Origin of the sequence: Roseburia sp. AF12-17LB (assembly GCF_003479605.1) — a bacterium.
Taxonomy (GTDB): domain Bacteria; phylum Bacillota; class Clostridia; order Lachnospirales; family Lachnospiraceae; genus Roseburia_C; species Roseburia_C amylophila.
The window spans coordinates 346,028-395,586 of record NZ_QUHR01000002.1 but is presented as its reverse complement, the minus strand read 5'-3'; the positions used below and the strand labels follow the sequence as shown (position 1 = coordinate 395,586).

The following is a 49,559-nucleotide window of genomic DNA, read 5'->3' as shown; positions in this document are numbered from 1 at the left end:
ATACCGACCTCCAATCGTTAGATTTTTTGGTCTAACTTTTAGGGGTCGGTACATTTTCCTACGTCCCTTTTTTACTTTATAGGAAATTTCTCAAATCGTCAGAAATAGTGTATAATAAACTGGAAATAAAAAATGACATGACAAAAGAGAGAATGTTGGATTCGCCATGACGTTGTTTATGACGTTTTTTGTGGTAAACTTCTAAAACCAGAAGTTTCTTTTCCTGTTTGTGATGTTTTGCATATACCCCATAGTAGCGAAGCATTTTGAAATGTTTTTCAGGGATGTGGACAATCAGTTTCTGGATGAAGTCCAAAGCAGGAATAGTTTCAGTAACAGTTTTGTTGTCTTCGTGTCTGGTGTACATTTCATTTTTAACTTTACGAAAAGATGGACCAATGCGGGAAGTAAGCTGTTCAAGGAGAACTTTACGGAAGGCATTACGAAGGAAATTGTAATCAAAGTGTTTGACAGGACGCCAGGGAGTGATGTTACCAGCCCCACCCTCGGAGATGAGAGCGTGGATATGAGGATTCCATTTCACAATGGCGATGAACACAAGAAACAAGCTTACAGGATATATGAAAAGAACGAAGCTGGTTGCTAAGTGACCACCTTATTGGTTACTGGTGTCCACCTGGTGACCACTATTTCTGACATGAGGAATAAATTAAGGATTGGTAATGAAAATCCTCTTGACAAATCCGTCGTAAGAATATATTGTATTATTTATATAGTACAAAAATACGGAAAGGGGTGATTGCATGGCATGGGAATTGGATTCGGATCGTCCTATTTTTATTCAGATTGTGGAGCGGATTCAGATGGAAATAATATCCGGTAAATACAGTCCGGGAGATAAGTTACCTTCTGTCAGGGATCTGGCGGCGGTAGCTGCAGTAAATCCGAATACGATGCAGAAAGCACTGACAGAGTTAGAGCGGACAGGACTTGTGTATTCCCAGCGTACAAGCGGGAGATTTATAACGGAGGATGCAAAAATGATTGAGGAGTTGAAGAATAATCTGGCACAGGAACAGATTAAGGAATTTTTGGAAAATATGAGCAAGCTTGGCTATAAGAAATCAGAAACCTTATCTTTGATTCAGGAGATTTTGGAGGGAGAGCAGGCATGAGTACATTATTGGAAGTAAAAGATGTATGCAAGCGATATGGAAAGAAAACTGCGCTTGACCATCTGAACCTGACTTTAGAGAGCGGACATATTGTTGGCCTCTTAGGACCGAACGGAAGTGGAAAGACAACACTGATTAAGCTGATTAACGGAATCCTTACTCCGGATGAGGGCGAGATTTTGGTGGAAGGAATGAAGATTGGTGTAGAGACAAAGAAGGTGGTTTCTTATCTGCCAGATCATACGTATCTTAACATGGGGATGCGGGTACGTGATATTTTAGATTATTTTGAAGATTTTTATCAGGATTTTGATGTGGTAAGAGCTTATGATATGCTGGCAAAATTATCTATTAATCCCAATGATAAATTAAAATCCATGTCCAAGGGAACCAAAGAAAAGGTGCAGCTTATTTTAGTAATGAGCCGTCGTGCGGACTTATATGTTCTGGATGAGCCGATTGCGGGAGTAGACCCGGCGGCAAGAGATTATATATTGCGGACGATTCTTACCAACTATGATGAGAATGCAACGATTCTGATTTCAACCCATCTGATTGCAGATGTTGAGAATGTATTAGATGAGGTAGTCTTTATTCAGAATGGAACAATCAGCCTGACTTCATCAGTAGATGATATTAGAATTAATCAGGGCAAATCGGTGGATGCTTTGTTCCGGGAGGTGTTTAGATGTTAGGAAAAGTAATGAAACATGAAATGAAAGCAACCTGGAAAGTATTATTTCCACTGGCAATGGTTTTGGTCGGCGTTACGTTAATTGGCATGCTGATGATGAATATGCAGGTTTTCGAAACAGATATGGGAGCCTTAGTTGGGCTGGCAATGCTTCTTTTGTATATCATTGGGCTGATTGCATTGAGCGTTACGGCATTTATTTTTCTGCTGGTTCGATTTTACCACAGCATGTATGGTGCAGAAGGTTATTTGTCACATACTCTTCCGGTAACCACTTTTTCCTTGATTAACGGAAAGCTTTTGGTGGCGGTATTCTGGGATGCAATTACGACAATACTTGTTTATGTTTCGGCATTTTCATTAATAGTGACAGCAGGATTGAATCTGGGTAATGAAGGGGAAAGAATTAAACTGGGAGAATTGCTGCAGCAGCTGGGAGATATGATAGGAATTTCGATTCCGGCACTCTTTGGCTGGGCAATATTATATAGTGTGATTTCTGCGTTTTCCGCTATGCTTATGGTATATGCCAGCATGGCAATCGGTCAGTTGTTCCGCCACAAAGTTGCAATGTCGATTGTGATGTATGGTGTGCTTTATGCGATTCTTCAGATTATATATTTTGTGATATCCATTAATTCAGCAAATGGATTTGTTGAGAAACAGGCTGCAATGGGAGATGACAGCTTCTTTACCCTGGCCATTGCAAATATGTATGGAAATATATTTTCCAGAAGCATGATATTGTCTGTGGGTGTATCAATTGTATGCTATATCATAACAGCATTGATTACCCATAAGAAATTAAATCTGGAGTAAATGAGAAAACTATTTGTATATAAGAAAAGGCGGAACCAATCAAAAATAGACTGGTTTCGCCTTTTTACGTCGTCATGAATTCCATAGAAACTGTTAGTGGCAGTTCCGGCTGGCACAGATTAGCGGAGAAAAATAAGAAATTACTTCGAAAGAAGACAGTCAATCAGCTTATCATTCATCTCCGGCATCATAAAGCAGAAGCGGATGTATTTGTTATCTAAGAAAGGAAAAGTAGAGCAGTCGCGAATCATCATATTCTTCCGGATTGCTTTATCAAATAAATCCGCAGAAGTAATGTCCTCTCTTAAGATTTTAAGAAGCATGAAGTTGCCGGATGGCTTGTATGGTTTGAAATCCGGGTGATTTTTAAAGATTTCATAAATCCGGGCACGCTCTGAAGAAATAAGAGATTTTGTCTGCTGGATGTATTCCTCATCGGTAAACATCAATTCTCCGGCAATTACGGCAAGAGAGTTAATGGTCCATGGATTTTTTCTGGTATTGATGGATTTGATTAAATCCTGATTGCCGCTGATAGCGTAGCCAAGGCGGAGCCCAGGAGCAGCAAAGAATTTGGATGTTCCACGCAGGATAATAATATTGTTATAGTAGTGGGTCAGTGGAACTGCGGTAATTTCATCCATGTTATCGGCAAATTCCACATAAGTCTCATCCACCATGACAAAGATATCATATTGCTTGCAGATATCTAAAATCCGGCGCATATCCGTCCGGTTGATGCAGGATGAGGTAGGGTTATTGGGATTGCAGAGTACTAAAAGGTCGATGCTTTCATTTAAGTGAGCGGTAAAATCATCCACATCAAGGACGAAATCGTCCTTTTCACGGAGTGGATAGTAGAGTGTAGTACCACCGCCTAAGGAAATTTCGCGCTCATATTCCGAATAAGTCGGACCGAGAATCATGGCTTTTTTCGGATGCTCAATCTGAATAAAAAGAGAGATTAATTCCGTGGAGCCATTTCCTACAATGACCTGGCTGGCATCGGTGCCGGTATAGGCAGCAATACATTCTCTTAAAGAAGTATATTCCCGGTCCGGGTAGGATGTAATGGCATCAATATGGGAAGCCAAAGTACTTCGCAGCAGCGGAGATACGCCTAAGGGATTGACATTGGCGGAAAAGCTTGTAATATCCTCTTTTTTGATACCGTAAACGGCTTCTATTTTTTCTAAATCACTTCCGTGAAAATGTTCTTTTGGTGTTATCATGAAAAAGACCTCCTGTTAAAATACAACGGAAAGAAAGTTGCATGTGTGTTTTAAATAGTTTATAATCTATTATAACTGTAATGAGAGAAAAAGCAACAAAATCTCATATCGGAGAAGGAAAAGCAGGTGACATTTTGCGTAGACGGATTCAGAGACTTGCAGCAGGAAAATTTGAACAGGAACAGCCGGTTTTATCTCTTTCGGAAGAGAAGATTGAAATTGAGGTATTAGAGGGACAGGATTATACGGGAGAATTTGTGATTGAAGTATCCAACCATGTTCCGGTAAAGGGGCTGATTTATTCCTCTAATCCATATATGGAATGTCTGACACCGGAATTTGAAGGGGAAGAAGTCCGAATCGGATTTCAGTTCCATAGTGAGGGTTTCCGGGTTGGTGATATACAAAAGGGTGAATTCTGTATTATTTGTAATCAGTTGGAATATAGCCTTTCTTTTGTTGTGTCTATAATCCGGCCTTATGGGAATGCGTCTACCGGAAGAATCCGAAATCTCAGTGATTTTATCAAACTGGCACAGACGGATTATATGGAAGCTTACCGCCTGTTTGCTTCCCAGGGCTTTCAACATGTATTAAAAGAAGAAAAAGGAAAAGAACTATTATGGTATGCCGGCTTTGGCGGACCGGGAGCATTGATTTCCGGTATGGAGGAGTTCTTGGTTACGATCAATGCCAAGCCACGCATTGAGCTTGCGTTAAAAGAACAGGAAATTACCTATCAGGATATCAAAGAGGAGCAGAAGGAAACGCTTTTTGTGCAGAAGAATGGCTGGGGGTATATAAGCTTTGAAGCACAGACAGACAGCAGCTTCTTAAAACTGGAAAAGAATGTTTATACTTCAGATGATTTTACCGGAAGTATCTGCGACCTTATTTATTATATTGACCCGGCAGAACTTCATACCGGAAAAAATTATGGAAGAATTACTTTAGAAAATATTTATCAGCATCTTACTTATGAGATTACCATAATCAGGACGCCGGAGCGCAGAGAACAGGAGCATATCGATTATCTGGAAGAGCAGAGAACACTTGCACATATCACCGGAATCTATCTCAATTATCGTATGAAAAAGATTGGTGCAGGACTTTTTGCATCAGGAATGTTAGATGCACTGAATCATCTGATTGCAATGCGGCCGGAAAATGACTGGTATCTTCTGATGAAAATACAGGCATTACTGGTAAGCGGACAGAGGCAGGAGGCAGAGTGGTTATTTGATGAGTTCCGGCGGAAAGAGGAAGCAAAAGATACACCGCTTTATGCATATTTCCTCTATCTCCGTACGTTGTGGGAGCGGGAAGAATCCTATGTGAACCGGCTGACTGCAGAGATTGAAGAAATTTATCAGAAAACAGATGATATCCGGGTGTTCTGGATGCTGCTTTTCTTAAAGAAAGAATATTGCGAAAATGATACCAGGAAAATCCGGGCAATTGAGAGCCAGATGTTAGACGGCTGTAACAGTCCGTTTCTCTATATCGAAGGATTCTATTTATACTGGCAGAATCCGTATCTTTTAACGAGACTTACTGATTTTGAAATCCGCATTCTTTACTGGGCGGCAAAAAAAGGTGTGTTGACTAGTGACCTTGCCATGCAGATTACGACGCTGGTATCGGAAAAACGGGTATTTCATCCGCTGCTTTATAAGACTATGTGCGTGGCATATGATAAATTTCAGAATAATCAGATGTTGTCAGCAATCTGTGCTTACCTGATAAGAGGACAGCGTTTTGGATTGCATTATCATATCTGGTTTGAACGTGGCGTGGAAGAAGATTTGCGGCTGGCAGGATTAAATGAAGCATATTTAATGTCCATGGATTTACTTGCCATTAAGAAAATTCCACGGATGATACAGATGTATTTTCAGTATAACAGCAGCATTCCATACAAACAGAAGGCGGCTCTGCTTGCAAATGTAGTAGCGTTAAAGGAGAAAGAGCCGGAGGTATATTCCAGTTACCGGAAGCGGATGGAAGAATTCGCAATTGCCCAGATAGAAGAAGGTCATATCGATGATAATCTGGCGATTATCTATTCTGATTTATTAAATAAAGGCATGATACAAAAAGAGATGGCAGGACCACTGGCGAAGATTCTCTTTACCCATAAAATGAACTGCTTTGCACCGAATATTGTGCGGATGTATGTTTTGCATGACCAGCTGCGAAAAGTGCAGTGTGTGCCGATTGTAAATGGCAGTGCTTATTTTGAGTTATACAGCAAGGACTATGTCATTGTATTTGAGGATACGAAGGGATACCGGTATGGCAGTGAGATTTCATACCAGCTGGAAAAGCTGATGAGACCTGGTGCCTTTTACCGTACCTGCATGGAATATGCACCATATGAGATTTCGTATCTTTTGTATCATTTTACATCCAGGGATACCCACCGTGCGTTTATGCCGGAGGACAGTGAGTATTTACGCATCTTTTTAAAAGAGGAAGCATTGCGGGAAAGTTACCGGGCGGAGCTTTATGCAAAGGCAGTACATTTCTATGAGCAGGAAGATAATCAGGAACTGGTGGAAGAGTGTCTGCGTCATGCACCGCTTTCTTCTATGAAGCGGGATGACAGAGCCTATCTTTTGAATCTGATGTTGGAATACCGGCTATATGAGATTGCATATCCGGATATCCGGGAATTTGGCTGGGAAGGCATCCGGCTGGAGAAACTGACAGCACTTCTGACTTATGAAATAGAAGAAGTGGATTATGAAAGTGATGACTTCCTGCTGGCACTGTGTGCAGTGACTTTTCAGGCGAAGAAATACAGTAAAGAGATGCTGCAGTATTTAGCACAGTTCTACTGCGGTCCGACCCGTGTAATGGCGGCGGTCTGGTCAGCAGCGCAGACCTTTGATATAGATACCAGAGACTTGGAAGAACGGTTATTGATGCAGATGTTATATACAGCAGAATTTGTAGAACAGGTGCAGAGCATTTATGAAAGCTTTGTGTCACACGGAGCACCGCATCTTCTGCAGAAAGCATATGTAAATTATTTCGCACATTTCTATTTTGTGCATCAGGGCATTGTACCGGAAAATGTCATTAGAGGCTTAAAGAAAAATTATGAGGAACAGGAAGAATTAAGCCAGGTGATGAAGCTGGCACTGCTTTATGCAGTGGCGAAGAGGGATTTGTCCATAGAAGAAAAAGGTGTAATGGAGATGACAGAGCAGCTTCTACAGGAGCAGCTGGCACAGAATCTTTATTTTGCATTTTATCAGCAGATGCCGGAGGAGATTCGCTATCGATTTCATTTTTACGACCGGCAGTTTGTGGAATACCGGACAAATCCGAGCAAGCGTGTGGTGATTCACTACCAGAAGGGTGAATCCTATGTGGATGAAGATATGAATGAGATGTATGAGGGCATTTTCGTAAAAGAATTTATCGTATTCTTTGGAGAAGAAATTCCGTATTATATTTCAGAGGAAGCACCACGGGAGTCCGTTGTGACTGAGAGTGGACGGCTTTCCTGTAAGGATGTCTGCGGCAGGGAAAACGGAAGCACCTACGATATGTTGAATGAAATGGAATTAGAATATACCTTAAAGGATTATGAGAAGTTAGAGCGGCTTTTACGGAAATATGACAGCATGAAGAAAAGGAATGAAGAACGTTTTCAACTGATGTAATAACAGGGAAAACAATAACAGGGTGATGGTATGAAGGAAAAAAGCCTTTCAATAGGACTTGATTTTGGAAAAAAATACGCATTAGTATCATATTGTACATCCGATATGTCAGAGCCGGATACCATCAGTACCGTGGCAGGCAGTGAACTGTACCAGATTCCATTAAGCCTTTGTAAGCGGAGAGGAATCGGACAGTGGTATTACGGAAAAGAAGCAGAGACTGTCATGAAAAATGGCGAAGGAAGCGGCTGTGACCGGCTCTTCAGCCGGGCACTGGCAGGCGAACAGGTTACCGTGGAAGGGGAAACTTATGATACGGTAGAACTGTTAAGTCTCTTTGTCCGTAAAATTCTTACGGTACCGCAGAAATTCGGCACATCCATGAAGCTGGCAAGAATTACCATTACCATGGATACTTTAAACCGGGAGAAGATGGAACTGATTGAAAAAATAGCCGGACGGATGAAGTGGACAAAAGAGCAGTGTCATGTCATCGATTATGCAGAAAGCTTTTATTATTATGCTTTAAGCCAGAAGGAAGAACTGTGGCTGCATGATGCAGTTCTCTTTGATTATTCCAAGAACAGTATGTGTTTTTATTACATGGAGCGTAATCTGAATTCCACACCACAGCTGGTTCATATTTATCTGAAAGATTATGGTCCTTTGATTGGCAATAAAGACACTGCGTTTTTAGATGTAGTAACAGATGCCGTTTCCCGTAAAATCTATTCTTCGGTATATCTGACAGGGGATGGTTTTGATGGAGAATGGATGAGAGAATCCTTAAAATTTCTCTGCAACGGAAGGCATGTTTTCTTGGGCAAAAATCTTTATGCTAAGGGAGCCTGTTATGCATCCTGCATCCATACCGGAATGCAGCCATGGCAGTTTGTCTATATTGGCGAGAATGAGATGAAGGTAAATATCAGCCTTAAAGTAAAAGACCGGGAAGAACTTATTTTCCATACACTGGTAAGTGCAGGAGAAAACTGGTATGAAGCAAAGAATCGGTGCGAGATTTTACTGGCAGGTACGAATACCGTTGATTTCTGGCTGCAGCTTCCGGACAGCAGGGAAGCAAAGATAGAATCCTTAGAGCTTACGGATATTCCAAAACGTCCGGAGCGCATGACCAGACTTTCTGTTATGACAGAAGCACTGTCTGATTCAGCGGTAAAAGTTACGATACGGGACCTTGGATTTGGAGAGATTTATAAAAGCTCTGAAAAAGTGTGGGAATATAAAATGGAACTATAGGAGGAGACTTCATGGGAGAATTGATTTTATGCAATCGGAAAGAAACCGATGTGCCATATTATTTAGAACAGAATATGATAAATATCTATTCCCTGGAGGAATTGAACTGGTATATTTTAAACCACACGGAATATCTTGACGATTCTTTTGTGTCGGATGATTTAATCAGCTGGATTGCAGAGGAGTTAAAAGACCTGGAGTTAGCCGGGCAGTTAAAAGAGGCTGTCCGAAAGAAAATAACGCTGGCAAAGAAAGTCCGGCTTCTGATGGATGCCTGCGGCTTTTGCACAAAGAAAGAAAAAGATGAAATCGAATATGCACTGGCAGAAGTAGAAAATAAATCAGAAATTGAATGTATGAAAATCCGGGCAGACAGAAGCCTTATGAATCATCGGTATGTCATGGCTATCAGGAAATATATGCGTCTGCTGCAGAAGGAAGAGGCGGGGAAGCTTGATGCTTCTGTCATAGGAAATATATGGAATAATATTGGTGTTGCAAATACCGGGTTATTCCTGTACCGGGATGCGGCACGATGCTTTAAGAAAGCTTATGACTATAATAACAATCCGGCATGCATGCGGGAGATGGAAGAAGCATGGCGGATGGTAGCACCGGATGAAAAGGAACAGGTTTATGAAGTATCAGAAGAACTGCAAAAGACATTAGAGGATATTCATAAGCAATGGAATGATGAGGAAGAAGTACTGGAAGCATTTCGAGATGTGCTGGATAAGAAAAAATATATTTACGAAAGCAATGGACGGTGGGCATAACATTGATAAAATTTTTTAGAAGAAAAAGGAAACCAAAGAAAACAATCGAAGAGGTCTTAGAATGTATCACAGAGGATACGTTATCGGAAGAAGACCGGAAGGATGAACATAAAGTACAACATTATGTTCTGGGTCACTGTGAACAGATGATTGACACCACAAAGACCCTGGAAAATGAAAAGTCTGAATATCGTGTGGTGACTTCTTATTTAAAGGATATCCAGATTATTGAAGAACTGCCGGAAGATGAGGCAGCTGCTTTAAGAGATACTGCAAACAGTATTCTTACACTGGATCAGTCCCGTTCCGATTATCTGAAAGCAACCAAGAAGCTGACAGATACGCAGTATGCACAGATGGAACAGGAAGAGGAGACTCTGACGGAATCCATCCGGACCCTGCAGGCAAATGAGATGTATCAGGCGGCCGTAAAGCGTGATATGAATTACCTGGAAGGGGAGAAGAATGAATGGGCCTATTACCGGGAAGAGTTAATGGAAGAACAGAAGATTCTGCGGAAGGCATCCTATGTAGTATTTGGCATGGTACTGGCATTCCTTGCAGTTATATTGGTTCTTCATGTGGCATTGGAAATGGATGTACGGATTCTATTTACGATTCTGATGGTAGCTGCGGCAGCCAGTGGATTCTTTATGCTGTTCCGGAATCAGAATAATACAAGAGAAATCAAGCGGGCAGAAGTGAACATGAATCATGCCATTACTCTTTTGAACCGTACTAAAATAAAGTACGTAAATTCTACGAATGCGGTGGATTATGCCTGTGAGAAATACCATGTGCATAATTCCTATGAACTGACCTATCTCTGGGAGCAGTACTTAGAAGCCAAACGGGAAAGAGAGAAATTTGAGCGGAACAGTGATGACTTGGAATATTTTAATGGAAAGTTGGTACGCATGCTGCAAAAATATGAACTTTATGATGCAAAGGTCTGGATTAGTCAACCCAATGCACTGGTAGATAAGCGTGAAATGGTGGAAATCAAGCATGAATTATTGAGCCGGCGGCAGAAAATCCGGGCATCCATTGAATATAACATGGATGTAGTATTAGAACAGAAGGAAGAAATTGAAAAACTCATGAAAGAGTATCATGAGGAAATCCCGGAAGTCCGTGAGATTATTAATTCTGTGGACCGGCTCTGCGGAACCGGAGAATGAAAATAGCGTATCATCGATAGAAAATATCGGTGATACGCTATTTTTTACTTTACAGGAAATTGCTTTCCTGTAAAGTAAAAAACGCTCCGCGAGGATGCACACTGCGGCGTATAAGGTAGATGTCGCAAGCAACCGCCGCAGGCGCGAGAATGTGCCAAGACACATTCTTTTCTATCACAGTTTTATTTGCAGCCACAGCTCTTATCGAAAGCCGGGTTACATGCATAGAAGTTCTTGGAGTCAAGGTGTTCCTGTACCATCCGGAGTGCTTCGCCAAAACGCTGGAAGTGTACGACCTCCCTGGCACGCAGGAAACGAATCGGATCTACAACGTCCGGGTCTTTTACGACACGAAGAATGTTATCGTAAGTGGTGCGGGCTTTCTGCTCTGCAGCCATATCTTCCATAAGGTCAGTAATCGGATCGCCTTTGGACTGGAATTCACAGGCATTCTGTGGAACACCACCGGCAGCCTGTGGCCATACGGCAAGGGTGTGGTCAATATAGTAAGGACCGAAGTTAGAGGCTTTGATTTCCTCCGGAGTCAGGTCTCTGGTAAGCTGGTGTACGATGGTTGCAATCATCTCAAAATGGGCAATTTCTTCTGTCGCAATATCGGTAAGCAGTCCGGCTACTTCACGGTAAGGAATGGAATAGCGCTGGGAGAGATAACGTAAGGATGCGTTGATTTCTCCGTCAGGACCTCCGTACTGGCTTAAGATATACTGTGCGGTTTTCGGATCGGTCTGTTTGATGTTGACCGGATATTCCAGTCTTTTTTCATACTGCCACATTTAACAATTTCCCCCTTCCCATGGATTTCTCATGCTTCCCCAGCTCCAGTGACCGTCTGTGTCGGCACCGTCTAAAGTCAGGGGACCATATTTTTCTTCATACATTTTCACTGCTTTTAACCGCAGGGTACGGTAGTGGTTATAGAAGGAAAGTGCTTCTTCATCATAAGGATGGGTGTCAAGGTAAAGGGCAGTATCATAAGCTACAAAGCTGACCTGATTAATCCAGTCTAAAAGCTGGGACTGGTTCATTGGCATATTGTTCATCAGAATCTGCCTCCTTTCATGGAACCATGGAAAGGTTTATTTAAATCCTGAAAGACTGTGCCATTACGCAGAGCCTGGTCAGGTTCGTACAGATTGCCGAACTGCTGCCATGGAACATAAGCCATGGCAAGTTCCTGATTACAGGCAAACTGTTTCGTATAAGGTGTCGGAACAGCCGGACGGCTGCTTTGTGGCTGACAATTACAGTTGTTCATATGCTGACCTCAATAAAAATATTCATATTAATATATGTGCAGATGAAAAGGAATGTGAGATTTTATATTGTGAAAAAAAGAATCCTGCGGTAAAATACTTAATTGAGAAAAAATATCAATAACAAGAGAAGAGGAAAATAGATGACACTGGATGAACTTGAAATTGGAAGAGAAGCGGTAATAACCAAAGTAGGGGGAGAAGGAGCACTGCGGTGTAGATTTTTAGATATGGGGCTGATTCCAAAGACAAAGGTGCAGGTGCGTAAAGTAGCACCTATGGGAGACCCGATTGAACTCCGGATTCGTGGATATGAACTGACCATACGAAAAGAAGATGCCGGAAAAATTGAAGTAGAACCGGAGGAGAACTAGAATGATATTTGCATTAGTAGGAAACCAGAACTGTGGTAAGACCACATTATTTAATCAGCTCACCGGTTCCAACCAGCATGTTGGAAATTTTCCGGGTGTAACGGTTGACCAGAAAATGGGAGAAATCAGAGAGCATAAGGATGCATCGGTAGTTGACCTGCCGGGAATCTATTCACTGCGTCCGTATACCAGCGAGGAGATTGTAACAAGAGACTTTATTTTAAATGAAAAGCCGGATGGAATTATCAATATTGTAGATGCAACAAATATTGAGCGAAATCTCTATCTGACCCTGCAGTTATTAGAAATGCATATTCCGATGGTATTAGCTCTGAATATGATGGATGAGGTGCGTAACAACGGCGGAAGTATTGATGTAAAACAGATGTCTTTAGAACTGGGAATTCCGGTTATTCCAATTAGTGCGGTAAAGGGAGAGGGAGTGGAAGATCTGGTACACAGCGCCATGAAGGTGGCAGGACAGAAGATATATCCAAAGGTAACGGATTTTTGCGAGAAAGGTCCTGTGCACCGCTGCATTCATGCGGTATCCCATCAGGTAGAAGACCATGCACAGAATATCGGAATGTCACCACGTTTTGCAGCAACGAAGATTGTAGAACAGGATACAGACATTATTGACAGACTGAAGCTGAGCCAGAACGAACTGGATATGATGGAACACAGTATTGAAGAAATGGAAACAGACCATCATATGGACAGAAATGCCGCTCTGGCGGATATGAGATATACCTTTATTGAAAAGGTGTGCAGTAAATCAGTAACAAAGTGCCATGAGAGCAAAGAACATATTCGTAGTGTGAAGATAGACAATGTATTAACGAATAAATATCTTGCTATTCCGTTGTTTCTTCTGATTATGCTGCTTGTATTCTGGCTGACCTTCGGTGTGATCGGAGCATTTTTGAGCGATTATCTGGCTGTTTTTATTGCATACATAACGAATCTTGCAGACAAGGGGCTGACTGCTTATGGAATTAACCCGGTGGTTCACAGCCTGATTATTGATGGTGTATTTGCCGGAGTAGGAAGTGTGTTAAGCTTCCTGCCGATTATTGTGGTTTTATTTTTCTTCCTGTCTATTCTGGAAGATTCCGGTTATATGGCAAGAGTTGCCTTTGTTATGGATAAACTGCTGCGTAAGATTGGACTTTCCGGACGAAGCTTTGTTCCAATGCTGATTGGATTTGGTTGCACGGTTCCGGCAGTAATGTCAAGCAGAACTTTAGCATCCGAAAGAGACCGGAAAATGACCATTATGCTGACCCCATTTATCAGCTGTTCGGCGAAAATACCGATTTATGCGGTGTTTACAGCAGCATTTTTTAAAAAGTATCAGGCACTTGTTATGATTGCACTTTATGTTGGTGGAATGGTAATGGGAATTCTGGTGGCACTTTTATTCAAGCATTCCGCATTCCGTGGAAAACCGATGCCTTTTGTCATGGAGCTTCCGAATTACCGGCTGCCATCTTTTAAGAGCGTGGTACTCCTGATGTGGGACAAGGCAAAGGATTTCTTAGAGAGGGCATTTACCGTTATTTTCCTTGCAACGATTATTATCTGGTTCTTACAGTCTTTTGATACCAGACTGAATGTAGTATCTGACAGCGCAGACAGCCTGCTGGCATTAATCGGCCGTGTGATTGCACCGGTTTTTGCTCCGCTTGGATTTGGGGACTGGAGAGTATCCACTTCTTTGATTACCGGATTTACTGCCAAAGAAGCAGTAATCAGTACCATGAGTGTACTTCTTGGAACCAGTGTGACTGCTTTGGGCAACAGCCTTGGAACTCTGTTTACGCCGGTATCAGCAGTCAGCTTCCTGGTATTTACGTTACTTTATACACCATGTGTAGCAGCGATTGCAGCAATCAGACGGGAGATGGGTTCAAAGCTTCAGGCACTTGGTGTTGTGGTAATGCAGTGCGTGGTTGCATGGATTGCAGCATTTGTTGTCTTTCAGATTGGCAGCCTGATTTTTTAGGAGGCAGATAGTATGGGCGTTAATGATATTATTTTGCTATTACTGATTCTTTGCTGGTGCGCCTTTGCAGTATATGCTATGATGAAAAAGAAAAAAGAGGGAGGCTGCATTGGCTGCAGCGGATGTAGTGGAAGGACAGATACGGATGCGGTCTGCAAAGAATGTTCCCAGAGGAAAAAGTTGTAAAAAGTATTTATTTTAGAACATAAGAGCAGGCTACTTGTATTATTGAAAGTGGTGTGCTAGATTATTGTTAGCATAGTGTTATATATTGATAATACTGTGCGTGGTTATGAACAATGATATAATACAATTTTTTTCTAGGAGGAAACGATGAGAGGACTACGTACACCAGTATCAGATTTGAGAAAAAGCATTTTTACGGAGGTAGCAAAAATTGCTTATGAAGCAGACAGTGCAAACCTGAACGATGCCGTTGAGGCAGTTCCATATACAGTTTGCCCTGGAGATGTTCCTACATACCGTGAAAGTATTTATAGAGAACGTGCGATTGCAGCAGAAAGAGTAAGACTTGCTATGGGTATGTCTTTACGGCCACAGGATAAACCGGTACATGTTACCAGTGGCCTCGAAGAGAGCAATGTGGCAGAAAAATATTATGAGCCACCTCTTATGCAGGTAATTCCATCTGCATGTAATCTGTGCGAAGAAAAGAAATATGAAGTATCCAATATGTGTCAGGGATGTATTGCACATCCATGTATGGAGGTATGTCCAAAGGGAGCAATCTCCCAGGTAGATGGCAAATCCGTAATCGACCAGGAAAAATGTATCAAATGTGGTAGATGTAAAGCAGCCTGCCCATATGATGCGATTTCCAAGAAAGAAAGACCTTGTTCCATGGCTTGTGGAATTGGAGCAATTGGAACAGATGAATACGGAAGAGCAAAGATTGATGCAGATAAATGTGTATCCTGTGGTCAGTGTATGGTAAGCTGCCCATTCGGAGCAATTGCAGATAAATCACAGATTTTCCAGTTGATCCGTTGTATGAAAGAAGGCGGAGAAGTTATTGCTGAAATTGCACCTGCATTTGTAGGTCAGTTCGGACCTGGAGCTACTCCAAAGCATGTAAAAGCAGCTTTATTAGAACTTGGTTTCTCAGAGGTTGTTGAAGTTGCACTTGGAGCTGATATCGGTGCAGTAGCAGAGGCACATCATTATGCAAATCATGTTGCAACAGGTGAGCTTCCATTCTTACTTACATCCTGCTGTCCTGCATGGTCTATGCTTGCAAAGACACAGTTTCCGGATTTGATCGAGAGCGTATCTTCTGAGCTTACACCTATGGTTGCTACAGCGAGAAGCATTAAGAAAGAGCATCCGGATGCAAAAGTAGTATTTATCGGACCGTGTGCTGCTAAGAAACTGGAAGCAAGTAGAAGAACTGTCCGAAGTGATGTTGATTTTGTAATTACATTTGAAGAGTTAGACGCTATGTTTGCAGCAAAAGGAATTGATCCGAACCAGACAGATGGTGAAAGCTCCATGCATGATGCAACTGCTGCAGGTCGTGGATATGCATGTGCCGGTGGTGTTGCAGATGCCATTGAAAAATGTATACATGAGTATTATCCGGATGTGGATGTTAAGATTGAACATGCAGAAGGTCTTGCTGAATGTAAGAAGATGCTGATGCTTGCCAAGGCCGGTAAGATGAATGGATATATGATTGAGGGAATGGGATGTCCTGGCGGATGTATCGCCGGAGCAGGAACTATTCTTCCGATTCCGAAGGCAAAACAGGAAATCGAGAAGATTAAGAAAGCTTCTACCAAGCAGCTTCCTCCAAAGGAATTACGGGAAATCGAATTAAATTAATAGTAAGAAAGCGGGTTAATAGAATGAGCAAGGTTAGAACCAGATTTGCACCAAGTCCTACAGGAAGAATGCATGTAGGAAATCTGCGTACAGCACTTTATGCATATTTAATTGCAAAGCATGAGGGCGGAGATTTTATTTTAAGAATTGAAGATACAGACCAGGAACGTTATGTTGAGGGAGCGGTAGATATTATCTACCGTACCCTTGAGAAGACTGGATTGTTGCATGATGAAGGTCCGGACAAGGATGGCGGTGTTGGCCCATATGTGCAGAGTGAACGTCAGGCACAGGGAATTTATCTGGAGTATGCGAAGAAACTGATTGAAAAAGGAGAAGCATACTATTGTTTCTGTGATAAGGAGCGTTTAGAGAGTCTGCGTCAGACTGTTGCAGGTAAAGAGATTATTGTTTACGATAAGCATTGCCTGCATTTAAGCAAGGAAGAAATAGAAGAAAAGCTTGCTTCAGGTATTCCATACGTTATCCGTCAGAATAATCCTCAGACAGGAACAACAACCTTCCATGATGAAATCTATGGAGATATTACCGTTGATAATGCGGAGCTGGACGATATGATTCTGATTAAATCAGACGGATATCCGACTTATAACTTTGCCAACGTAGTAGATGACCATTTGATGGGAATTACACATGTAGTAAGAGGAAATGAATATCTTTCTTCTTCTCCAAAGTATAACCGTCTGTATGAAGCTTTTGGCTGGGATGTGCCGGTGTATGTACACTGTCCGCTAATCACCAACGAAGAGCATCAGAAGTTAAGTAAACGTTGCGGGCATTCTTCCTACGAAGATTTGATTGAACAGGGATTTTTAACAGAAGCAGTTGTAAACTTTGTGGCATTACTGGGGTGGAGTCCGGCAGATAACCGGGAAATCTTTTCCCTGGAAGAGCTGGTAAAAGCCTTTGATTATCATCATATGAGCAAATCACCGGCTGTATTTGACTATACAAAGCTGAAATGGATGAATGGCGAATACATCAAGGCAATGGATTTTGATTCGTACTTTGAAATGGCAGAGCCATATATCCGGAAAGTAATTACCAGGGATTATGATATCCGCAAGATTGCAGAGATGGTGAAGACCAGAATTGAAATCTTCCCGGATATTGAGAATCTGATTGACTTCTTTGAGGAACTTCCGGAGTATGATACCGCAATGTATACCCATAAGAAGATGAAGACCACAGAAGAGAGCTCTTTGGAAGTCTTGACAGAGATTCTTCCGGTATTAGAGGCTCAACAGGATTACAGTAATGATGCACTGTATCAGACACTTTGTGATTTTGTGGCAGAGAAGGGCTGCAAGAATGGTTATGTATTATGGCCGGTTCGTACAGCGGTTTCCGGTAAACAGATGACACCGGCAGGTGCAACTGAGATTATGGAAATTATTGGTAAGGAGGAGTCCTTAAAACGTATCCGTACCGGAATTACACTTCTTACGAAAGCACTTGAGAAATAAAAGTTACGAGGCATTTCATGCAATTTAATGAAGCACAACAGGAAGCTGTTGATTTTTATCAGGGTCCCTGCCTTACACTGGCGGGGCCCGGTTCAGGCAAAACTGCCGTAATTACCCATCGAACGAAAAATTTAATAGAAAAATATGGGGTGTCACCATCAGAGATTCTGGTGGTGACATTTACAAAAGCAGCCGCTATGGAGATGAAGGAGCGTTTTCTTTCGCTAACGAATCAGACATCCACAACGGCTACTTTTGGTACTTTTCATGCGGTGTTTTTTACGGTATTAAAGTATGCTTATCATTATCGGGCAGAAAATATTATAAGAGATGAGCAGAAGGTGGTATTTATCCGGAATCTTTTACGTCATTTTCCGATTGACTATGAAGATGAAAATGAATGCATCCAGACTCTGTTATCTGAAATCGGCGGTGTAAAGAATTCGAACATTCCCATTGAACATTATTATTCTTCTAATTTTCCAGAGCATACATTCCGGGATGTATTTATGAATTATCAGAAGATGCTACAGAAGAACCGGCTGATTGATTTTGATGATATGTTAGTTTATACCTATGAACTTTTCAGCCAGCGGAAGGATATCTTAGCACTCTGGCAGAAGAAGTTCCGGTATATTTTGATTGATGAGTTTCAGGATATCAATGGATTGCAATATGAGATTATAAGGATGCTTGCAGCACCGGAAAATAATCTCTTTGTGGTAGGGGATGATGACCAGTCTATTTACAGGTTCCGCCAGGCAAGACCGGAGATTATGCTGAACTTTGAGAAGGATTATGCTGATGCAAAGCGGATTGTATTAAATTATAATTATCGTTCCGATGGAAATATTGTGGCAGCGGCAGGAAGACTGATTGCCCACAATACAGGGCGGTTTGCAAAGGATATTAAGGCATTTCATCCGGCAAAGGAAGCGGTGGTATGTAAGACTTACCGGACGCAGCGGGAAGAAAATTTAGGATTGATTCATGCACTTAAGGAATATACCGCAGCTGGTGGTGACTGGTCGGACGCAGCGGTGCTGTTTCGCACTAATACACAGCCAAGACTTCTGATGCAGCAGTTGATGGAATATAATATTCCTTTCCGTACAAGGGATAATATTCCTAATATTTATGAGCATTGGATTGCAAAAGATATGGAAAGTTATCTTCGGATTGCCCATGGAAGCAGAAGAAGGGCAGACTTCTTACAGATTATGAACCGGCCGAACCGTTATATTGGGCGGGACAGCCTGGAAGAGGATACCGTAGCATTTGATGTCTGGGCAGATTATTATGATAAAATGGAGCAGTCCTGGATTGCACGAAGAATCGACCGGCTTTATCATGACTGCAAAATGTTAGCCGGAATGAAGCCTTTTGCAGCGGTGAATTATATCCGCAAGGGAATCGGCTACGATGACTATATCAAAGAATATGCAGATCAGAGAGGTATGAATGAGGAAGAACTTTTGGATATTCTAGAACAGCTTACCGATATGACCAAAGAGTTCGATAGCTTTGATGACTGGCAGAAACAGAAAGAGAAATATTTAAAAGAATTACAGCGTGCCATGGAGAAGCAGCGGACGAAGGGAGAGGGCGTTGTCTTATCAACCTTACATAGCTCGAAGGGATTAGAGTATGATGTGGTATTTTTGATTGATGTAAATGAGAAAATCATGCCCTATAAGAAAGCTGTTTTAGATGCGGATCTGGAAGAGGAACGCAGAATGTTCTATGTTGGGATGACCAGAGCAAAAAAACAGCTCTACCTCTTCTCGGTAGAGCTGTTGAATAATCACAGTGCAGAACCATCCCGGTTCTTAAAAGAATTGCAGGAAACGTAATGGATGATTAGTTGTCCATTGCGTCAAATTCTGCTTCATCTAATAATTCATCAAAACGGTCGGAGACAACTTCGTATTCTTCGTCACTGTCAATATTATCTAAAGAAGGATTTCCATCCTCATCCTCGGAGTAACGATAGATATATACTTCACCATCTGCATTTTCATTTCCCTTTTCATCTAAGGGCATCAGCGCAATATAATCCTGTTTTCCTGCTTCAAAGATAGTAAGAATTTTGCATTCCACATCCTGCCCATTGTCTAAATTCAATGTCACCATGATATCGTCTTCATCTTTTAACTGTTTGTTTTCCATAAAATACCTCTTTCTTTATATAATTGTCTGAACGTAGAGTTCCGGACGTTTTTCCAGATTGATAAATATACTGTCTTCTAACCGAACCACCGGACGAGTCAGGCGATGCTTGTTAATCAGCACAATTTTACCGGTCATGCCATTACTTAACATGACATCATTGTTAATATATGTATTGGCAATATGCTCCAGGAAGCTGGTAATAAACTGGGGTTTGTATTTACCCAGACCCTCCCGCTCAAAAGTGGCAATGACCTCAAACGGGCAGACGCCGCGGCGATAACAGCGGTCAGCAGTCATGGCATCGTAGACATCTGCAATAGCAACGATATTGGCAAAATCATCAATATCATCTCCGATAAGTCCGATTGGATAGCCGCTTCCATCACAGCGTTCATGATGGGTGAGAGCAATTTTTTTGATGCGGACAGATACATTCTGATTTTTCAGCAGTTCATAACCATATTCGGAATGTTTTTTCACCAGTTCATATTCTTCCGGGGTCAGGCGCCCTGGCTTGTTAATGATTTCCGGTGGAATTTTACTTTTTCCTATATCGTGTAAGAGACCACCCAGAGTCAGAGTTTCTAAATCATCTGCATTATAATTCTGCCACATACCAATCATTCGGCTGATTAAAGAAACATTCAGACTGTGGGCATAAGTGGAATCGGTAATTTTGCGCATATTGTGCAGCATATCGAACATGGAAATTGTAGTGGAATGTCTGGCAAAAAGATCTAAAGCGCAGGATAAAAGAGCCTCCTGATCAAAAGGAATGTTTTTTGTGACAAAATCATTGATGGATTTTTCTAAAAAAGGTACTTTTTTTTCGTAATTTGCTTTAAAAACTTTGAATTCTTTACTGTTTCTTACCCGTTCAGAATACCGGTCAACCGCTTCCTTTTCTTCAGCCATTGACTGAATGGCATCAACAGGCAGAGCACCGTCTATTATTCTGGCACTCTCAATTCCATAAAACTCAAGGTGTGCAATCATCTGAGTTGTCAGCATTTTGTGTGCTTCTACAATCATCTGCCCATGCCTGCTCATGACAGGAGTGGCAGTCACCATGCCAGGTTGTAAATCCTTTGTTGCAACTGTATGCATGAATATACCTCTTATATCACTAATTAACAATACACTACACTATAATTATAAAAATTTACATATCAATTGTCAATGAATCGTGTTATAATCTTTTCAAGAGACTTGAATATAGGAAAGTGCAGGATGATGAAATGAAATACAATGTTCGGGAAGGCGATTACAGAACCATGGGAGCAGTTGTGCATAGTGATGGGGTTGTATTTACCTTTGAGGGGAGAAAAGAGCAGAAATGTAGTATTGTACTGTATGAAAAGAAAACAGGGAAAATTGGAAAAATACCGGTTCCGGATACTTACTATGTGGGTGCACTGCGCTCAATTATGGTAATGGGCATTGAACCGGCTTCTTTTGATTATAATTTTGAAATAGACGGTAAGGTTATGACAGATCCATATGCCAGAAGAATTGTAGGCAGGGAAAAGTGGGGAGAAAAGGAACGCTTTGGTATGGATTATCAGGTGAAAAGCGGTTTCTCCACAGATGTTTTTGACTGGGAAGAGGATGTGGCACCGGAAATTGCCAAAAAGGATATGGTCATGTACAAACTTCATGTGAGAAATTTTACCATGGAGGGTAGTAATGGCGGAGCAAGAAAAGGAACTTTTGAAGCAGTAGAGAACCGGATAGGATATCTTCGTGATATGGGCGTTACAACCGTTGAATTTATGCCTTTTTATGAATTTGAAGAGCTGATGATACCGGAAACCTGTGAACTGCCGGATTATGTGACCTGGAAGGAAGAACAGAAGACAGATACAAAGAAGCTGCCGGAAGTTGAGAAGATAAATTGCTGGGGCTATACCGAAGGCAATTATTTTGCGCCGAAGGCTGCATTTACCAGAAGCAGACAGCCGGAGCATGCCTTGAAATCATTAATTAAGGCATTGCATAAAAATGACATGGAATGTATTATGGAAATTTATTTTCCTGATACCATCAATCAGAATCTGATGTTAGAAGCCCTGCGCTTCTGGGTGATGGAATATCATGTGGATGGATTCCGTCTGATGGGAGCAAATCTTCCGGTTCGTGCTATGGCACAGGATTTGATTTTGTGCCGCAGTAAGCTGTTTGCAGATACGATTCCGGAGGATTTGCTGGAACAGGATTATGCATATCCGCATTTATTTGTTTACCGGGATGAATTTTATTATCCGTTGCGGAAAATGTTAAATCATAAGGAAATCTGTCTTACCGATTTTGTAAACCAGATGCGTAAGCAGAAGAAATATGCCGGATTTGTGAATTATGCAGCATCTAATGATGGTTTTACACTGGCAGATGTATTTATGTACAGTGAGAAACATAATGAAGCAAATGGGGAAAACAATGCGGATGGAAATGACTGGAATTACAGTGACAACTATGGCATTGAAGGACCAACCCGCAAAAAATATATAGAAAGCCTGCGTAAAAAACAGCTTCGAAATGCGGTTACGGCAGTATTTTTAGCACAGGGTATTCCACTGCTTGCTGCCGGTGATGAGATTGGTAATTCCCAGAGGGGAAATAATAATGCTTATTGCCAGGATAATGCAGTTGGCTGGGTAAACTGGAAAAATGATAAGAAATATGCTTCCTTACAACAGTTTGTAAAGAAAATGGCAGCCTTTCGTAAGGCACACCCGGTTCTTCGGATGGAAGAGCCGATGCGGATGAATGATTATAAGGGACTGGGATATCCGGATCTTTCTTTTCATTGCGATAGTGCATGGACTGTGGGATTTAGCCCGAACCGCCAGTCGGTTGGGATGCTTTATTGCGGACCCTATGCGGATTGTGAGGAAATGATTTATGTGGCATATAATTTTCACACCGGAAAACAGTTCCTTGCACTTCCGAAATTGCCAAAAAGCAAAAAATGGTATAAAGTAATGGATACAGGAAATGAAAATGGTTTTCTGGAGAAAGAAATGATAATGGATGCAGTCCAGGTAGAAATTGCCGGGATGTCCATTCAGATATTAATAGGGAAATAAAGTAAGATGAAAGCATGGAAACATTTTTGCACAATTAATCATCACAAGATGTTAGTCATGAAAGGCTGTTTTAAAGTTGGACTTTACCGCCAGGGCTTATTGCATGATTTGTCGAAATATTCACCAACGGAATTTTTAGTGGGCTGTAAGTATTTTCAGGGAAATATGAGTCCCAACAATGCCGAACGTGAGGATAAGGGGTATTCCGCAGCCTGGCTGCACCATAAGGGCAGAAACAAGCATCATATGGAATACTGGATTGATTACGGACCGGATAAATGCACCGGAATTACTGGAATGAAGATGCCAACAAAATATGTTGTTGAGATGTTTATTGACCGGGTGGCAGCAAGCAGGAATTACCAGAGAGAAAAATATACCGACGAAAGTCCTCTGGCTTATTACGAACATGGAAAGCAGTATCATATTATTCATGAGGAATCAAGAGAACTTTTAGAGTGCCTTCTTCATATGCTGGCAGAATGCGGCGAAGAAGAGACTTATGCATATATTCGATATGAAGTATTGAAAAATAAAAGAAAGAAGGATAAATAAATGTTAGACGGAAAGAAGATTTTATATAGTGGAATGCAGGCAACAGGAACCCTTACCCTTGGAAATTATTTGGGAGCATTGAAAAACTGGGTAAATCTTACAAATGAATATGAATGTATCTATGGTGTTATGGATTTACATTCCCTTACCTTAAGACAGGTGCCGGCAGAGTTCCGTAAAAATGCCCGTTCTCTTTATGCATTATATGTAGCGGCAGGATTAGACCCGGAGAAAAACTGTATTTATTATCAGTCCCATGTATCCGGACATGCAGAATTAAGCTGGATATTAGGCTGCTTTACTTATATGGGAGAGTTAAACCGTATGACACAGTTTAAGGACAAGGCTGCAAAGCATGCAGATAATATCAATGCAGGTCTTTATACCTATCCGGTATTAATGGCGGCTGATATTTTATTGTATCAGGCAGATGTGGTTCCGGTTGGAGTAGACCAGAAGCAGCATCTTGAGATTACCAGAAACATTGCACAGCGTTTTAATGCTATTTACGGAGATGTATTTACAATTCCGGAGGCATATATCGGAAAAGCAGGTGCAAAGATTATGAGTCTGCAGGAGCCGGAGAAAAAAATGTCAAAGTCCGATGAGAATCCAAATGCAACTATCCGCCTTTTAGATGATAAAGATACCATTATCCGCAAATTTAAACGTGCAGTAACCGACTCCGGCAGTGAAATTGTATATCGTGAAGATAAACCGGGCATTAGTAATCTGATTGATATTTATGGTTGTGTAACCGGTAAGACAAGAGAAGAAACCGAAAAAGAATTTGACGGAAAAGGCTACGGTGATTTCAAACTGGCAGTAGGAGAAGCAGTTGCTGCAGAGTTAGAGCCATTGCAAAAACGTTATGGGGAACTGATGGCAGACAAGACCTATCTTGACAGCATGATTAAAATGAATGACGAAAAAGCAGCTTATTATTCTAATAAGACCTTGCGTAAGGTGCAGAAGAAAGTCGGACTTACCGAAAGAATCCGTTAATCCGAAAATAGATTGTCCAGATTTGGAACATGAAATTCAGGGAACAGCATTTGCATATCGGCAGGAAGTGGAGCCGTAAAGCAGAGCTGTTCCTTTGTGATTGGATGTTCGAATTTTAACTGGCAGGCATGAAGAGCCTGCCTTTTTAACATGGAAAAATCCGGATAATAAAGAAAATCTCCGATTAAAGGGTAGCCGAGGTAGCTCATATGGACACGGATCTGGTGGGTTCTGCCGGTGTCAAGCCGCAAAGCAATAAGGGAGAGTGCATCCGGTGAAAGAGGCTCCCCTGAAAAAGTATTTTTTGAAAAAATTTCTTTCACAGCTAGTCTGCGGTAATGGGTGCAGGCGTATTCACCTTGCCCAAAATCTACCTGACGCTCTAATACAGAACCTTCCTTTCTGCCGATTGGCGCAGTAATGGTACCGGATTCCGGGGTAATACCACGGACAATGGCAAGATAGGTGCGGTGGATTTTCCGTTCGTTCATCTGTCTGCCTAAGATACCGCCGCTGAGACTGTTCTTTGCAAGGATTGTGATACCGGTAGTATCCTTATCCAGCCGGTTGATGCAGCGGAAAGGACCGGCTTCGTTTTTGCTGCCCAGATAATAAAAGACAGCATTGGCGAGGGTATGTTCGTAATGTGTCATGGATGGGTGGACAGGCATGTGTGCCGGTTTATTGATAACAAGAATATCTTCGTCTTCATAGAGGATGGAAAGGGGAATGTTTTCCGGTGCAGGATAGTTTTCCGGCATAGATTCTTCTAAAATAATCTTTAATTTATCAGAAACCTTCAGCCGGTCACTGCTGTGCCCGGTATCACCGTTTCGGAAAAGAACATTTTCGGTGCGGAAAAGATGTGCCCGGAGCCCTTTCGGGTATCCTTTTTCCGTAAGAAATTCTCTTATCGTATAGTTTTTGTATTCATTTGTTATGGTATAGTCTAATATTCGCTTCATAAGGATAATTATAAAGGAAAAAGACACAGAAGAAAAGGATAGAGATAAAAAAAGAGGAAAGGCACGAAGAATCTGGCAGACGCATAGAATATAATAAATCGCTTTTTAAGGGTGCTGTATTGAAAACATTTTTATCTCCATTGACTATACAGGAAGAGAAGCAATATTTAAAACAGCTTGGGGAAGGCAGCCTTGAAGCAAAACATATTCTGATAGAACATAATATGCGTCTGGTAGCGCATGTGGTAAAAAAATATCAGAATGTGGAAGAGGATATGGAAGATCTGATATCGATTGGAACCATTGGATTGATTAAAGCAATCGATACCTTCCGGGTAGAAAAAGGAAATAAGCTGGCAACTTATGCAGCGAGATGCATTGAAAATGAACTTCTGATGTATCTGCGCAGTAAGCGTAAAATTGCCAGGGAAGTGTCTCTTTATGAGCCAATCGGAACAGATAAAGAGGGAAACCAGATACATTTACTGGATATTGTAGAGCATAACGAACCGGATGTGGTGGAGCAGATGGAGTATGACAGAAATGTGAAGACATTATATGAAATACTGCCCCAGGTACTAAACAGGCGGGAACAGATTATCATAAACCTGCGCTATGGTTTGAAAACGGACTGTCCGGTGACACAAAAGGAGATTGCAAAAAATTTAAATATCTCGAGATCCTATGTTTCACGAATTGAAAAAAGGGCATTGGAGAAGCTGAAGGCTTATTTTGAAAAAGGTTACAATTATTAAATTTTTATAATGTGTTAAATTGGTATTTGAAAAGGATGGATTTCATGATATGATGAGTCCATCTTTTTTATCGAAATAAATGATGAATAACCCATCTTGGGGCTACTCATGTAAATTGCAGAGTTCTTCTGCAGAAAAATCCCGGACAAACAAAATGAACAGAGAAAATGAAATAATTACAAAAAACAGAATAATTGCAAAACAGAAAGGTGAAATTTAATGTACAGTATTGTATCAACGGCAATCGTGCGTGGCATTGAGAGCATTCCTATCCGCGTGGAAGCAGATGTGACGGATGGTATGCCAGTGTTTGAAATGGTAGGATTTTTATCGGCAGAAGTGCGGGAGGCAAGAGAGCGGGTGCGGACAGCCCTTAAAAATTGTGGATACCGTCTCCCACCAAAACGGATTACGATTAATCTCTCGCCGGCATATGTAAGAAAATGCGGTTCGTCCTTTGATTTGCCGGTAGCAGTGGCAGTGCTTGCTGCAATGGGGATTATTCCGAAAGACAGGCTGGAACAGCTTCTGATTGTAGGAGAAGTAGGACTGGATGGAAGAATAAAACCGATTCATGGAGTATTGCCCATCGTGACAAAGGCTGCACAGGAGCGGATGGACGCCTGTATGGTGCCGGTGGAAAATGCCAAAGAAGCTGCATTGGTAAAAGGAATCCGTCTGTTTGGTGTAAACACACTGGAAGAAGTGATAAAAGGCTTTAATGATGAAATAAAATTCTGGGAGCCTGAGAAAGAAGAAATCGGGCATGAGAAAAAGGTTAAGAGAAAAGAAGTACCGGATTTTTCAGAAATTAATGGACAACAGTTTGTGAAAAGAGCCTGTGAGATTGCGGTAAGCGGCAGACATAATCTCCTGATGATTGGACCACCAGGCGCAGGAAAGACAATGATTGCAAGGAGAATTCCGGGTATTTTACCGGAGATGACGGAAGATGAGGCCCTGGAGGTAACAAAAATATACAGTGTAAGGGGACTTCTGACGGAAAGTGAAGCATGGATGGCAGAACGTCCTTTCCGTAATCCACATCATACCATAACACCACAGGGACTGGCAGGTGGTGGAATGGTTCCGGGACCGGGAGAAATCAGTCTCGCCCACCATGGTGTACTCTTTTTAGATGAGCTGGCGGAGTTCCGGCGGGAAACCTTGGAAATTTTAAGACAGCCTATGGAAGAACACTGTGTAAAGCTTGCAAGGCTTGCCGGAAATTATGAATTTCCGTCGGATTTTATGCTGGTGGCTGCCATGAATCCCTGCCGGTGTGGATATTATCCGGATTTGAACCGCTGTCATTGCACGAAAGGAATGGTGGAACAGTATTTAAAGAAAATCAGTCAGCCTTTATTGGACAGAATTGATATCTGTGTAGAGACAAAGCGTGTGGAATATCAGGATTTGATTAAAGAAAATCCGCATCAGGAGACTTCGGCAGAAATCAGAAAAAGGGTGGTTGCAGCTATGGAGCGGCAGCAGCAAAGGTTTGCCGGAACTAACATTCGCTATAACAGTAGAATTCCGGCGGCATTACTGACAAAATATTGCAGATTATCGACAAAACAAAAACAGTATATGGAAAGCATTTATCAGAAGCTGGAATTGACAGCCAGATCTTATCATAGGATTTTGCGGGTGGCGAGAACCATTGCAGATATGGACGGTTCAGATGAAATCCTAACCAGACATTTAAGTGAGGCGGTCTGTTATCGGAATGTAGATAAGAAATTCTGGGAGGGATAAATGGAATGAAATATAAATACTGGCTGGCGTGTATGGCACAGATGGCAGAAAACATTGGAACCGGAAAAGTGGAAAAACTGTTTCGTTTTGCCGGAAGTGCAGGAGTCTTATATGACATGTCAGAAAAGGAATTCATGCAGATTCCGGGCATTACCGAAGCAGATGTGAAGTCTGTTCTTACCTATAAAAAAGCATGGAACTTAGAAGAAGCATGGGAGAATTTAAAAAGAAGCGGACTGTATCTTGTAACAAGAGAGGATGAAAACTATCCGAAACGTCTTTTATATATCAATAAGCCACCTTATGGAATTTTTTATAAGGGCAGTCTGCCACCGGAAGATAAGAAAAGTATTGCTATTGTGGGAGCAAGAAGATGCAGTGAATACGGTCGTTACTATGCAAAACATCTGGCGGAACTGGCAGTAAAAGCAGGCTGCATTATAATCAGTGGACTGGCTGCAGGAATTGATGGAGCAGCCCACAGTGGTGCCATGGCGGCAGAGGGAGAAACTTATGCTGTTATGGGATGCGGGGCAGATTACTGTTATCCCAGACAGAATCAGAGTCTTTATCAGACTATGACACAAAAAGGCGGAATTCTATCTGAATATATGCCGCAGACAAAACCTTTGGGAAAGTTGTTCCCGCAACGGAACCGGTTAATCAGCGGGCTTTCAGATGTGGTAGTTGTAATAGAAGCAAAGGAGCGGAGCGGTTCATTGATTACGGCAGACTTTGCCTTAGAGCAGGGAAAAGATATTTATGCACTTCCGGGGCGTGTTGGAGATGTGTTAAGTGGAGGCTGTAACCGCCTGATACGGCAGGGGGCTGGCATCATAGTGTCTCCGGAGGAATGGTTTAAGGATCTTGAAATTGATCTTGCCAATATAGTAGTTTCCAATGCTTTTTCAAAAAAGGTACTTGAAAAAGATGAAGGGGTGGTGTATAGTGTTCTCGATTTGCAACCGAAAAGTGCCCAGCAGATTTTGGAAGAAACAAAGCTTCCGGTAGACCGGATGTGTGAGATACTGCTGACGCTGGAAAATGCAGGTTTTATCAAAGAAGTATATAAGAATTATTATATAAAAATACATGAATAACCGCATAGAGAGAACAAAATAAAGGAGCAGGGTTATGGCTAAATATCTTGTTATTGTTGAGTCACCGGCAAAAGTTAAAACAATTAAAAAGTTTCTGGGGAAGAATTATGAAGTGGATGCATCCAATGGACATGTGCGTGATTTACCGAAGAGTACCTTAGGATTTGATGCAGAACACGGATTTGAACCAAAGTATATTACCATCCGGGGAAAAGGTGATGTACTTGCAAAATTAAGAAAAGAAGTGAAAAAAGCAGATGTCATTTATCTTGCAACAGACCCTGACCGTGAGGGAGAAGCAATTTCCTGGCATTTATATCAGGCACTGAATCTGGCAAATTCTGATAAAAAGGTTTACCGGATCAGTTTCAATGAGATTACCAAGAATGCAGTAAAAACTTCTTTAAAAAAACCGAGAGACATCGATATGGATTTAGTGAATGCCCAGCAGGCGCGCCGTATGTTAGACCGTATGGTGGGTTACCGGATTAGCCCGTTATTATGGGCAAAGGTAAAAAGAGGCTTAAGTGCAGGACGTGTACAGTCTGTGGCATTGCGTTTGATCTGCGACCGTGAAAGTGAAATAAATGCATTTATACCGGAAGAATACTGGACCTTAGATGCAAGCCTGAAAGTAAAAGGTGAGAAGAAACCGTTAACTGCAAAGTTTTACGGAACAGCAAAAGAAAAAATGAATATCACCTCAAGAGAACAGGCAGATGCTATTATGGCAGAGCTTGAAAAAGAAAAATTTACCGTAACAGATGTGAAAAAAGGGGAACGTAATAAAAAGGCTCCACAGCCGTTTATCACCAGTACCTTACAGCAGGAAGCATCCAAGGTATTGAATTTCTCCACACAGAAAACCATGCGTTTAGCACAGCAGTTATACGAAGGTGTGGATGTAAAGGGAATCGGAACGGTTGGTCTGATTACTTACCTGAGAACAGATTCTGTCCGTATTTCAGAAGAAGCAGATGCTATGGCACGCAGCTTTATCGCAGCGCAGTATGGCGAGAATTATGTTTCTTCCCATGTACAGGAAAAGAAGAGCAGTAACAAGATTCAGGATGCCCATGAAGCAATCCGTCCGTCTGATATTACAAGAACACCGGTAATGGTAAAGGAATCTTTATCCAGAGACCAGTTCCGCCTGTACCAGTTAATATGGAACCGTTTTACCGCAAGCCGTATGAGTGATGCAAAATATGAGACAACATCCGTAAAAATCGGTGCTGGAAAATACTGTTTTACCGTAGCAGCATCCAAGCTTGTATTTGAAGGATTTATGTCTGTATACACCAATGAAGATGAAGAAAAGGGCACACAGAATGTAATGCTTAAGTCCATTGATAAGGATACAGAATTAAGTTTTGATGCATGGGATGAAAAACAGCATTTTACACAGCCGCCTGCTCATTATACCGAGGCATCTTTGGTAAAGGCATTGGAGGAACGTGGAATTGGAAGACCAAGTACCTATTCTCCGACCATAACCACCATTCTTGCCAGAAGATATGTGATTAAGGAAAATAAAAACCTTTATGTTACCGAGCTTGGTGAAGCAGTAAATTCCATTATGACAGAAGCATTTTCCAGTATCGTGGACGAACATTTTACCGCTAATATGGAGTCGCTGCTGGATAGCGTGGAAGAAGGAACCGTAAACTGGAAGACTGTAGTAAGCAATTTCTATCCGGATTTGGATGCGGCAGTAAAGCAGGCAGAAAAAGATCTGGAAAAAGTGCAGATAGCGGATGAAGTGACCGATGTAATTTGTGAAGAGTGCGGCAGAAATATGGTAATCAAATACGGTCCGCATGGTAAATTCTTGGCGTGTCCTGGATTCCCGGAGTGCCGTAATACCAAACCGTATTTTGAGAAGATTGGTGTTGCCTGCCCGAAATGCGGCAAAGATATTGTACTACGTAAAACCAAGAAAGGCAGAAGATATTACGGATGTGAGAATAATCCGGAATGTGATTTCATGTCATGGGCAAAGCCGTCATCTGAGAAATGTCCGAAGTGCGGAAGTTATATGGTAGAAAAGGGCAATAAGCTTGCCTGTGCCAATGAGCAGTGTGGCTTTTCAGAGGAAAAACCAAAAAAGGATGAAAAGAATTAAAAGTACAATTCAAATTCTTGAATTATCAGAATAAACATGATAAAATATTAAACAGTCTAGTTATTCTGAATATAGCGTGGAGGATATAAGTATGAGCGTTCAGCTGTTGGATAAAACAAGAAAAATAAATAAGCTTTTGCACAATAATAATTCGTCAAAGGTTGTGTTCAATGATATCTGTGAGGTTTTGACAGAGATATTGGATTCCAATATCCTTGTTATCAGTAAAAAAGGAAAGGTACTCGGAAGCAGCCAGTGCCGTGGAATTGATGAGATTCATGAACTGATTGTTGATGAAGTAGGCGGGTTTATTGATTCTATGCTGAATGAAAGACTGCTTGGAATTCTTTCCACAAAGGAAAACGTCAATCTGGAAACATTAGGATTTGAATCAGATATTAAGAAATATTCTGCAATTATTACACCGATTGATATTGCTGGTGAGCGGTTAGGAACATTGTTTGTATATCGTTATGATAACCAGTATGACATTGATGATATTATTCTCAGTGAATATGGAACAACAGTTGTCGGACTGGAAATGATGCGTTCTGTGAATGAGGAAAATGCGGAAGAGACCAGAAAAGTACAGATTGTGCGTTCAGCAATCAGCACACTTTCTTTTTCAGAGTTAGAGGCAATTACTCATATTTTTGATGAGTTAAACGGAACAGAAGGTATTCTTGTAGCCAGCAAGATTGCAGATCGTGTAGGAATTACACGTTCCGTTATTGTAAATGCATTGCGTAAGTTCGAAAGTGCAGGAGTCATCGAATCCCGTTCTTCCGGAATGAAGGGAACTTATATCAAAGTTGTAAATGATGTGGTGTTTGATGAACTTGCCAGAATACGAAAGGCAGATTAACCATAGAAATATAAACAAACAGGATATAAAGAAGAGCACACGGATGGTGCATCGGATAAAGGGATTTATAGTGGGAAAAAGCTGTAAATCCCTTTTATATTGTGTGGCCAATTGGAAAAAAACACTAGATAATGTAAAAATAAGAAAAAAATACTTGTGTTTTTTACAAGATTATTTATAATAAAATATGATGCGATAACAATATGGATAACTATGGAGGTGCAGTATGATAAGTTCAAATGCGTTTGACTATATGAATGTGCTGAATAAGGCCGCAAGTGCGAGCTGGGAAAGAGAACAGTTAATATCAAATAATATTGCAAATGCTGATACACCTGGATATAAACGCCGGGATTTGGATTTTGAAAGTACATTGGAATCCGAACTGGGCAAAAGCAAATATGTTTCACTGGATGACAAGGTGGCAAATATCCATATGGACCATCTGAATGCAAAGACATATATCGACAATGCCTCTTATTCTTACCGTCTGGACGGCAACAATGTTGACCCGGAGCAGGAGAATGTAGAGCTTGCCTCAGAAACAATCCGTTATCTGGGATTGACCAACAGTATCAGTCAGGAAATATCACGGTATAAAACCGTTATTAAATAAAATTGTGTGGGAGGAATAAAGAATGGCATTATTTCAGTCGTTTGATATCAGTGCGTCCGGTATGACGGCGCAGCGTTTTCGTATGGATACCATTTCTGAGAACGTAGCAAATGTAAATACAACCAGTACAGAGAATGGAACACCATACCGCAGAAAAATTGTAACTTTTTCGGAAAAAGGTGTAACTCCGTTCAGCAAAGTGCTTTCTGATTCCCGGGAAGGCTATGTGGGAAACGGAGTAAAGGTTTCTTCAGTGACAGAAGATTATTCTACTGATTTTACTATGGAATATGACCCATCCAATCCAGATGCGGATGAAAATGGTTATGTGTCATATCCGAATGTGAATATAGTAACAGAAATGACGAATCTTATTGATGCCAGCAGAGCATATGAGGCGAACGTAACAGCTTTTGATGCAAGCAAACAGATTGCACAGGCAGGATTACAGATTGGTAAATTATAAAAGATATTTGGAAAGGTGAGATAAACGATGAATGTTAATGTATTAACAGGAGTTTCGTCAGATGTTTTTAATACACAGAATGCAGCTGCAACACAGCAGTCAAACAGTGCGGAAAGCTTTGATAATATTCTTGCAACGGCAATGAACATGGTGAAGGAAACAAATAATTATCAGAACAATGCAGAGGAAGAGGAAATTAAATTTGCATTGGGAGAATCAACCAATACCCATGAATTGCTTGTGGCGCAGGAAAAGGCAAACATTGCATTATCGTATACAGTTGCAGTAAGGGATAAAGTAATAGATGCTTATAAAGAAATTATGAACATGCAGATTTAGTATAGGTAGGATGAGTAGATTATGCCAGACAGATTGAAAGCAATATTAGAAAAAATAAAAGAGTGGTGGCTGAAGTTTACAACAAAGCAGAAGACGCTTCTTATCAGTATTACGGCTGTAGTAATTCTTGCATTGGTGATACTGGCTGTCGTGATGACGAAACCTACGATGGTTCAGCTGATAACCTGTGAGGATGCAACGCAGGCATCGTCTGTAAAAGACCTTTTGGATGGAAACAGCATAGATTATGAGGTTTCTTCTGATGGAATGACTTTTTCGGTAAATGCAAAGAATCAGGCAGATGCAAATATTTTGCTTGGTTCAAACAGTATTCCGACCAACGGATTTACCATTGATGATGCATTAAGCGGCAGTATCAGCACAACGGAAGCTGATAAGAGTAAACGGTATCAGGTTTTTTTGGAAGATAAATTTGCAAAAGAACTGGAAAATATGGATTTGATTAAGTCGGCAGATGTTAACTTAAATATTCCGGAAGATGATGGAACCTTAGTTACAAGAAATCAGGAGTCCTATGCCAGCGTTAAGCTGGAACTGAACGGAGAGATGTCCGAAGACCAGGCGGCATCTTTAGCAAGATATATAGCAACTGAGATTGGCAATTCTTCCACGGATAATATTACGATTATTGACTCTAATTCCAACCTTTTATTTGCGGGTGGAGAAGAGAGTACAGCAATCGGAACTGCCAGCACACAGCTCAGTTATCAGACAAAGAAAGAAACACAGGTGAAGAAGGCTGTTACAGATGTGATTAAGGGAACAGACCTTTATGATACGATTGATGTAGGATTAAATTTAAAGCTGAATTTTGATCAGGTTACGACTAATGAGACAAATTATTCTGCGCAGGGAGACAGGGATGAAGGACTGATTACCCATGAGGACCGTTATCAGTCAGACTCAACCGGTGGTACGTCGGGAACACCGGGAACAGACTCTAATGGAGATGGAACAACTTATGTACTTCCGGATGGAAGCACATCAGAAAGCTCTATTACAGATGATTCCATTGACCGTGCACTGGATGAAAAGAACACCCAGACCATTGGCTCTGTAGGAGATATAGAATATGACCAGTCATCCATATCTGTAACGGTAGCCCGTTATGTGACTTATAATGAGGATACCTTAAAAGCAGATGGTACTCTGGACAATATGACCTTTGATGAATTTGTAACACAGAATAACAACCGGGTAAAGGGAACGGTAGATCAGGATCTTTATACTATGGTATCCAATGCAACCGGTATCCCGGCATCTAATATTTCGATTGTCAGCTATGATATTCCGATGTTTGAATATTCTAAGGGCAGCGGCAGGGGCTTTCAGGATTACCTGCAGATTATTCTTGCGGTTCTGATTTTTGCACTGTTAGGATATGTGGTATTCCGCAGTACCAGAAAAGAAAAAGAAACTGAAATTGAACCGGAGCTTTCTGTAGAATCGTTGCTTGAGACAACCAAGCAGGCAGAACAGGAAGATTTGGAAGATATTGGTTACAATGAGAAGTCAGAGATTCGTGTCCTGATTGAAAAATTCGTAGATGAAAATCCGGAGGCTGTTGCGTCGTTGCTTCGTAACTGGCTGAATGAGGAGTGGGAATAAATGGGAACAGAAGAATATAATGGCATTCAGAAAGCGGCGATATTGCTGATAGCATTAGGACCGGAGAAGTCGGCCAGTATTTTCAAACATTTAAAAGAAGATGAAATAGAAGAACTGACACTGGAGATTGCAAATACCAGAAGTGTGTCACCACAGACCAAAGAAAGCGTATTAAACGAATTCTATCAGGTATGCCTTGCACAGCAGTATATTGCAGAAGGTGGTATTGGCTATGCCAAAGAACTCCTGGATAAGGCATTAGGCAGCGACAAGGCACAGGAGGTTATTACAAAACTGACAGCATCCCTTCAGGTTCGTCCGTTCGAATTTGTACGAAAGACAGATCCAAGTCAGGTGTTGAACTTTATTCAGGACGAGCATCCACAGACCATAGCCATGATTTTGTCATATCTGTCACCGGCACAGTCTGCAATGATTTTAGGAGCCCTGACACCGGAGAAACAGGCAGATGTTGCAAAACGTATTGCCAAGATGGACAGGACTTCACCAGATGTAATCAAAGAGGTAGAGCGTGTGTTAGAGAGAAAACTTTCTTCCCTGATCAATCAGGATTACACAATTGTGGGTGGTGTAGATGCTATCGTTGGTATTTTGAATACGGTAGACCGTGGAACAGAGAAACATATTATGGAATCCTTAGAAATCGAAGAGCCGGAACTTGCAGACGAAATCCGCAAGAAGATGTTTGTGTTCGAAGACATCCTGTTGCTGGACGACCGTGCAATCCAGCGTGTGCTGCGTGATGTGGACAACAATGACCTTGCTGTTGCACTGAAGGGTGCCAACGAAGAGGTTCAGAATGTTATCTTTAAGAACCTGTCCAAACGTCTTGCTGCCATGATTCGTGAAGATATGGAATTCATGGGTCCGGTAAGAATGAAGGATGTAGAAGAAGCACAGCAGAAGATTGTTGGTATTATTCGTAAACTGGAAGACTCCGCAGAAATTGTAATTTCCCGTGGCGGAGGTGATGAGATTATTGTCTAATTTATATAAACAGCGTTTTATCACGAATGAATCTGAGAGCCGCGTGATTAATTCCAATACGCTGGCGTATCGTATTTTAGAAGAACAGTCCCGGGCTCTTGCAAAGACAAGAGAACCGGAACAGCCACAGGCAGAGTCAGGTGGATTTGTAGAAGGAATTGCTGCACCGCAGGTGGAAACAATTGATTATGAAGCAGAGGCAAAGGAAAAAGCAGAAGAAATTTTAGCACAGGCAAATGCCGAAGCAGACGAAATCCGAAAAGCAGCCCGGGAGGAAGCAGACGAAATTCGTAAGCAGGCACAGGAACAGGGACAGGCAGAAGGTTTGGAACAGGGAATGCAGGAAGGTGCTGCGGTTTATGATGCAAAGTTAGAGAGCATTGGAAAAAGGGAACAGCAGCTGCAGGATTCTTATCTGGAACAGATGCGGGAACTGGAACCGAAGCTTGTACATACAATTACAGATGTGGTTTCCCATGTTTTCCATGTGCAGTTCCATGATAAGGATGAGATTGTACTTTATCTTGTAAAACGGGCAATGGAATCCATTGACGGACCGAAAGAATTTACAATCAAAGCAGGTCCGAAACAGGCAGCATATCTGGAAGAACATAAACAGGAGCTGTTAGAATGCGTGGGACAGAATGCAACTTTGGATTTAGTTACCATTCATTCCATGACTGAAGGAGAATGTATCATAGAGACAGATACAGGAGTGTTTGAGTGTGGAATGGATGTACAGCTGGATAATCTGATTCGTGATATACAGTCATTGTGTATGTGAGGAAAAAAGAGTGACATGTGATTTGGAAAAATATCAGTTACTTTCGGATAAGACATATTATACCTGCCTTGGAAGAGTGTCTAAGGTAGTAGGTCTTACCATTGAATCTATCGGACCGGAAGCAAAACTGAATGACTTGTGTAAAATATATCGGGATAGAGAGCAAAAAGAATATGTCATGGCAGAGGTAGTCGGTTTTAAGGATAACCGGCTGTTATTGATGCCTTTTGACAGTATTGAAGGTCTGGGTGTTGGATGTATCGTAGCAAATACGGGACATCCTTTGTCTGTTTTGGTGGGAGATGAGGTTTTAGGCCATATTCTGGATGGAATTGGACGACCGACAGATGTGGATGAGATTCATACCGATAAGGAATATCCGATTGAAGCCCCGCCACCAGATCCGATGAAGCGTGAAATCATCAGTGAGGTATTACCACTGGGAGTTAAAGCAGTGGATGGATTAATTACCATTGGAAAGGGACAGCGTATTGGAATTTTTGCGGGTTCCGGAGTTGGTAAGAGTACCCTGCTTGGTATGTTTGCAAGAAATACCAAAGCGGATATCAATGTAATTGCCCTGATTGGAGAGCGGGGCAGAGAGGTGAGAGAATTTATTGAACGGGACCTTGGCGAAGAAGGTATGCGCCGTTCGGTGGTAATTGTGGCAACTTCAGATAAACCGGCATTGATTCGTAATAAAGCAGCCAAAACTGCAACAGCTGTAGCGGAATATTTCAGGGATCAGGGAAAAGATGTACTGCTGATGATGGATTCACTGACCCGATTCTCCATGGCACAAAGAGAAATCGGACTTGCTACCGGGGAACCACCGGTTACCCGTGGATATCCGCCAAGCGTGTATTCGGAAATGCCGAAATTATTAGAGCGGGCAGGAACAGCAGAAAGAGGTTCTATTACCGGACTTTATACGGTGCTGGTAGACGGTGACGATTTTAATGAGCCGATTACCGATACAGCAAGAAGTATTCTGGATGGACATATTGTGTTATCCAGAAAATTAGGACATAAGAATCATTATCCGGCAATCGATATTTTGCAGAGTATTTCCCGTGTAATGAGTTCCATTGTTTCGGCGGAGCATAAGGCGGTGGCAGGAAAGCTGAAAAATGTACTGGCAACCTATCAGGAAGCAGAAGATTTGATTAATATTGGCGCTTATAAGAGCGGCTCCAATGAAGAAATTGATTATGCGGTTTCTAAGATAAAAGCGGTCAATGAGTTTCTGTGTCAGAGGACTGATGAAAAATTTACATTTGAAGAAGAATTGACATTGTTGGAAGATGTATTCAAGTAGGAATGAGATATGGCAAAATTTATTTACCGAATGCAGAATATTTTAGATATTAAATTAAAACTGGAAAGTCAGGCAAAGATTGCATACAGCCAGGCAAATGCAGCACTCCGGGAAGAAGAGGCAAAGCTTTTAAAACTCTTTGAGCGGAAGAATGCATATGATAACCGGGCAAAAGAGTTGGTTGAAGGCAAAATAGATTTGCTGGAAATAAAAAAATGCAGACAGGCAATTGAAAGCATGAAGGTGTTGATTCGAAGACAGATGATGCAGGTGCAGGTAGCAGAGAAAAATGTGGAAGCCGCCAGGCAGAAACTGGAAGAAGTTATGAAAGAGCGAAAGACGCAGGAAAAACTACGGGAAAAGGATTTTGAAGATTTCAAACAACAACTGGCGCAGGAAGATAACAAGGTAGTAGACGAACTGGTAAGCTATAGCTATGGCAGACCGAAAAAATAGACAGGTGGTGTAACGATGGCAGAAGAAATGGATAAGAAAGCAGCAAAGAAAGCGGAGAAGGCAAGAAAGAAGGCAGAAAAAAAGGCTGCAAAGAACATGGAAACTGATTTGGAAAATACAGAAGAAGAGGAAGGCAGTTCTTCAAAACTGGCAGTTGCTCTGGTAACATTGGTCATCATTATTGTATGGCTGGCAATACTGGCACTGCTGATTAAATGGGATGTTGGAGGATTTGGCTCTACGGTAATGCGTCCACTATTAAAAGATATTCCGTATGTCAACCGGATTTTACCGGACTCTGAGGACGATCTTTCTACGGAAGAGGATTATCCATATAAGAACATGGATGAAGCGGTAGCTTACATAAAAGAACTGGAGCAGGAACTGGCACAGGCACAGCAGGGGAGCAGTGAAAACAGTGCTTATATCGCGGATTTGGAAGCACAGTCCCAGAAGCTGAAAGAATATGAAGCAAATGAGGCTGCTTTTGAAGAAGAAAAAGAAAAATTTTATAATGAGGTTGTTTTTTCGGACCAGGCACCCGATATAGAACAATATAAGGAATATTATGAGAGCATTGATCCGGATAATGCGGAACTTTTGTATAAACAGGTAGTGGAACAGCAGCAGACAGACAGTAAGATATCTGATTATGTTAAGGGCTATTCCCAGATGAAACCGAAGGAAGCAGCAGCCATATTTGACACCATGACAGATAATCTGAATCTGGTGGCACAGATATTGGAAAATATGGATGCGCAGTCAAGAGCTGATATTCTAGGGAAAATGAATTCTGATACAGCCGCAAAGGTGACAGAAATCATGAATCCTTCAGAATAAATAAAATTGAATAAAGAAGAAAGGAGGAAGAATACATGACGAGTGCAAAGATTTCGGGAATGGTATCAACCCCTGGAACTTTAGACACAGGACTTTCCAAAGTGACGGGCACTGTGGAAAAAGGGTTATGTGCAACTGCACAGGCAAGCTTTGCTTCTGTGATGGAACAGAAAACATCCGGTTATGGAAACCAGCAGCTTACCAGTGGAAATCCGGTAGGAAAAGAACCTGCAGCAACAACCACACAGCCGGCAGCTGTAGCAGACAGCGCAAAGAAACTGAATGTAAAGGAGAATTCTCCTACACAGAAAGTGGAAGAGCTGCAGAATCAACTGGAAGACACAAAGGATGCATTTGAAACTGGTGTAAAAGAAATTCTGAAAGATGAACTTGGCGTTTCGGATGAGCAGGTAGAAGATGCTATGTCTATACTGGGATTGCAGTGGATGGATTTACTGAACCCGGCAAGCCTTTCACAGCTTGTGACACAACTGACAGGAACTGAGGATGCCTGTTCACTGCTTATGAGTGAAGAATTCACAAATATTATGCAGAATACAGATGAGTTGGTTCAGAGCTTAAGTGAGACACTTGGAATTTCTAAGGATGAGTGGGTAGCATTACAGAATCAGTTGGCAGAACTGACAGCGGATTTTAACGAAACAGTGGATATGGCAGATGGCGGCGTGCAGGAAATGGTTCCACAGACTGATGTGACAATTGCTTCGCAGGAAACACAGGATACAACAGTAATGGCAGCTACAGTTCAGATGACCCATACTACAGAAGAAACACAGAATGTACAACCGGAAGAAGAGACAGAAGATGCAGCGCCGGTAATTCAGGTGAATGCGTCAGAGGATGCACAGACTGAAAACAATGTATCAGAGAATGCGTCCGGTGAAATGGGCGAGCCAGCAGCCCAGTCACAGAAAACGAAAGAGAGCAGTGTAAATGAACATGCGCAGAATATGGAATTTCAGGTAAGAGCAGAACAGCAGACTGTAGCACCGGAAGAGGTAAATAAGGTGGCATCCCGTACAACCATTGATGTGCAGGATATTATGAACCAGATTACAGAATTCGCAAAAGTGAATCTCTCCCCAGAAAATTCATCCATTGAGATGCAGCTGAATCCGGAAAATCTCGGAAAAGTATATTTACACATTGCAGCAACCAAAGAAGGAAATATAACTGCAGAACTGGCAGTAAGCAGTGAAACAGTAAAGACCGCTTTGGAAGCACAGATTGCAGACCTTCGAACCAGTTTAAACCAGCAGGGAATCAAAGTAGATGCAGTCGAAGTTACAATAGCAAGTCATGAATTTGAACGGAACTTGGAGCAGAATGCATCTGGAGAAGAACAGCAGGGCAGTCAGAGAGAAGAATCTGGAAGAACAGCCGGAAGAAGATTGTTCCGTGGAGAATTGGACGAGTTATCCGGGCTTATGAATGAAGAAGAAACATTGGCAGCCCAGATTATGAAAGACCATGGAAATACCATGGATGTAACAGCGTAGAAAGGAGCACAAAATGATAACACAGCTTATAAAAAATGGAGAGGTTGTGGATACCAGTGCAGAATCAAATTCCTCATCCTCTACTTCCAAAAAATCCGGAGGTAGTCTGGATAAAGATGCGTTTTTACAACTGTTAGTAGCACAGATGAAATATCAGGATCCATTGGAACCAACAGATAATACAGAGTATATTTCACAGTTGGCAACATTCTCACAGTTAGAGGAAACCCAGAATATGCAGGCATCCTTACAGGAGATGGAAGCAAATTCACTGGTGGGAAAACAGGTAGTACTTCGTGTTACATCTTCTGCAACAGGCGAGACATCCGATGTTACCGGAACAGTAGACAGTGTAATCCATGAGAACAATAAGACTTATCTTATGGTAAATAACAACCTTTACTCCATTGACGATTTATATTCTGTTATGGACGACAGTTACATGGATGCAATCAGCCTTGCAAAATCATTTTCACTTGCAATTGCATCATTACCTTCAGCAGATGAACTTACACTGGATAATGCAGGTACACTGACCAACCTTCGGAAAGCATATGACAGCATGACCAGTTATCAGAAGTCATTCATTAAACAGAGTGATATCGATAAACTTGTAAAACTGGAAGAGAAAATGAAACAGTTACAGGCTGCCGCAGGAGAAAACGGTGATAAGACAGAAGGTAACGGTGGTACAGAAGACAAAAAAGATACAGAAGAAACAGGGAAAACAGAGTAAACCACGGAAGGTTATTAGGGAGATGAAAGCATGAATAAGATAGCAAATCAATTCACTTCCATTGAACAGGTAGCAGACCAGTATCTCAATCCTTCGAAGAGTAATAAAACGCAGCCGGAGCAGGGAGCTTCTTTTGCGGAGGTATTAAAAGAAAAGCAAAAAGCAGCAGATGTTTCCGAAGTGAAATTTTCGAAGCATGCAAGCATGCGGTTGTCTACCCGGAATATCAGTCTTTCAGACCAGCAGAGTGAACGCTTGGAAGCGGGTGTGGAGATGGCTGAGAAGAAAGGAATCAAAGAATCCTTAGTAGTAGTTGATTCGCTGGCATTCATTGTAAATGTACCGAGCAGGACAGTTGTAACAGCAATGGACCAGAATGAATCAGAAAATAATGTTTTTACAAATATTGATGGTGCAGTAATAGCATAGCCGGACCTTATGGAGGCTGTGAGAACCCTGACTGACAGATGGGTTCTGCGTCAGATATCAAATTTAGGAGGTCATTTCATTATGATGAGAGCAATGTATTCTGCTGTGTCAGGACTTAAGACACATCAGACAAAGATGGATGTTATCGGTAACAATATTGCCAATGTAAATACCGTGGCATTTAAAGAGTCCAGTGTAACATTCAGCGAGATTATGTATCAGACAATTTCTGGTGCATCCGGAGCAAATGCAACAACCGGAACCGGTGGACTTAATGCCAAGCAGATTGGTCTTGGTGTAACAACAGGTTCTACTTCCATCGACATTACTTCCGGTGGGGCAGCCCAGACAACCGGAAAAGCATTTGACTTAAGAATTACAGATAAGGGTAATACAACAAGTTTCTTTGTTGTAAGCAACGGTACTGAAAATCTTTTTACCAGAGCAGGTTCTTTCTATATCGATGGCTCAGGAAATCTTGCCATGACATCTACCGGATACAATGTTATGGGATGGCAGGTAGACCCGACCACCGGACAGATTAAAAAAGACCAGGTATCTGCACTTCGTATCATGCAGGAAAGCAATCTTACTTCTCCGGCAGAAGCAACAACGAATGCAGTTTGTGGTGGTATTGTAGATAAAAACAGTACAGAAATAACCAGTGAAAGTGGATATGCCATGAATTTGAATTTCTTTGATGCATTGGGATATTCCTATACAGCAAAATTTGCAGTCAAAGGTGTAGATACCGATGCCGGAACTTATACTGTTGAGTTAAGTGCTATTTATGATTCTTCCAATAAGAATATCTTAGAGGAGTTTTTGGCAAACGGTGGAAATCTTTCTGATGTATTTGGAGCAAATGCCAGCGGTGGAATTACTAATGCACAGACTGCTTACAATGCAATCAGTACAGAGTGGACAGATACCGGAGCATCTAATTCCTTTGGCGGAAATACATATCATCAGTTCCGTAACAGCAGTGGTGAAATGTACTATATCAATACAACACAGAATGCCGCTACCGGACAGTATGACAGCAAAGTATATCGTGCAATTACTTCAGCCGGTGGTGTAGTAAAAGGATACGAAGCAGTAACGGACGTATCACTTTCTGATATTTATACCGGGTTACAGCCTGGTGCAACCATCAACAGCATTACTGATGGTAATCCACCTACTATTGAAGCAACAGCAGTAAATTACGAACTGAAGTTTGATACTGGTACTGGAAAAGGTAAATTTGTTTCCGTGGGTGACAGCACTAACGGCTCAGTCACATTGAACATGAAACAGTTAGGCGACCAGTTTGAAAATATTTCCATTGATTTTACACAGTGTAAGAATTCTAATAACGGTGGAACATCTACTGTTGGAATGGATGCGGGAGCAATTGATGGAACAACCGGAACAGGTAAGAAGCTTGGAGCATTAACCGGTGTATCTGTAGATACCCATGGTAAAATTTACGGTTCTTACGATAATGGTAATACTGTTCTTTTGGGCCAGATTGCATCTGCCCGCTTTGCAAATGCAGCCGGACTTGAAAAAGTAGGAGATAACTGCTACCGTACTACTTTAAACTCCGGTGAATTTGATGGAATTGGTGTCGAAATTACTTCAAACGGAAGTACCATGAATTCCGGAGAACTGGAAATGTCCAACGTAGACCTGGCTTCTGAATTTACCGAGATGATTACCACGCAGAGAGGTTTCCAGGCAAACTCAAGAGTAATTACTACATCCGATACGCTTCTTGAGGAGTTGATTAATCTGAAACGATAATAAAAATAGTCAGATATAGCGAAAAATAATATAAAAACAGTACATATAGGGGGACTATATTTGATAGTTCCCCTATATATGGTATAATAGAAAATGGAATTGTTTCTAAAATAATTGTAAAAAAAGTAGACATTTTGCTGAAAGTTTAGTAAGATTATATAGAAATGAAAATGAAAATACAAAAAGGTGGGTAACGAGGACCATTTTCAGAAGAATGGTGTTCCCATAATTTTATAGAAATGTAGGTGGATAAATTGGATATAGCATCACTTATTGGTACCCTGATGGGACTTGCAATGGTTTTATTTGGAATTATTCAAAGTGCAGGTGTATCGGCAATATGGAATACATATATGGACTTCCCATCCGCTGTTATTACGATTGGAGGATCTATTGCCGGTGTTCTGGCATGTAACAGTATGGCAGATTTCATTAATGGCTTTAAGTCAGCGGGAAATGCTTTTAAGTTACATAAGAATGACCCGAGTGAGATTATTGGAAATATCATTAATCTTTCAAATATTGCCAGAAAAGAGGGGCTTCTTGCATTGGAAGAAGCAGCGAATGATATTGATGATGACTTTCTGAAAAAAGGAGTTATGCTGGTAGTAGATGGAACTGACCCGGAACTGGTGCGTGGAATTCTGGAAACAGATTTGGGCTGCATTGAGGACCGGCATAAGAAAGTAATCGGCTTCTGGGAAAAGTGGGGAGAATTAGCTCCGGCCTGGGGTATGATTGGTACCCTGATTGGTCTGATTAATATGTTGAAGGATTTACAGGATGCATCTTCCATCGGACCTAATATGGCAGTTGCCCTGATTACAACATTGTATGGTTCGCTGATATCTAACTGGATCTGTAATCCAATTGCATCAAAGATGTCAGATAATAATGCCAGAGAAATTATAATGAAAGAGGTTACCGTTGAGGGACTTTTGTCTATTCAGGCAGGAGAAAACCCTCGTGTAATAGAAGAAAAACTGAAATCATTCCTGTCACCACAGGCAAGAGAGGCTTATAATGCACAAGATGAAGCCGGAGGTGAAGAATAATGGCGAGAAAGAAGCGGGAACCGGAAGCAAAGCCGGCGGCTGGCTGGATAACCACCTTTAGTGATTTGATGAATCTGTTGCTGTGCTTTTTCGTGTTGCTTTTTTCCATGTCTACCGTTGATGCAGAGAAGTTTCAGATGGTGATAGCCTCGCTGCAGAGCAGCTTAAGTATTATGCCGGCAGGCAGTATGAGTATTGGCGAGGGAGAAATGGTGGGCAACGGAATCAGCCAGTTGCCGAATATTGATGTTTTTTTTGAAACGTCCTCAGGAGAGGATGGGGATTCCCAGGGTGGCAAAACAGAAGAGACTGAGACTGAGACAGATGTAGCAGAGCAGTATAAAGAACAGGCATTGTCGGAATCAGAACAAATGGCAGAACAAATCGAGCAGCAGATAGAGGCGGGGGGATTACAGAATCAGGTGGAAGTAGATTTTAATGCCGAGTATGTAAAACTTACATTAAATGGAGCAATATTATTTGATTCGGCAAAGGCAAATATCCGGGAAGATGCCCAGCCGCTGATTGCTAAAATAGGAACTATCCTGGAAAACTATGACAGCAATGTGATTGAAATTGAAGGACATACCGACAATGTGCCAATCCATTCGTCAAAATATGAAAACAATAATGTACTGTCCATGTACCGGGCACTTTCTGTGGCGGATTTTATCCGGGATAATACCACATTGGATCCGGCACTGATTAAATCCTCAGGAAGAGGGGAATATGTTCCTGTAGCAGATAATACTACAGAGGAAGGCAGAGCAAGAAACCGTCGTGTTGAAATTAAGGTATATAATTCATATAATTCCGGCGGCACTACAGAATAGGAGGAAATGAGATGAAGAAGAACCTTATGTCAGTGCTTATTTTGGCACTGGTTCTGGTGAACCTGATTTTGACAGGAATACTTACAATAACAATCCTGCCGCAAACAAAGAAATCCAATGAGCTGGTAAACAAGGTATGCAGTGCAATTGATCTGGAGCTGGAGAGTGGGGATGGAACTGAGTCTGCCAGCATTCCAATGGACCAGATTGTGACCTATAAAATTGAAGATGCCATGACAATCAATTTAAAAACAGGTGCAGATGGCGAAACTCATTATGTAAAGCTTACAGCATCCATTTCCATGGACAGCAAGAACGATGGATATAAAACCTATGGCGAAGATATGGCTGATCGTGAAACAATTTTAAAAGATACCATTAATAGCGTAATTAATACCTATACAATGGATGAATTTAATGCGGATCGGCAGGCGGTTAAAGACGCTATACTGGCAGAACTACAGAAGCAGTTTGGTTCAGATTTTATCATTGCAGTCAACTTCTCGGAAGTAACTGTAGTATAGGATTAAAAATAGTAAGCATGAAATATAAGGTGGTGAGAGTCCGTGAGCGAAGTTTTATCTCAGAATGAGATAGATAACCTGCTTCAGGCATTGAGCAGCGGCGAGCTGGATGTAGAAGAAATGAAGGACAATGGCGAGAAGCAGATTAAGAATTATGATTTCGCCAGACCTTCCAAGTTTTCAAAAGAACACTTAAGAACACTGGAGATTGTGTTTGAACATTATGGCAGACTGATATCCACAAATCTTCCGGTTTATCTAAGAAAAAATATTCAGGTTGAGGTGATGAACTCTGAAGCAGTTACCTATTCTGAGTTTTCAAATGCACTTTCTAATCCGGTGGTTCTTGGTATTGTTAATTTTTCTCCATTGAAAGGTTCGGTTATTCTGGAGATTGCTTCAAATCTTGCATATGCCATGGTGGATCGTATGCTTGGTGGAAGCGGAGAACCATTAGCGAAAGTCCGTGACTTTTCAGAAATAGAGTTGCTGATTATAGAAAGAATTATGGGAGTCTGCGTCGACCTGCTCCGGGAACCGTGGGAAAATGTTGTGGATTTACATCCAAGACTGGAACGTATTGAAACAAATTCGCAGTTTGCCCAGATTATTTCTCCGAGTGAAATGATTGCAATTGTTACAATTAATGTAAAAATAGGAGATGTTGAAGGTCTGATGAATATCTGCCTTCCGTATCTTACTTTGGAACCTGTTATGGACAAGTTGAATACAAAATACTGGTATTCTACCATGCAGGAAAAAGATGAACAGCGTTATACGGAAGCAATTGAAACTTTGATTTCAAAAGCACCGATACCTGTAAAAGCAATTTTAGGTAACAGCACCATATCGGTAAACGACTTCATGAATTTACAGGTGGGTGATATAGTTAGATTGGACACGAAAGTGGACCAGGAGCTGGATGTTTACGTTGGAAACATTCGTAAGTTTACTGCATTGCCGGGAGCTTCGGGTGATGACTATGCAGTAAGAGTAATGTCAGTAATTAGAGAGGAGCAGTAAGTGATGGATGGAGTACTATCGCAAGAAGAAATCAATGCCCTGCTAAATAATCCGGGTGCATCATCAGATACGGCAGATGGACAGCTGAGTGATTCAGAAAAAGACACAATCGGTGAAATTGCTAATATCAGTATGGGTACCGCAGCAACGACATTGTTTTCGCTGGTGAACCGTAAAGTGGAAATATCCACACCGGTTGTTACCATGGCAAACTGGGACGACGTGGTAAAGGCGTATGAGCGTCCGTGTGTATTTATACGAATCGGATTCACCGTTGGATTGGATGGAAGCAATATCCTGATATTAAAGGAGCATGATGTTAAGGTCATTACAGATCTTATGATGGGAGGAGACGGAACCAATACAGACGTGGAACTGGGAGAGCTTCATTTAAGCGCAATCAGTGAAGCAATGAATCAGATGATGGGTTCTGCAGCTACATCATTATCATCCATGCTGAATAAAAAGATTGATATCAGCCCGCCTGTTGCAGATTTGATTGATCTGACAGGAAATATTGATGAGGGAGCAATTGATGATTTCCTGACACAGCCATTTGTGAAAATCTCTTTTAAAATGGAAATTGGTGATCTTGTGGACAGTGAAATCATGCAGCTGTATCCGGTATCTTTTGCGAGAGAGATGTGTAAAAGTATTACGGAGACCATGACAGGTGGAAATGAACCAATACAGGAAGCAACACCACAGCCGGCACCGGCTCCTGCACCACAACCACAGGCAAGCCAGCCAGCACCACAGCCTCAGCCAATGATAAATCAGCAGCCAATGATGGGACAGCCAATGATGGGACAACCTGTAGATATGTCGGCAATGTATGCAAACCAGCAGGTAAATGTACAGCCGGCTCAGTTCCAAAATTTTACTGGAGATATGAATGGGGTATTTCCAAAGGAAAATATTGATCTTATTATGGATGTACCATTGGAAGTAACCGTGGAACTGGGAAGAACCAGTAAATCCATTCATGATATATTGGATTTTGCTCCGGGAACAATCATTGAATTGAATAAGATTGCTGGAGAACCAATTGATGTACTGGTAAATGGAAAGTACGTTGCAAAAGGTGAAGTAGTTGTAATTGAAGAAAGCTTTGGTGTAAGAATTACAGAGATTATTAAATAATTAGCAAGGAGATAACTAATATGGCAAAGAGTATTTTAATTTGTGATGATGCAGCTTTTATGAGAATGATGATTAAGGATATCCTTACCAAAAATGGATATACAGTTGCCGGAGAAGCAGAAAATGGAGTAAAGGCAATCGAAAAATATAATGAAGTACATCCAGACCTGGTACTGATGGATATTACCATGCCGGAGATGGACGGAATTCAGGCATTAAAAAAGATTAAAGAAGCAGATGCAAGTGCATGTGTAATTATGTGTTCTGCAATGGGCCAGCAGGCAATGGTTATTGAAGCAATCCAGTCTGGTGCAAAGGATTTTATTGTAAAACCATTTCAGGCAGAACGTGTTCTTGAAGCAGTAAAAAAAGTAGTGGGTTAATATGATATTACTGAGTAGCAGAACATCGGGTGTACAAAGCTTTTTCCAATTGATAGGTGTATTGCTGATATTTGTTTTTGTGCTTGCAATTACATATTATGTAACAAAATGGATTGCCGGATATCAGAAGCAACATAATTTTCAGAAGAATATGCGGGTAGTGGAGACTATGAAACTCACTACAAATAAGTATATTCAGATTATAGAGGTGGGAGAGACCTATCTCGTAATCGGAATCGGAAAAGATGAAGTGACGATGTTAGCACAGCTTACAAGGGAACAGTTAAATGATGTTTCGCTGGAAGATACGGTGAAATATCAGAATACAGGAGAAAGTTTCTCTAACATTATGAAACAGTTCAAAGAACATTTACCGAAGAGCAGGCATAAGGATGAGTAATTTTAAGAAGAAATACTGTCTGGTATCTTTTATATTTGCGGTTATTGCAGTTGTTGTTACACTGGTGGCATTTGTACCACAGAAAGCGTATGCGGCATCTGTAAATATACCTGGGGTAACTGACAG

At 41.4% G+C, this 49,559-nt stretch carries 47 protein-coding genes and 2 pseudogenes (1 of these 49 cut by a window edge); 41 read left to right on the top strand and 8 right to left on the bottom strand.

All coding sequences use genetic code 11. The features are described from left to right. Window positions 1–142: 142 nt before the first annotated feature. Window positions 143–602: pseudogene (locus DWV68_RS14670) on the bottom strand (transposase); the annotation flags it as partial. A gap of 162 nt (window positions 603–764) precedes the next feature. Between DWV68_RS14670 and DWV68_RS04560 the strand changes: the two are divergent. The 3 genes from DWV68_RS04560 to DWV68_RS04550 are packed head-to-tail and all read left to right on the top strand — an operon-like array spanning window position 765 to window position 2,649. After that, the gene (locus DWV68_RS04560; RefSeq protein ID WP_022243345.1) at window positions 765–1,136 is read left to right on the top strand and encodes a GntR family transcriptional regulator; all 372 of its coding nucleotides are present in this window, start codon (window positions 765–767) and stop codon (window positions 1,134–1,136) included. After that, window positions 1,133–1,831, top strand: a complete 699-nt coding sequence (locus tag DWV68_RS04555) for an ABC transporter ATP-binding protein (RefSeq protein ID WP_022243344.1) — start codon at window positions 1,133–1,135, stop codon at window positions 1,829–1,831. Before DWV68_RS04560 ends, DWV68_RS04555 begins: the two co-directional genes overlap by 4 nt. Continuing rightward, window positions 1,825–2,649 (top strand): hypothetical protein, encoded by an 825-nt coding sequence (locus DWV68_RS04550; protein ID WP_118057419.1) that lies wholly within the window; start codon window positions 1,825–1,827, stop codon window positions 2,647–2,649. The genes DWV68_RS04555 and DWV68_RS04550 overlap by 7 nt, the downstream gene beginning before the upstream one ends. Window positions 2,650–2,789: 140 nt before the next feature. On the opposite strand, the gene DWV68_RS04545 is transcribed toward DWV68_RS04550, so the two are convergent. After that, a complete protein-coding gene (locus DWV68_RS04545) occupies window positions 2,790–3,881 on the bottom strand; it encodes a pyridoxal phosphate-dependent aminotransferase (RefSeq protein ID WP_022243342.1) in 1,092 nt (363 codons plus the stop codon). A 134-nt stretch (window positions 3,882–4,015) separates the two neighbouring features. On the opposite strand from DWV68_RS04545, the gene DWV68_RS04540 reads away from it, so the two are divergent. Genes DWV68_RS04540 through DWV68_RS04525 form a run of 4 tightly spaced genes read left to right on the top strand, consistent with a single transcriptional unit; the run spans window position 4,016 to window position 10,772 of the window. Next, the gene (locus tag DWV68_RS04540) at window positions 4,016–7,555 is read left to right on the top strand and encodes a DUF5717 family protein (protein ID WP_147337981.1); all 3,540 of its coding nucleotides are present in this window, start codon (window positions 4,016–4,018) and stop codon (window positions 7,553–7,555) included. A 30-nt stretch (window positions 7,556–7,585) separates the two neighbouring features. Continuing rightward, a complete protein-coding gene (locus DWV68_RS04535) occupies window positions 7,586–8,815 on the top strand; it encodes a DUF5716 family protein (protein ID WP_118057417.1) in 1,230 nt (409 codons plus the stop codon). 11 nt (window positions 8,816–8,826) lie between these two features. Continuing rightward, window positions 8,827–9,591: a hypothetical protein gene (locus DWV68_RS04530; protein ID WP_118665107.1), complete on the top strand. Its 765-nt coding sequence runs from the start codon at window positions 8,827–8,829 to the stop codon at window positions 9,589–9,591. Window positions 9,592–9,593: 2 nt separating this feature from the next. Further along, window positions 9,594–10,772 carry a hypothetical protein gene (locus DWV68_RS04525; protein WP_117698290.1) on the top strand — a complete coding sequence of 393 codons (1,179 nt, stop codon included), beginning with the start codon at window positions 9,594–9,596 and terminating at the stop codon, window positions 10,770–10,772. Between the two features lie 182 nt (window positions 10,773–10,954). Here the strand turns inward: DWV68_RS04525 and DWV68_RS04520 are convergent, their stop codons facing one another. The 3 genes from DWV68_RS04520 to DWV68_RS04510 are packed head-to-tail and all read right to left on the bottom strand — an operon-like array spanning window position 10,955 to window position 12,048. Continuing rightward, complete coding sequence (locus tag DWV68_RS04520) at window positions 10,955–11,566, bottom strand: manganese catalase family protein (protein ID WP_022243337.1); 612 nt, start codon at window positions 11,564–11,566, stop codon at window positions 10,955–10,957. Then, window positions 11,567–11,833 carry a spore coat protein CotJB gene (locus DWV68_RS04515; RefSeq protein ID WP_117698289.1) on the bottom strand — a complete coding sequence of 89 codons (267 nt, stop codon included), beginning with the start codon at window positions 11,831–11,833 and terminating at the stop codon, window positions 11,567–11,569. It lies immediately after the preceding gene. After that, window positions 11,833–12,048, bottom strand: a complete 216-nt coding sequence (locus tag DWV68_RS04510) for a spore coat associated protein CotJA (RefSeq protein WP_022243335.1) — start codon at window positions 12,046–12,048, stop codon at window positions 11,833–11,835. Before DWV68_RS04510 ends, DWV68_RS04515 begins: the two co-directional genes overlap by 1 nt. Window positions 12,049–12,189: 141 nt before the next feature. On the opposite strand from DWV68_RS04510, the pseudogene feoB reads away from it, so the two are divergent. The 5 genes and pseudogenes from feoB to DWV68_RS04480 all read left to right on the top strand — a co-directional run bounded on the left by feoB (window position 12,190) and on the right by DWV68_RS04480 (window position 19,610). After that, a pseudogene (gene feoB, locus DWV68_RS04500) lies at window positions 12,190–14,428 on the top strand (ferrous iron transport protein B). A gap of 12 nt (window positions 14,429–14,440) precedes the next feature. Next, on the top strand, window positions 14,441–14,614 hold the full coding sequence (locus DWV68_RS04495) for a FeoB-associated Cys-rich membrane protein (protein ID WP_117698287.1): 174 nt from the start codon (window positions 14,441–14,443) through the stop codon (window positions 14,612–14,614). A 147-nt stretch (window positions 14,615–14,761) separates the two neighbouring features. Next, entirely contained in the window at window positions 14,762–16,270 is a 1,509-nt protein-coding gene (locus DWV68_RS04490; RefSeq protein ID WP_118057415.1) for a 4Fe-4S dicluster domain-containing protein, read from the top strand. A gap of 23 nt (window positions 16,271–16,293) precedes the next feature. Further along, entirely contained in the window at window positions 16,294–17,757 is a 1,464-nt protein-coding gene (gene gltX / locus DWV68_RS04485) for a glutamate--tRNA ligase (RefSeq protein ID WP_118057414.1), read from the top strand. 17 nt (window positions 17,758–17,774) lie between these two features. After that, on the top strand, window positions 17,775–19,610 hold the full coding sequence (locus DWV68_RS04480; RefSeq protein ID WP_118057413.1) for an ATP-dependent helicase: 1,836 nt from the start codon (window positions 17,775–17,777) through the stop codon (window positions 19,608–19,610). A 7-nt stretch (window positions 19,611–19,617) separates the two neighbouring features. Here DWV68_RS04480 and DWV68_RS04475 read toward each other — a convergent pair whose 3' ends face one another. Together DWV68_RS04475 and DWV68_RS04470 are read right to left on the bottom strand one after the other, a co-directional pair. Further along, window positions 19,618–19,926 carry a DUF1292 domain-containing protein gene (locus DWV68_RS04475; protein WP_022243329.1) on the bottom strand — a complete coding sequence of 103 codons (309 nt, stop codon included), beginning with the start codon at window positions 19,924–19,926 and terminating at the stop codon, window positions 19,618–19,620. Between the two features lie 15 nt (window positions 19,927–19,941). Further along, window positions 19,942–21,036, bottom strand: coding sequence for an HD-GYP domain-containing protein (locus DWV68_RS04470; protein WP_118057412.1), 1,095 nt, complete (start codon window positions 21,034–21,036; stop codon window positions 19,942–19,944). A 131-nt stretch (window positions 21,037–21,167) separates the two neighbouring features. Here DWV68_RS04470 and DWV68_RS04465 point away from each other — a divergent pair, with 131 nt between their 5' ends. From DWV68_RS04465 to trpS, 3 genes are read left to right on the top strand one after another with little or no spacing between them, the layout of a single operon-like run. Further along, a complete protein-coding gene (locus DWV68_RS04465; protein WP_118057411.1) occupies window positions 21,168–23,015 on the top strand; it encodes a glycogen operon protein GlgX in 1,848 nt (615 codons plus the stop codon). 6 nt (window positions 23,016–23,021) lie between these two features. Next, a complete protein-coding gene (locus tag DWV68_RS04460; protein WP_022243326.1) occupies window positions 23,022–23,570 on the top strand; it encodes a DUF5662 family protein in 549 nt (182 codons plus the stop codon). Next, window positions 23,571–24,575 carry a tryptophan--tRNA ligase gene (trpS, locus tag DWV68_RS04455; protein ID WP_117841174.1) on the top strand — a complete coding sequence of 335 codons (1,005 nt, stop codon included), beginning with the start codon at window positions 23,571–23,573 and terminating at the stop codon, window positions 24,573–24,575. Here the strand turns inward: trpS and DWV68_RS04450 are convergent. Further along, window positions 24,572–25,540: an RluA family pseudouridine synthase gene (locus DWV68_RS04450; RefSeq protein WP_118057409.1), complete on the bottom strand. Its 969-nt coding sequence runs from the start codon at window positions 25,538–25,540 to the stop codon at window positions 24,572–24,574. The two genes, trpS and DWV68_RS04450, sit on opposite strands and share 4 nt — an antisense overlap. Window positions 25,541–25,659: 119 nt before the next feature. On the opposite strand from DWV68_RS04450, the gene sigK reads away from it, so the two are divergent. From sigK to fliP, 26 genes are all read left to right on the top strand, one after another. Further along, the gene (gene sigK / locus DWV68_RS04445; protein WP_118057408.1) at window positions 25,660–26,295 is read left to right on the top strand and encodes an RNA polymerase sporulation sigma factor SigK; all 636 of its coding nucleotides are present in this window, start codon (window positions 25,660–25,662) and stop codon (window positions 26,293–26,295) included. Window positions 26,296–26,514: 219 nt separating this feature from the next. Further along, window positions 26,515–28,053, top strand: coding sequence for a YifB family Mg chelatase-like AAA ATPase (locus tag DWV68_RS04440; RefSeq protein ID WP_118087531.1), 1,539 nt, complete (start codon window positions 26,515–26,517; stop codon window positions 28,051–28,053). A gap of 5 nt (window positions 28,054–28,058) precedes the next feature. After that, window positions 28,059–29,153 (top strand): DNA-processing protein DprA, encoded by a 1,095-nt coding sequence (gene dprA, locus DWV68_RS04435; RefSeq protein ID WP_118087530.1) that lies wholly within the window; start codon window positions 28,059–28,061, stop codon window positions 29,151–29,153. Between the two features lie 34 nt (window positions 29,154–29,187). Further along, window positions 29,188–31,278 carry a type I DNA topoisomerase gene (topA, locus tag DWV68_RS04430; protein WP_118176967.1) on the top strand — a complete coding sequence of 697 codons (2,091 nt, stop codon included), beginning with the start codon at window positions 29,188–29,190 and terminating at the stop codon, window positions 31,276–31,278. Between the two features lie 91 nt (window positions 31,279–31,369). Continuing rightward, window positions 31,370–32,143: a GTP-sensing pleiotropic transcriptional regulator CodY gene (gene codY, locus DWV68_RS04425; protein ID WP_022243319.1), complete on the top strand. Its 774-nt coding sequence runs from the start codon at window positions 31,370–31,372 to the stop codon at window positions 32,141–32,143. Window positions 32,144–32,369: 226 nt separating this feature from the next. After that, window positions 32,370–32,759, top strand: a complete 390-nt coding sequence (gene flgB, locus DWV68_RS04420; protein ID WP_117698276.1) for a flagellar basal body rod protein FlgB — start codon at window positions 32,370–32,372, stop codon at window positions 32,757–32,759. Window positions 32,760–32,781: 22 nt separating this feature from the next. Continuing rightward, on the top strand, window positions 32,782–33,225 hold the full coding sequence (flgC, locus tag DWV68_RS04415; protein WP_117698275.1) for a flagellar basal body rod protein FlgC: 444 nt from the start codon (window positions 32,782–32,784) through the stop codon (window positions 33,223–33,225). 27 nt (window positions 33,226–33,252) lie between these two features. Then, window positions 33,253–33,564 (top strand): flagellar hook-basal body complex protein FliE, encoded by a 312-nt coding sequence (fliE, locus tag DWV68_RS04410; RefSeq protein WP_022243316.1) that lies wholly within the window; start codon window positions 33,253–33,255, stop codon window positions 33,562–33,564. Window positions 33,565–33,585: 21 nt separating this feature from the next. Next, the gene (locus DWV68_RS04405; protein ID WP_117947050.1) at window positions 33,586–35,193 is read left to right on the top strand and encodes a flagellar M-ring protein FliF C-terminal domain-containing protein; all 1,608 of its coding nucleotides are present in this window, start codon (window positions 33,586–33,588) and stop codon (window positions 35,191–35,193) included. Then, window positions 35,194–36,201 (top strand): flagellar motor switch protein FliG, encoded by a 1,008-nt coding sequence (gene fliG / locus DWV68_RS04400; protein WP_022243314.1) that lies wholly within the window; start codon window positions 35,194–35,196, stop codon window positions 36,199–36,201. Further along, window positions 36,194–36,985: a FliH/SctL family protein gene (locus DWV68_RS04395; RefSeq protein ID WP_158552072.1), complete on the top strand. Its 792-nt coding sequence runs from the start codon at window positions 36,194–36,196 to the stop codon at window positions 36,983–36,985. Before fliG ends, DWV68_RS04395 begins: the two co-directional genes overlap by 8 nt. Window positions 36,986–36,995: 10 nt before the next feature. Continuing rightward, complete coding sequence (gene fliI / locus DWV68_RS04390) at window positions 36,996–38,303, top strand: flagellar protein export ATPase FliI (RefSeq protein WP_117698274.1); 1,308 nt, start codon at window positions 36,996–36,998, stop codon at window positions 38,301–38,303. Between the two features lie 9 nt (window positions 38,304–38,312). After that, window positions 38,313–38,759: a flagellar export protein FliJ gene (gene fliJ, locus DWV68_RS04385; RefSeq protein ID WP_117698273.1), complete on the top strand. Its 447-nt coding sequence runs from the start codon at window positions 38,313–38,315 to the stop codon at window positions 38,757–38,759. 15 nt (window positions 38,760–38,774) lie between these two features. Then, window positions 38,775–39,599 carry a MotE family protein gene (locus DWV68_RS04380; protein WP_118057402.1) on the top strand — a complete coding sequence of 275 codons (825 nt, stop codon included), beginning with the start codon at window positions 38,775–38,777 and terminating at the stop codon, window positions 39,597–39,599. Window positions 39,600–39,634: 35 nt separating this feature from the next. Beyond that, window positions 39,635–41,119 (top strand): flagellar hook-length control protein FliK, encoded by a 1,485-nt coding sequence (locus DWV68_RS04375; protein WP_118665105.1) that lies wholly within the window; start codon window positions 39,635–39,637, stop codon window positions 41,117–41,119. Window positions 41,120–41,132: 13 nt separating this feature from the next. After that, window positions 41,133–41,855, top strand: coding sequence for a flagellar hook capping FlgD N-terminal domain-containing protein (locus tag DWV68_RS04370; protein WP_117841170.1), 723 nt, complete (start codon window positions 41,133–41,135; stop codon window positions 41,853–41,855). A gap of 30 nt (window positions 41,856–41,885) precedes the next feature. Next, window positions 41,886–42,284: a TIGR02530 family flagellar biosynthesis protein gene (locus DWV68_RS04365; protein WP_022243307.1), complete on the top strand. Its 399-nt coding sequence runs from the start codon at window positions 41,886–41,888 to the stop codon at window positions 42,282–42,284. Between the two features lie 81 nt (window positions 42,285–42,365). Then, window positions 42,366–44,072 carry a flagellar hook protein FlgE gene (locus DWV68_RS04360; RefSeq protein WP_118665103.1) on the top strand — a complete coding sequence of 569 codons (1,707 nt, stop codon included), beginning with the start codon at window positions 42,366–42,368 and terminating at the stop codon, window positions 44,070–44,072. Between the two features lie 254 nt (window positions 44,073–44,326). Continuing rightward, on the top strand, window positions 44,327–45,127 hold the full coding sequence (locus DWV68_RS04355) for a motility protein A (protein WP_117841168.1): 801 nt from the start codon (window positions 44,327–44,329) through the stop codon (window positions 45,125–45,127). Beyond that, the gene (locus DWV68_RS04350) at window positions 45,127–45,960 is read left to right on the top strand and encodes an OmpA/MotB family protein (protein ID WP_118665101.1); all 834 of its coding nucleotides are present in this window, start codon (window positions 45,127–45,129) and stop codon (window positions 45,958–45,960) included. The genes DWV68_RS04355 and DWV68_RS04350 overlap by 1 nt, the downstream gene beginning before the upstream one ends. Window positions 45,961–45,971: 11 nt before the next feature. After that, on the top strand, window positions 45,972–46,484 hold the full coding sequence (locus DWV68_RS04345) for a flagellar basal body-associated FliL family protein (protein ID WP_117699053.1): 513 nt from the start codon (window positions 45,972–45,974) through the stop codon (window positions 46,482–46,484). 42 nt (window positions 46,485–46,526) lie between these two features. After that, on the top strand, window positions 46,527–47,507 hold the full coding sequence (fliM, locus tag DWV68_RS04340) for a flagellar motor switch protein FliM (RefSeq protein ID WP_117699052.1): 981 nt from the start codon (window positions 46,527–46,529) through the stop codon (window positions 47,505–47,507). Between the two features lie 3 nt (window positions 47,508–47,510). Beyond that, window positions 47,511–48,650: a flagellar motor switch phosphatase FliY gene (gene fliY, locus DWV68_RS04335; protein WP_118176973.1), complete on the top strand. Its 1,140-nt coding sequence runs from the start codon at window positions 47,511–47,513 to the stop codon at window positions 48,648–48,650. Window positions 48,651–48,670: 20 nt separating this feature from the next. Further along, window positions 48,671–49,033 carry a response regulator gene (locus DWV68_RS04330; RefSeq protein ID WP_117699050.1) on the top strand — a complete coding sequence of 121 codons (363 nt, stop codon included), beginning with the start codon at window positions 48,671–48,673 and terminating at the stop codon, window positions 49,031–49,033. A gap of 1 nt (window position 49,034) precedes the next feature. After that, window positions 49,035–49,433 (top strand): flagellar biosynthetic protein FliO, encoded by a 399-nt coding sequence (locus DWV68_RS04325; protein ID WP_022243299.1) that lies wholly within the window; start codon window positions 49,035–49,037, stop codon window positions 49,431–49,433. Next, window positions 49,426–49,559, top strand: the beginning of a protein-coding gene (gene fliP, locus DWV68_RS04320; RefSeq protein ID WP_117841165.1) for a flagellar type III secretion system pore protein FliP. The gene runs 724 nt beyond the window's last position; the window shows 134 of its 858 coding nt (coding positions 1–134); it begins with the start codon at window positions 49,426–49,428; its stop codon lies beyond the right edge, outside the window. The genes DWV68_RS04325 and fliP overlap by 8 nt, the downstream gene beginning before the upstream one ends.

Bases quoted from the DNA above. Each gene is read 5' to 3' on its own strand.
- DWV68_RS04520 (WP_022243337.1), bottom strand. From the start codon at position 11,566: ATGTGGCAGTATGAAAAAAGACTGGAATATCCGGTCAACATCAAACAG.
- DWV68_RS04405 (WP_117947050.1), top strand. From the start codon at position 33,586: ATGCCAGACAGATTGAAAGCAATATTAGAAAAAATAAAAGAGTGGTGG.
- DWV68_RS04555 (WP_022243344.1), top strand. From the start codon at position 1,133: ATGAGTACATTATTGGAAGTAAAAGATGTATGCAAGCGATATGGAAAG.
- flgB (WP_117698276.1), top strand. From the start codon at position 32,370: ATGATAAGTTCAAATGCGTTTGACTATATGAATGTGCTGAATAAGGCC.
- dprA (WP_118087530.1), top strand. From the start codon at position 28,059: ATGAAATATAAATACTGGCTGGCGTGTATGGCACAGATGGCAGAAAAC.
- fliY (WP_118176973.1), top strand. From the start codon at position 47,511: ATGGATGGAGTACTATCGCAAGAAGAAATCAATGCCCTGCTAAATAAT.
- DWV68_RS04495 (WP_117698287.1), top strand. From the start codon at position 14,441: ATGGGCGTTAATGATATTATTTTGCTATTACTGATTCTTTGCTGGTGC.
- DWV68_RS04450 (WP_118057409.1), bottom strand. From the start codon at position 25,540: ATGAAGCGAATATTAGACTATACCATAACAAATGAATACAAAAACTAT.
- DWV68_RS04515 (WP_117698289.1), bottom strand. From the start codon at position 11,833: ATGAACAATATGCCAATGAACCAGTCCCAGCTTTTAGACTGGATTAAT.
- DWV68_RS04545 (WP_022243342.1), bottom strand. From the start codon at position 3,881: ATGATAACACCAAAAGAACATTTTCACGGAAGTGATTTAGAAAAAATA.
- DWV68_RS04460 (WP_022243326.1), top strand. From the start codon at position 23,022: ATGAAAGCATGGAAACATTTTTGCACAATTAATCATCACAAGATGTTA.
- DWV68_RS04490 (WP_118057415.1), top strand. From the start codon at position 14,762: ATGAGAGGACTACGTACACCAGTATCAGATTTGAGAAAAAGCATTTTT.
- DWV68_RS04375 (WP_118665105.1), top strand. From the start codon at position 39,635: ATGACGAGTGCAAAGATTTCGGGAATGGTATCAACCCCTGGAACTTTA.
- DWV68_RS04535 (WP_118057417.1), top strand. From the start codon at position 7,586: ATGAAGGAAAAAAGCCTTTCAATAGGACTTGATTTTGGAAAAAAATAC.
- DWV68_RS04370 (WP_117841170.1), top strand. From the start codon at position 41,133: ATGATAACACAGCTTATAAAAAATGGAGAGGTTGTGGATACCAGTGCA.
- DWV68_RS04380 (WP_118057402.1), top strand. From the start codon at position 38,775: ATGGCAGAAGAAATGGATAAGAAAGCAGCAAAGAAAGCGGAGAAGGCA.
- DWV68_RS04560 (WP_022243345.1), top strand. From the start codon at position 765: ATGGCATGGGAATTGGATTCGGATCGTCCTATTTTTATTCAGATTGTG.
- fliE (WP_022243316.1), top strand. From the start codon at position 33,253: ATGAATGTTAATGTATTAACAGGAGTTTCGTCAGATGTTTTTAATACA.
- flgC (WP_117698275.1), top strand. From the start codon at position 32,782: ATGGCATTATTTCAGTCGTTTGATATCAGTGCGTCCGGTATGACGGCG.
- gltX (WP_118057414.1), top strand. From the start codon at position 16,294: ATGAGCAAGGTTAGAACCAGATTTGCACCAAGTCCTACAGGAAGAATG.
- DWV68_RS04530 (WP_118665107.1), top strand. From the start codon at position 8,827: ATGGGAGAATTGATTTTATGCAATCGGAAAGAAACCGATGTGCCATAT.
- DWV68_RS04330 (WP_117699050.1), top strand. From the start codon at position 48,671: ATGGCAAAGAGTATTTTAATTTGTGATGATGCAGCTTTTATGAGAATG.
- DWV68_RS04325 (WP_022243299.1), top strand. From the start codon at position 49,035: ATGATATTACTGAGTAGCAGAACATCGGGTGTACAAAGCTTTTTCCAA.
- DWV68_RS04440 (WP_118087531.1), top strand. From the start codon at position 26,515: ATGTACAGTATTGTATCAACGGCAATCGTGCGTGGCATTGAGAGCATT.
- DWV68_RS04350 (WP_118665101.1), top strand. From the start codon at position 45,127: ATGGCGAGAAAGAAGCGGGAACCGGAAGCAAAGCCGGCGGCTGGCTGG.
- DWV68_RS04465 (WP_118057411.1), top strand. From the start codon at position 21,168: ATGAAATACAATGTTCGGGAAGGCGATTACAGAACCATGGGAGCAGTT.
- DWV68_RS04480 (WP_118057413.1), top strand. From the start codon at position 17,775: ATGCAATTTAATGAAGCACAACAGGAAGCTGTTGATTTTTATCAGGGT.
- DWV68_RS04470 (WP_118057412.1), bottom strand. From the start codon at position 21,036: ATGCATACAGTTGCAACAAAGGATTTACAACCTGGCATGGTGACTGCC.
- DWV68_RS04475 (WP_022243329.1), bottom strand. From the start codon at position 19,926: ATGGAAAACAAACAGTTAAAAGATGAAGACGATATCATGGTGACATTG.
- fliJ (WP_117698273.1), top strand. From the start codon at position 38,313: ATGGCAAAATTTATTTACCGAATGCAGAATATTTTAGATATTAAATTA.
- trpS (WP_117841174.1), top strand. From the start codon at position 23,571: ATGTTAGACGGAAAGAAGATTTTATATAGTGGAATGCAGGCAACAGGA.
- codY (WP_022243319.1), top strand. From the start codon at position 31,370: ATGAGCGTTCAGCTGTTGGATAAAACAAGAAAAATAAATAAGCTTTTG.
- DWV68_RS04550 (WP_118057419.1), top strand. From the start codon at position 1,825: ATGTTAGGAAAAGTAATGAAACATGAAATGAAAGCAACCTGGAAAGTA.
- topA (WP_118176967.1), top strand. From the start codon at position 29,188: ATGGCTAAATATCTTGTTATTGTTGAGTCACCGGCAAAAGTTAAAACA.
- DWV68_RS04345 (WP_117699053.1), top strand. From the start codon at position 45,972: ATGAAGAAGAACCTTATGTCAGTGCTTATTTTGGCACTGGTTCTGGTG.
- fliG (WP_022243314.1), top strand. From the start codon at position 35,194: ATGGGAACAGAAGAATATAATGGCATTCAGAAAGCGGCGATATTGCTG.
- DWV68_RS04360 (WP_118665103.1), top strand. From the start codon at position 42,366: ATGATGAGAGCAATGTATTCTGCTGTGTCAGGACTTAAGACACATCAG.
- DWV68_RS04510 (WP_022243335.1), bottom strand. From the start codon at position 12,048: ATGAACAACTGTAATTGTCAGCCACAAAGCAGCCGTCCGGCTGTTCCG.
- DWV68_RS04365 (WP_022243307.1), top strand. From the start codon at position 41,886: ATGAATAAGATAGCAAATCAATTCACTTCCATTGAACAGGTAGCAGAC.